Source organism: Vreelandella maris (assembly GCF_013371085.1).
In the GTDB taxonomy this organism is placed as follows: domain Bacteria; phylum Pseudomonadota; class Gammaproteobacteria; order Pseudomonadales; family Halomonadaceae; genus Vreelandella; species Vreelandella maris.
The window spans coordinates 1-57,671 of sequence record NZ_JABWCV010000018.1 but is presented as its reverse complement, the minus strand read 5'-3'; the positions used below and the strand labels follow the sequence as shown (position 1 = coordinate 57,671).

48 protein-coding genes and 2 pseudogenes (1 of these 50 running past the window's edge) are annotated in these 57,671 nt (G+C 51.4%); 38 read left to right on the top strand and 12 right to left on the bottom strand.

From position 1 onward, the window contains the following. Both HUO07_RS15230 and HUO07_RS15225 read right to left on the bottom strand, forming a co-directional pair. On the bottom strand, positions 1-436 hold the start of the coding sequence (locus HUO07_RS15230; RefSeq protein WP_176304259.1) for a Bug family tripartite tricarboxylate transporter substrate binding protein. 539 nt of this gene lie to the left of the window's left edge; the window shows 436 of its 975 coding nt (coding positions 1-436); it begins with the start codon at positions 434-436; its stop codon lies off the left edge, out of view. Positions 437-520: 84 nt separating this feature from the next. Beyond that, positions 521-1,045, bottom strand: coding sequence for a 2,4'-dihydroxyacetophenone dioxygenase family protein (locus tag HUO07_RS15225; RefSeq protein ID WP_176304258.1), 525 nt, complete (start codon positions 1,043-1,045; stop codon positions 521-523). 136 nt (positions 1,046-1,181) lie between these two features. Between HUO07_RS15225 and HUO07_RS15220 the strand changes: the two genes are divergently transcribed. Further along, entirely contained in the window at positions 1,182-1,964 is a 783-nt protein-coding gene (locus tag HUO07_RS15220; RefSeq protein ID WP_176304257.1) for an IclR family transcriptional regulator, read from the top strand. A 43-nt stretch (positions 1,965-2,007) separates the two neighbouring features. Here HUO07_RS15220 and HUO07_RS15215 read toward each other — a convergent pair whose 3' ends face one another. Next, entirely contained in the window at positions 2,008-3,423 is a 1,416-nt protein-coding gene (locus HUO07_RS15215; protein WP_176304256.1) for an amidase, read from the bottom strand. 190 nt (positions 3,424-3,613) lie between these two features. Between HUO07_RS15215 and HUO07_RS15210 the strand changes: the two genes are divergently transcribed. Genes HUO07_RS15210 through HUO07_RS15190 form a run of 5 tightly spaced genes read left to right on the top strand, consistent with a single transcriptional unit; the run spans position 3,614 to position 8,088 of the window. After that, a complete protein-coding gene (locus tag HUO07_RS15210; RefSeq protein WP_176304255.1) occupies positions 3,614-4,798 on the top strand; it encodes an ABC transporter substrate-binding protein in 1,185 nt (394 codons plus the stop codon). Between the two features lie 36 nt (positions 4,799-4,834). After that, complete coding sequence (locus HUO07_RS15205) at positions 4,835-5,719, top strand: branched-chain amino acid ABC transporter permease (protein ID WP_176304254.1); 885 nt, start codon at positions 4,835-4,837, stop codon at positions 5,717-5,719. Beyond that, a complete protein-coding gene (locus tag HUO07_RS15200) occupies positions 5,716-6,669 on the top strand; it encodes a branched-chain amino acid ABC transporter permease (RefSeq protein ID WP_176304253.1) in 954 nt (317 codons plus the stop codon). The genes HUO07_RS15205 and HUO07_RS15200 overlap by 4 nt, the downstream gene beginning before the upstream one ends. Continuing rightward, complete coding sequence (locus tag HUO07_RS15195; protein WP_176304252.1) at positions 6,647-7,363, top strand: ABC transporter ATP-binding protein; 717 nt, start codon at positions 6,647-6,649, stop codon at positions 7,361-7,363. The genes HUO07_RS15200 and HUO07_RS15195 overlap by 23 nt, the downstream gene beginning before the upstream one ends. Next, positions 7,363-8,088, top strand: coding sequence for an ABC transporter ATP-binding protein (locus HUO07_RS15190; protein ID WP_176304251.1), 726 nt, complete (start codon positions 7,363-7,365; stop codon positions 8,086-8,088). Before HUO07_RS15195 ends, HUO07_RS15190 begins: the two co-directional genes overlap by 1 nt. Before the next feature lie 203 nt (positions 8,089-8,291). Here the strand turns inward: HUO07_RS15190 and HUO07_RS15185 are convergent, their stop codons facing one another. The 3 genes from HUO07_RS15185 to HUO07_RS15175 all read right to left on the bottom strand — a co-directional run bounded on the left by HUO07_RS15185 (position 8,292) and on the right by HUO07_RS15175 (position 12,262). Next, on the bottom strand, positions 8,292-9,179 hold the full coding sequence (locus tag HUO07_RS15185; protein WP_176304250.1) for a LysR substrate-binding domain-containing protein: 888 nt from the start codon (positions 9,177-9,179) through the stop codon (positions 8,292-8,294). 77 nt (positions 9,180-9,256) lie between these two features. Continuing rightward, the gene (locus HUO07_RS15180) at positions 9,257-11,110 is read right to left on the bottom strand and encodes a TRAP transporter permease (protein WP_340162504.1); all 1,854 of its coding nucleotides are present in this window, start codon (positions 11,108-11,110) and stop codon (positions 9,257-9,259) included. A gap of 156 nt (positions 11,111-11,266) precedes the next feature. Beyond that, positions 11,267-12,262, bottom strand: coding sequence for a TAXI family TRAP transporter solute-binding subunit (locus HUO07_RS15175; RefSeq protein ID WP_176304248.1), 996 nt, complete (start codon positions 12,260-12,262; stop codon positions 11,267-11,269). A 450-nt stretch (positions 12,263-12,712) separates the two neighbouring features. Here HUO07_RS15175 and HUO07_RS15170 point away from each other — a divergent pair, with 450 nt between their 5' ends. Genes HUO07_RS15170 through hglS form a run of 3 tightly spaced genes read left to right on the top strand, consistent with a single transcriptional unit; the run spans position 12,713 to position 18,551 of the window. Next, on the top strand, positions 12,713-13,966 hold the full coding sequence (locus HUO07_RS15170) for a 2-aminoadipate transaminase (RefSeq protein ID WP_176304247.1): 1,254 nt from the start codon (positions 12,713-12,715) through the stop codon (positions 13,964-13,966). Beyond that, positions 13,963-17,148, top strand: coding sequence for an FAD-binding and (Fe-S)-binding domain-containing protein (locus HUO07_RS15165; RefSeq protein WP_176304246.1), 3,186 nt, complete (start codon positions 13,963-13,965; stop codon positions 17,146-17,148). The genes HUO07_RS15170 and HUO07_RS15165 overlap by 4 nt, the downstream gene beginning before the upstream one ends. 29 nt (positions 17,149-17,177) lie before the next feature. Then, positions 17,178-18,551, top strand: a complete 1,374-nt coding sequence (hglS, locus tag HUO07_RS15160; RefSeq protein WP_176304245.1) for a 2-oxoadipate dioxygenase/decarboxylase HglS — start codon at positions 17,178-17,180, stop codon at positions 18,549-18,551. 133 nt (positions 18,552-18,684) lie between these two features. On the opposite strand, the gene amaA is transcribed toward hglS, so the two are convergent. From amaA to amaB, 3 genes are all read right to left on the bottom strand, one after another. Further along, positions 18,685-19,977 (bottom strand): L-pipecolate oxidase, encoded by a 1,293-nt coding sequence (gene amaA, locus HUO07_RS15155; protein WP_176304244.1) that lies wholly within the window; start codon positions 19,975-19,977, stop codon positions 18,685-18,687. 54 nt (positions 19,978-20,031) lie between these two features. Continuing rightward, positions 20,032-21,492 carry a Na+/H+ antiporter NhaC gene (gene nhaC / locus HUO07_RS15150; protein WP_246286707.1) on the bottom strand — a complete coding sequence of 487 codons (1,461 nt, stop codon included), beginning with the start codon at positions 21,490-21,492 and terminating at the stop codon, positions 20,032-20,034. A gap of 69 nt (positions 21,493-21,561) precedes the next feature. Next, positions 21,562-23,055: an L-piperidine-6-carboxylate dehydrogenase gene (amaB, locus tag HUO07_RS15145; RefSeq protein WP_176304243.1), complete on the bottom strand. Its 1,494-nt coding sequence runs from the start codon at positions 23,053-23,055 to the stop codon at positions 21,562-21,564. A 123-nt stretch (positions 23,056-23,178) separates the two neighbouring features. On the opposite strand from amaB, the gene gcvA reads away from it, so the two are divergent. After that, positions 23,179-24,063 carry a transcriptional regulator GcvA gene (gcvA, locus tag HUO07_RS15140; protein ID WP_176304242.1) on the top strand — a complete coding sequence of 295 codons (885 nt, stop codon included), beginning with the start codon at positions 23,179-23,181 and terminating at the stop codon, positions 24,061-24,063. Positions 24,064-24,364: 301 nt separating this feature from the next. Here the strand turns inward: gcvA and HUO07_RS15135 are convergent, their stop codons facing one another. The 3 genes from HUO07_RS15135 to HUO07_RS15125 form a co-directional block, all read right to left on the bottom strand. Then, positions 24,365-24,709, bottom strand: a complete 345-nt coding sequence (locus HUO07_RS15135; protein WP_176304241.1) for a hypothetical protein — start codon at positions 24,707-24,709, stop codon at positions 24,365-24,367. A gap of 215 nt (positions 24,710-24,924) precedes the next feature. After that, positions 24,925-25,647 carry a FadR/GntR family transcriptional regulator gene (locus tag HUO07_RS15130; RefSeq protein WP_217908918.1) on the bottom strand — a complete coding sequence of 241 codons (723 nt, stop codon included), beginning with the start codon at positions 25,645-25,647 and terminating at the stop codon, positions 24,925-24,927. 59 nt (positions 25,648-25,706) lie between these two features. Beyond that, positions 25,707-26,441 (bottom strand): SDR family NAD(P)-dependent oxidoreductase, encoded by a 735-nt coding sequence (locus HUO07_RS15125; protein WP_176304240.1) that lies wholly within the window; start codon positions 26,439-26,441, stop codon positions 25,707-25,709. Positions 26,442-26,596: 155 nt separating this feature from the next. Between HUO07_RS15125 and HUO07_RS15120 the strand changes: the two genes are divergently transcribed. The 28 genes and pseudogenes from HUO07_RS15120 to HUO07_RS14985 form a co-directional block, all read left to right on the top strand. Then, positions 26,597-27,841, top strand: a complete 1,245-nt coding sequence (locus HUO07_RS15120) for a branched-chain amino acid ABC transporter substrate-binding protein (protein WP_176304239.1) — start codon at positions 26,597-26,599, stop codon at positions 27,839-27,841. Positions 27,842-27,924: 83 nt separating this feature from the next. Next, complete coding sequence (locus tag HUO07_RS15115; RefSeq protein WP_176304238.1) at positions 27,925-28,866, top strand: branched-chain amino acid ABC transporter permease; 942 nt, start codon at positions 27,925-27,927, stop codon at positions 28,864-28,866. Between the two features lie 7 nt (positions 28,867-28,873). After that, the gene (locus HUO07_RS15110; protein ID WP_246286700.1) at positions 28,874-30,157 is read left to right on the top strand and encodes a branched-chain amino acid ABC transporter permease; all 1,284 of its coding nucleotides are present in this window, start codon (positions 28,874-28,876) and stop codon (positions 30,155-30,157) included. A gap of 12 nt (positions 30,158-30,169) precedes the next feature. Further along, positions 30,170-30,931, top strand: a complete 762-nt coding sequence (locus tag HUO07_RS15105) for an ABC transporter ATP-binding protein (RefSeq protein WP_176304237.1) — start codon at positions 30,170-30,172, stop codon at positions 30,929-30,931. Continuing rightward, positions 30,931-31,638 carry an ATP-binding cassette domain-containing protein gene (locus HUO07_RS15100; RefSeq protein WP_176304236.1) on the top strand — a complete coding sequence of 236 codons (708 nt, stop codon included), beginning with the start codon at positions 30,931-30,933 and terminating at the stop codon, positions 31,636-31,638. Before HUO07_RS15105 ends, HUO07_RS15100 begins: the two co-directional genes overlap by 1 nt. Before the next feature lie 109 nt (positions 31,639-31,747). Next, a complete protein-coding gene (locus tag HUO07_RS15095; protein WP_176304235.1) occupies positions 31,748-32,527 on the top strand; it encodes a 3-oxoacyl-ACP reductase FabG in 780 nt (259 codons plus the stop codon). Between the two features lie 22 nt (positions 32,528-32,549). Next, positions 32,550-34,730, top strand: a complete 2,181-nt coding sequence (locus HUO07_RS15090; RefSeq protein ID WP_176304234.1) for an alpha-ketoacid dehydrogenase subunit alpha/beta — start codon at positions 32,550-32,552, stop codon at positions 34,728-34,730. Positions 34,731-34,808: 78 nt separating this feature from the next. Next, positions 34,809-35,282 (top strand): VOC family protein, encoded by a 474-nt coding sequence (locus tag HUO07_RS15085; RefSeq protein WP_176304233.1) that lies wholly within the window; start codon positions 34,809-34,811, stop codon positions 35,280-35,282. Between the two features lie 3 nt (positions 35,283-35,285). Beyond that, positions 35,286-36,620 carry a pyruvate dehydrogenase complex dihydrolipoamide acetyltransferase gene (locus HUO07_RS15080; protein WP_176304232.1) on the top strand — a complete coding sequence of 445 codons (1,335 nt, stop codon included), beginning with the start codon at positions 35,286-35,288 and terminating at the stop codon, positions 36,618-36,620. 4 nt (positions 36,621-36,624) lie between these two features. Further along, the gene (gene lpdA / locus HUO07_RS15075; RefSeq protein ID WP_176304231.1) at positions 36,625-38,019 is read left to right on the top strand and encodes a dihydrolipoyl dehydrogenase; all 1,395 of its coding nucleotides are present in this window, start codon (positions 36,625-36,627) and stop codon (positions 38,017-38,019) included. A 423-nt stretch (positions 38,020-38,442) separates the two neighbouring features. Further along, positions 38,443-38,514, top strand: a pseudogene (locus HUO07_RS22255) (hypothetical protein); the annotation flags it as partial. A 240-nt stretch (positions 38,515-38,754) separates the two neighbouring features. Then, a pseudogene (locus HUO07_RS22250) lies at positions 38,755-39,318 on the top strand (IS30 family transposase); the annotation flags it as partial. 104 nt (positions 39,319-39,422) lie between these two features. Beyond that, positions 39,423-40,466, top strand: a complete 1,044-nt coding sequence (locus HUO07_RS15060; RefSeq protein ID WP_113271288.1) for a LacI family DNA-binding transcriptional regulator — start codon at positions 39,423-39,425, stop codon at positions 40,464-40,466. Between the two features lie 169 nt (positions 40,467-40,635). Further along, positions 40,636-42,078 carry an aldehyde dehydrogenase family protein gene (locus HUO07_RS15055; protein WP_176304230.1) on the top strand — a complete coding sequence of 481 codons (1,443 nt, stop codon included), beginning with the start codon at positions 40,636-40,638 and terminating at the stop codon, positions 42,076-42,078. A 1-nt stretch (position 42,079) separates the two neighbouring features. Then, entirely contained in the window at positions 42,080-42,868 is a 789-nt protein-coding gene (locus HUO07_RS15050) for a shikimate dehydrogenase (RefSeq protein ID WP_176304229.1), read from the top strand. Positions 42,869-42,913: 45 nt separating this feature from the next. Then, on the top strand, positions 42,914-44,512 hold the full coding sequence (locus tag HUO07_RS15045; RefSeq protein ID WP_176304228.1) for a GMC family oxidoreductase: 1,599 nt from the start codon (positions 42,914-42,916) through the stop codon (positions 44,510-44,512). A 139-nt stretch (positions 44,513-44,651) separates the two neighbouring features. Then, positions 44,652-45,656, top strand: a complete 1,005-nt coding sequence (locus HUO07_RS15040) for an NAD(P)H-quinone oxidoreductase (protein WP_217908917.1) — start codon at positions 44,652-44,654, stop codon at positions 45,654-45,656. Positions 45,657-45,848: 192 nt separating this feature from the next. Further along, positions 45,849-47,072, top strand: a complete 1,224-nt coding sequence (locus tag HUO07_RS15035) for an ABC transporter substrate-binding protein (RefSeq protein WP_113271292.1) — start codon at positions 45,849-45,851, stop codon at positions 47,070-47,072. A gap of 18 nt (positions 47,073-47,090) precedes the next feature. Continuing rightward, entirely contained in the window at positions 47,091-47,972 is an 882-nt protein-coding gene (locus tag HUO07_RS15030; protein WP_113271313.1) for a branched-chain amino acid ABC transporter permease, read from the top strand. A gap of 31 nt (positions 47,973-48,003) precedes the next feature. Further along, positions 48,004-49,839 carry a branched-chain amino acid ABC transporter ATP-binding protein/permease gene (locus HUO07_RS15025; protein ID WP_176304227.1) on the top strand — a complete coding sequence of 612 codons (1,836 nt, stop codon included), beginning with the start codon at positions 48,004-48,006 and terminating at the stop codon, positions 49,837-49,839. Then, the gene (locus HUO07_RS15020) at positions 49,823-50,527 is read left to right on the top strand and encodes an ABC transporter ATP-binding protein (RefSeq protein WP_176304226.1); all 705 of its coding nucleotides are present in this window, start codon (positions 49,823-49,825) and stop codon (positions 50,525-50,527) included. Before HUO07_RS15025 ends, HUO07_RS15020 begins: the two co-directional genes overlap by 17 nt. A 44-nt stretch (positions 50,528-50,571) precedes the next feature. Then, entirely contained in the window at positions 50,572-51,744 is a 1,173-nt protein-coding gene (locus tag HUO07_RS15015) for an iron-containing alcohol dehydrogenase (RefSeq protein ID WP_113271317.1), read from the top strand. A 100-nt stretch (positions 51,745-51,844) separates the two neighbouring features. Then, positions 51,845-53,068 carry an ABC transporter substrate-binding protein gene (locus HUO07_RS15010; RefSeq protein ID WP_113271318.1) on the top strand — a complete coding sequence of 408 codons (1,224 nt, stop codon included), beginning with the start codon at positions 51,845-51,847 and terminating at the stop codon, positions 53,066-53,068. 18 nt (positions 53,069-53,086) lie between these two features. Then, entirely contained in the window at positions 53,087-53,968 is an 882-nt protein-coding gene (locus HUO07_RS15005; RefSeq protein ID WP_113271313.1) for a branched-chain amino acid ABC transporter permease, read from the top strand. Positions 53,969-53,999: 31 nt separating this feature from the next. After that, positions 54,000-55,835 (top strand): branched-chain amino acid ABC transporter ATP-binding protein/permease, encoded by a 1,836-nt coding sequence (locus HUO07_RS15000; RefSeq protein ID WP_176304227.1) that lies wholly within the window; start codon positions 54,000-54,002, stop codon positions 55,833-55,835. Then, positions 55,819-56,523, top strand: coding sequence for an ABC transporter ATP-binding protein (locus HUO07_RS14995; RefSeq protein ID WP_176304226.1), 705 nt, complete (start codon positions 55,819-55,821; stop codon positions 56,521-56,523). The genes HUO07_RS15000 and HUO07_RS14995 overlap by 17 nt, the downstream gene beginning before the upstream one ends. A 3-nt stretch (positions 56,524-56,526) precedes the next feature. After that, positions 56,527-57,324, top strand: coding sequence for a 3-oxoacyl-ACP reductase FabG (gene fabG, locus HUO07_RS14990; RefSeq protein WP_176304225.1), 798 nt, complete (start codon positions 56,527-56,529; stop codon positions 57,322-57,324). A gap of 90 nt (positions 57,325-57,414) precedes the next feature. After that, positions 57,415-57,671, top strand: a 257-nt coding sequence (locus tag HUO07_RS14985; protein WP_176304224.1) for an FAD-binding oxidoreductase, incomplete at its 3' end; no start/stop codon positions are given.

Here is a 57,671-nt window from a genome sequence, read left to right as displayed (position 1 = left end):
CAATGTCTTGCAGGGCGCTATCGAGGTCTTCCCACTCTGATTCGGCGCTGACGTTAAACGCCGCGGCATCAAGGTTGATCAGCGCAATCGGCGACAGATCCTCATACGAGATTTGAGAGCTGCCAATGTGTCGATAGGTAGTAATCTCTGCGGTCACTAGGCCAAGGGTGTAACCATCCGGCTCGGCGTTGGCCATGACCGTATGGCCCACCACTCCGGCGCCGCCGGTGCGGTTCACCACATTGACCGTTTGCCCAAGCTCTTCCTGCAGCCCGTTGGCCAATTGGCGGGCCACCGCATCGGTGCCACCACCCGCTGACCAGGGGACGATCAGTTCAATCGGTTTTTCGGGGTAGTCAGCTTGAGCACTGCCGGTTGATAAGGCGAATGCGAGTAAGCTAACGGATATGGCTAGCGGGGTTTTGTTAAACATCATGAGAGTGCTCCGTGTCATTTTGTAGTTTTGTTTTTGGCGTTAGAACCTTAAATCATGCATTTTGTCTAGGGCGAATGTTTCGCTTCAGCGAATGAACCGGTCGACATAGTCACGGCCGAGCCCACAGGCTTCATAATGCTTACGACACATGTCTATCTTGGTAAAAACATCTTCGTAACCTAGGTGCTTGCCCCATGGGTCGACGTAATACATTACGCCGTTGACCTGGAAGAGAGTGATCATTTCCTCGACATCCTCGTCGACAACCAGTGTGTGAGTCTCGCCTGGAGGTTCGTAGACGTAGCTGCCCTCCGTGGCCTCCCAGTCGTGCTCTAAATAGCGCCATTTGCCTTTGAGTACCATGCCATGCACCGGGTTAGGATGACGGTGGCGGCTAAGTACGCCGGACTTGCGAACGCGCAGCAGGTTGACCCAGTAGCCTTGTGACACGTTTAGGCACAACGGTCGGAAATCAACGTTTTCCGCTTGCGGCACCCAGATTCGTTCATCCTGGGGGAGGGCATGCGGCTCGACAATTTCAAGTGCGGCCTCGGCAGGTTGCGGATATTGGTAAGGCATTCGTTGATGATCATCAGCTTGAACCGGCATATTTCCTCCGTCCGCTATGTGGACATATTGATCATAATATGGACAATATGTTTTAAGGTAAGAGTCCAGTCGCGATGCGTCAATGGGCCGTGACAGATTGCTGATTAGACATTCGTATTATTTGAAGAGGTAAGCAATGATGGTTGACGGCGAAGAAGGAGTGCCCCGGCCCGGCGTACAGGGGGCCGCCGCGGTAACAAAGGGCCTACGCCTGTTACAAGTGATAGCTGAACTTGGCAGCGAAGCGACCATCCGTAATATCCAGGCCCATCTAAGGATGCCACGGCCTACGGTCTATCGTTTGCTAAACACACTTGAACAGGAGCGCTTTGTTGAACGTAATCCAGTGGGTGGAGAGTACGTGCTGGGTCGCTCGCTGCTTCGTCTCACCCAGCAATCGCTGGCGCGCAGTAGCTTGCAGGAGCGCGCTCGGGCTACCTTGCGCGCCATCGGTAAGCAAACTGGCGAAACGGTGCACTTGGGCGTGCCGTTTGGCTGCCATATGACCTTTGTGGATAAGGTTGAGTCGCCTGAAGCAGTTCGCATGGCCTCTTACATCGGAATGCCAGTACCCATGCATTCCACCTCGGTAGGTAAGGCGTATCTCGCCACCCTCGACGAAGCCACCCGTGAGCAGTACCTAGCTCAATTGACGCTAGAGCCCGTCACATATCGCACCTGTACGACGCTTGAGGCGTTGCGCAATGAGCTCACGGTGACACGAGAACGTGGTTACGCAATCGATGACGAGGAAAATGAACTAGGCATTATCTGTTTCGGTCAGGCAGTTCGCGGCGGCGATGGTCGAGTTGAAGGGGCTATCAGCGTCAGCGTGCCACGCTATCGACTGCCTGATGATGGGCAGCAGCGTATCTTAGAGTGTATCCGTTCGCTATGTCGTGATGCTGGTTTGGTGTGACCCCGACATTAACACCAGCAAAGAGCTGGCAATACCAACTTACTCAACGCAGCGTATGCCCACGAAATGGTTTAGGTTGTGGTGCCGGATCAAGAAGAGCTTCTAAAGCAACGGCAATGGCTAATAGCTTCGAATCGTTATTGCCAGGGCCATTTAATTGCAAGCCTAGTGGCAAGCCATCCGAATTTGTTCCCATTGGTAGGGTGACGGCGCACCAATCGAAATAATTGGCGGGCTGGGTATTACGCGTCATACCCATCGCAGCCTGCATCGCCATGTCAGGATCCTCTAATTCACTCAGCTTTTGCGGTGGTGCCTGAGTGGTTGGACTAACAATTATATCGACGTTATCAAACAAAGGGTCAGCCGCCTCAATATGACACTGTCGCTCTTCAGCCAGCGTTAGGTAATGATGGGCCTTGATACCAATACCCTTATCAATACGTGCACGAATAATAGGATCTATGAGCTCCTTATGTTTCAGAAAGAACTCCTCGCCCAGCCACGCCAGTAAGTGAGCGGGCATGGCGACGGGGAAATAGCGTTCGCGACCATCTACATCCGGGACATGAACGTGAGTCTGCTTAGCGCCATTCCTTTTAAAAACGGATAGGGCACGATCAAATGCGATTTTCATCTCCGAATCGACACCCTCAAGGAAGTAATTATCTGGCACACCCAGTGTCAGCTGGTCAGGTGTTATCGGAGTCTGATGAGTTTGTGAAGAGGGGTTGATTCTGTCATTCAGCGCATGAAAAGCAATGGAGGCATCCTGTGCGGTTCGTGTGAGCAGACCGATGGAATCGGTATTAGGCTCCAGTGGAAAGGCGCCGTCAGTAGGCCATAGGCCCACCGTGGTCTTTAAGCCAAACAAGCCGCACATCGCTGCGGGAACTCTGACTGATCCCCCTGTATCACTGCCTATGGATAAGCCACACAATCCTGAGGCAAGCGCGACCCCGGCACCAGAGCTAGAACCACCAGGAAGACGATGCTGCTGGGCATCCCATGGATTCCAAGGCGTGCCACGAGGCTCGGAGTGGCCCGTTATGCCGAGCGCAAACTCTACCATCCGAGTGGTTCCCAGAATTACACAACCTGACGATTTCAACGCACGAATGAAGGTTCCTTCACGTGTACCCAATTTGTCCTGAAGAGGCAGGTTGGAGCCAGCATGTGGTGTTATTCCATCAACAATGAATAGGTCTTTCACCGATACCGGCAACCCCATCAGCGGTCCCAGGTCGACCCCGTTGGCCAGCAGCATATCCATGGCGCGCGCTGTGGCTAGAGCACGAGTGGCATTTACTGTTTCATAGGCGGATACCAATGGATCCAATATTTCAATACGGGCTAGATACGCACTAACCGCCTGCTCTGAGGTGATATCTCCTCGGCGCAATGCGTCAGCGAATCCAGCGATTCCCAGTGACGCGACTGGGTCCGATGGGAGATTCATGGATGCTCCTTATTCATTGTTTTAGGGGTGATAGAGGTAGATGGTTTGAATGACAGTGGTTACCGTTTAATGAAGTTGGCTTGCTAACGTTTGTAAGCTTGGTCTATACATAATTTAGTCGTGAATAATCGAAAAGATACTAAAAAATCGACTAAATGTCCTTTTATAGATCTTATCAAGAGGCAATATAATGAAAAAATTAATCGCTATCGCTTCAATGTCCCCCTGGCTTCTGGCGGCTCCCGCTGTATTAGCTGATATCGAAGTCGGTGTCATTAATAGCTTGTCGGGTCCCTTCGCCGCCTTTGGTGAGCGTTACCAAGCAGGAATGGAAGTCGCTTTGGAGGAAATCAACGCAGGCGGTGGGGTGAGGGGAGAACCTCTGACATTGTCCGTGCAAGATGACCGCTCTGAAGCTACCAGTGCGTTGGCAGCGATCGAATCACTTAATCGACAAGATGTTCCCTTGATTATGGGCTCCTATGCATCAAGCATTACTGGGCCGATGGCACAGCTAATGACCCGCCAAGAGATTCCGCTCATTGTGCTCGGTAGCGCAGACAATAGTATTACCAAACCTGGTTCGCCCTGGGTATTCCGTGCCAAGCATAACTCAACGATTGTAGCTGAAAGCTATTTCGACTATTTCGATTTCCTTCGTGAACAAGACGATAGCTTGGAAACCGTCGCCATGCTGTATGGCAATGGTGCTTGGCCGGCGTCGCTTGCCGAGGAGGGTGAACGTTTAGCGGAAGAGCGGGGCTACGAAGTCGTGGGCAATCAATCCTACGATCAAGGCACCTCTGATTTTCGACCCATTCTGAACCGTTTTCGTTCTGAAGAGCCCGACCTGCTCTATGTGGTTGCCTACGCGGAGGATGGGGTAGCTATTGCGCGTCAGATGCGTGAGGTGAACCTAAATGCCAAAGCCGTGGCTATCGACACCGGCGCCGCCTTGCCTAGCTTCGTCGATCAGGTAGGTGATCTTGCTGAGTATGTGGCCACTGTCGTGAGTTGGAGCAAGGATGTTCAGTACGAGGGCGTGGAAGATCTTTATGAACGCCTAAAAGCCAAGACGGGTGAGGAGCCCACCTTCTACGAAGCAGAGGGTTATCTGGCACTTCGAGTTGCTGCTGATGCGCTTGAACGCGCCGAGTCCCTTGAGCGAAGCGATGTGAGGGATGTGTTAGCCGAGACCGACCTGGATACACCAGTTACCCATGTTGCCTTTGAAAGCTTCGATGGCTTCCAAGGACAGAACCCGATTCGCAGCCTTGTACTGCAGATCCAGGATGGTGAACACGTCACCGTATTCCCGACCGACCTGGCTGCAGAGGATGTTCGGTACCCGACACCGGTATGGGACGAGCGCTAATCGCGACGCCTGCATGGCACAACTAGAGAGGTCATAATGTTTGACTATGTATCCTTTTTGCAGAATCTGTCCAATGGGGTGCTGATTGGTGGAGTCTATGCGTTGATTGGAGTAGGGCTGACGCTGGTGTTCGGGGTGATGAAGATAATCAACTTCGCTCACGGGGACTTCGTTATTCTGGGCATGTATTGCGCGGTGTTGCTCAACTCCTTACTTGGCTGGGACCCCTATCTGTCTCTGCTTGTTGCCATGCCTCTTGGTTTTGTGGCTGGGGCATTACTTCAGCGATTAGTGCTCTCCCGCTTAATGGAAGCACCGCCAGAAAGTTCGCTCCTGGTCACCCTTGGGCTAGCCCTGGTTATTGGCAATATATTGTTACTGACCTTTGGCGCCGAGCCCAAGTCTGTCAATGTGTCGTATGCCTCCAGTACGGTTTCCCTGGGGGAGGTCAGCTTCTCAATGATCCTACTCCTGGCCGGCCTGGCAACGATGGTGGTTATTGCCGGACTCTATACGGTACTCAACCATACGGAACTTGGCCGTGCCATTCGTGCCACTGCTGACAATCGTTTGGGTGCCGAACTTGTCGGTATCAATACCCGATGGATTGAAGCCGTGGTCTTCGGTATTGGCATGGCACTGGCGGTAACCGCAGGTGTCGTGCTGATTCCGCTGCTGTTTGCCACACCGACATTTTCAGGTGCAATTTTCACGCTCAAGGCCTTTGTGGTCACCGTGCTAGGGGGGCTGGGTAATATTGGGGCTGCCATCGCCGGTGGTCTATTGCTGGGGGTGGTAGAAGTGATGGGCGCTTCTTACCTCACTTCGGATTATCGAGACGCCTACGGTCTACTGGTCTTCCTATTGATATTGTTGCTAAGACCTGAGGGCCTATTCGGTAAAACGGTGAAGCGCGTATGAAAAAGCATTACATCATTTTTGCCGGATTGGTGATGGTGGGAATTCTCTATCCTCAAATGTTCCCCGGGTATCTATCGGTAGCCATTACATTGTTGTTATACGCTGGCTGGGCCACTGCCTGGGACATTCTGGGGGGGTGGGCCGGTCAGGTGAGCTTAGGCCATGCTAGCTTCGTGGGGCTCGGTGCCTATTTCGTTGCAGTGGGAACTGCCCACCATGAGATAGCGCCTTGGTGGTCGATCCTAATGGCGCTGGTTGCTGCTGCTATGTTGGCCTACTTATGGGGACGCCTGACTTTTAAGCTCAAGGGGCCTTACTTCACACTATCCACTATCGCCATTGCTGAGATCTTTCGACTGATCGCCATTAATGAAGGTTGGTTGACCGGCGGCGCGACAGGGGTCTTTATCATGACACTGCCGGAACCCTTTGGACTGGATCTCTTCTCTCGCCAGGTCAACTACTATCTGGCGCTGGCATTCGCAGCGATAACCGTCTTGGTCGTGATGCTTATATCGTGCAGCAAGTTCGGCTACCAGCTTCGCGCTGTGAGGGAAGATGAAGATTCCGCCATGGCATCAGGAATCAACCCCACCACCGTGAAGCTGAAAGCGTTCATGCTCTCCGGTGCATTGACGGCGCTTGGAGGGGGGATCTATGCGATCTTTCTCTCCTTCATCGAACCACACATTATCTTTTACCTATTGTTGTCGGTACAAATAGCCTTAACAGCCATCATCGGTGGCCGTGGAACCATTTGGGGGCCTTGCGTAGGGGCGCTATTGATCGTGGGTTCAGGTGAGATATTCCGTACTACGTTTGCAGAGGCCAACATGCTTATCTACGGCTTGTTGATAATGGTCGTGGTTATTTTCATGCCTCGTGGAATCGTTGGCGAACCAGCGCGTTACTTGATCAGGAGGGTTTATGCCAAGCGCGCTCAAGGCTGATGGCATCACCGTATCGTTCGGCGGTGTAGTGGCTGTAAACGATGTTTCTCTGGATGTCGAGCAGGGTAAGATTCTCGGATTGATTGGGCCTAATGGTGCGGGTAAAACCACGTTATTCAATGCCCTTACGGGCTTTGTTACCCCCCAGGCAGGTCGCATTTACTTGCATGGCAATGAGATCACCCGCCTTCCACCGTATATGCGTACCCGTGTTGGTATTGGCCGTACGTTTCAGACAGAAAGACCCTTCGAAGAACTGACATTGCTTGAGAATGTCCTGGTAGCAGCCTTCCTTAAAGAGCCTAAGCGCAAGAAAGCCGAACAATTGGCCATGGACGTTCTGGAAAAGGTTGGCCTTGCTGATCGCTATGATCAACCGGCCCTAGATCTGAACCTAGCCAGGCGACGACGTTTAGAGCTGGCTAAAGCATTAGCTGTCCAACCTAGCGTCCTGTTTCTTGATGAGATGATGGCCGGTTTAAACCCACCGGCTCTAAAGGAAATGATCGAATTTGTGCGGCGATTGACTGACCAAAATCTGACCATCGTGATGGTAGAACACATAATGGAAGCCATCATAGAGCTATCGGATCATGTGATTGTCATGGCAAACGGCAGTGTGATTACCGAGGGTTTACCACGTGATGTGATCGAAGATCCACGCGTCATTACCGCCTATCTGGGAGAGGACTGATGTCAGATCAAGCGGATAATGTACTGAGTATCCAGAATGTCGATCTTGGTTATGGTTCATTAAAGGTGGTCTTCGACGCCTCGTTGACGGTCAAAAGTGGCGAGCTGGTGGGTTTGATCGGCGGTAATGGCAGCGGCAAATCAACCATTCTTCGAGCAGTGTCAGGGATGATTAAGCCCTGGAAAGGAACCATCCATTTTGATGGACAAGAAGTTTCTGGACGTAAGCCGCATGAGATGGCGCGAGTTGGGCTTGCCCATGTACCGATGGGGCGTCAACTGTTCGGCAATATGACAGTACACGATAATCTGTTACTGGGGGCCTCACTGCCCGCAGCACGTGACCGTCGTGACGAAAACCTGGAGAAAGTTCTAACGCTCTTTCCTGATCTCAAAAAGTACGCTCGTGAAAAAGCAGTGCAACTTTCGGGTGGGCAACAGCAGATGGTGGCAATTGCTCGGGGGTTGATGCTTGGTCCTAAGATGCTCTTGCTGGATGAACCTAGCCTGGGATTGTCGCCACTATTGGTCAAGGATGTGATGGCGGCCATACGCCGGGTAGCCGATACCGGAATGCCTATTTTGTTGGTCGAACAGAACGTTAAACAGGTACTACAGGTGAGCGATCGCGCTTACGTACTGGAAAATGGCTATCAAGTTCTGGATGGGCCGTCTAGCGAACTACAGGACAATGAAAAAATTAAGAAGGCCTATCTAGGGCTATGATAGACAAAACTAAAACCCGCTGAGTATGCCCAAGGAGCAGCATAATGTGGGGAATCTAATTAAGCCAGTGGTGCCAATCTAGAGGCATCGCTCCGGTTTCTCTGGCCGCTTATTTGTTACTTGGCCTCATACTGTAAGCGATAAGTCCTGCGACAAGCCGACAGACGTCGTTATCGCAGGGTTTAAATTGGGAAGCGCCATACTTAATTACTAAATTGAGTAATATGCTCTACAAAGCGTCGCACCTTAGCGAGCTCCCCTAAGTGCTCTGGATAAACGAGATAATAAGCACTCTCACTGAGTAATCTATATGGCCAGGCGACTGAAAGTCTGCCACCTTCCAGTTCTTCATCTACGGTAAAGTGAGGAACCAACGCGACTCCTCCGCCTGCCATTGCCGTACGCACAAGCATAGGAAAGGTCTCGAAGCGAGTACCATGATAGCTACGGTCAGTGATGATCTCTTGGTTTGCAAACCAATGGTGCCAAGCGTCAGGTCGGGTCGAAAGATGGAGTAGAGGTAATTGAGTTAAATCATCCACCGAATTAATGGGGTGCTGAGCCAGTAATTCTGGAGATGCAACCGCGACCATATCCTCGTCAATGAGCTTATGACACGCAAGGCTGGGCCAACTTCCATGCCCATAAAACAGTGCGATATCTATATCTTGTTGTTCAAGATCAAAATCCTTTACCCGATCATGAAACTCCAAGCTAATGCCTGGATTGTCCGCTAGAAATGCTGGCAATTTATTTGCCAGCCAACGGCTACCGAAGCTCGGTAACGTCGCGATTTTAAGGACCTCGCTATTTCCGCTGTAGGTCATTATCGCTTGAGTCGACATTTCAATCTGAGTGAGAACTTTACGCACGTCACTTAAAAAGATGGCGCCTTCTGGCGTAAGCAGCAGGCTACGTCGCACGCGACGAAATAGCTTATGTTGCAAGGTAGTTTCGAGGTGAGCGACTTGTTTGCTGACAGCACTTTGCGTGAGGTTTAGCTCGTCCGCGGCCCGAGTAAAACTCATATGACGTGCTGCCGCTTCAAAGCACTGCATAGCCGCGGTAGATGGAAGGTTGCGTGATGCCAAACCAGTCGCTCCTGATAACCTAAAAGCCGCCCCGGAGACTAAGCACCGGGGGGAAGCTAGGCTTTTAAAATGGTTCATTAGGCGAGCGACGCTGCTTCCTGAAGTTTGTCAGGCCGGCGTAATTGGAGCCAGCCAACCAATCCCATGGCTAATAAGCCGAAGCCGCTGGTTAGCAACTCAGGAACCACCATAGCAAGCCCAGCTCCGAACAGTACCAGACGCTCCCAAAAGAGTGAATCGCGTACAAAGTAACCCAGTAGCGCGCTGCTTACTCCCATAATCCCTGCAAGTGAAAAGAACAATGCGCTTAAAAGCCCTAGCGGCGTAGGTTCAACCATTACCAGCATGGGATTATAAATGAAGGCGTAAGGAATAATGAACGCACCAATCGCCAATTTAACTGCAGTGAAACCGGTCTTCATCGGGTTGGCTTGCGCAATGCCTGCGCCGGCAAACGCTGCTAAACAAACGGGGGGCGTAATATCGGCAATAATGCCGAAATAAAAGACAAACAAATGCACCGCCATTGGCGGAAGGCCAAACTCATTAATAAGCGCCGGTGCAGCAATCGTAGCGGTGACCACATAGTTTGCCGTTGTGGGTAATCCCATGCCTAGAACAATACAGGCAATCATCGTGAATAAGAGCGCAAGTATCAAAACGCCATCAGCCAAGCTAATAATCCCGGCGGCAAATTTTGATCCCATACCTGTCATACCTACCACGCCAGCGATAATGCCTGCGCAAGCCACAGCTGCGATCACTGGCAGTGCCACACGCGCACCTTTTTCGAAGATAACTAATATATCTTTTAATGAGGGGCGTGTTTCTTTGCGCGCCAAACTGACAGCAAAAGCACATGCTATCCCCATTAGCGCTGCTCGTTGTGCTGTAAAACCAACGCTAATGGTCGTAATAATGACGAGCAAAGGCAGCAGCATGTAGCCTTTTGACAGTATGAGCTTACGTTTGCTGGGCAGTTGATCTTTAGGAAGGCCTAGAATGCGATGGCGCTTGGCTTCGAAATGAACTCCGATAAAAATACTAGCGAAATAGAGGATGGCGGGAATCAGAGCCGAGAACATGATTTCACGGTAAGAAACGCCTACATACTCCACCATTATGAACGCCGCCGCGCCCATTAAGGGTGGCATGATTTGTCCCCCCGTAGAGGCTGAAGCTTCGACTGCTCCCGCTACCTCGGGTTTAAAACGGGCATTTTTCATCATGGGTATGGTGAAAGAGCCAGACGCTACGGTGTTGCCAATAGAGCTCCCCGAAATCATTCCCTGCAAAGAGCTTGCTATAACGGCTGCTTTGCCGGCGCCGCCGGTAAAGCGCCCGGTTAACGCAAAAGCTAAGTCATTAAAGAATCGACCTACTCCGGTATGCATCAGGACAACGCCGAAAAACAAAAACAAGAAGATAAAGCGCGCCGATATTTGCAGAGGCGTACCAAAAACGCCGCTTTCTCTGAACCATAAGTAGGGGGACACCTGCTCAAGAGAGAAGCCTGGATGAGAAAGCAAAGGGCTTGGTATTAAATTGCCAAACAGCGCATAGAGTATTGCCAACGTGGCCATGACAACGATTGGCATACCTACAGTACGGCGAGTCGCTTCTAGTACAAACAGCACGCCGAGTGCCGCAAGCGTTAGATCAAAGGCTGAATAGCCTGTGATCCTTGCACGAAGTACTTCTTCGTAAAATAGTATCTTATAGTAGGCGGCAAAGGTTGCGGCGAATGCGAGTAGTACGTCATACCACGGCACTCCATTACGCCTGCCCGCGCCGCGCGTTGCAGGGAATAGAATAAAGATCATCCCCAAAGCAATGCCTAAGTGAACAGCGCCTTGCTGCTGCGACGGTAGCGTACCAAAATAAGCGGTATAGAGATGAAAGCATGTCAGGGATACACCCATTAGGGTGATCAGCCATCCCCACTTACCTAGTTGTAGTGCCGAACGTATTTGTGACTCACGATCATACTTTTTTAAAAGCGTCGCTTCGTCAGGAGTTTTTTTTTATCCACGATAAAACCTCATACTTATAACGCCGCTGGCTTAGCCAGCGGCGAAAAGGGAATATCAATCGGTTAGATCACTTAGGCTGTCAATGTTGGAGCGTTCACGAGTGATAATCTGAATGACTTCAGGGTAGATGTGTCCGATAAATGCGACGTTATCAATAGCACCGCTGTCGAACTCTCCGCTTCCCGCAATGGCATCTTGCGCCGGTGCGTGCACGGTCATCCCTAGATCCATATTGTTATCACGGATGCTCACTAAGTTTTCGATTGAGGCGCCAGTTTCAATATTCGTAAAATTTTGATTTTCTAGGTAACGGTTCCAGATAGTGGCCATCTCGCCGCCCAGCGGGTAGTAAGTGCCACCTTGACTGCCGGTGCCTAAAATAAATTCTTCTTTGGCTTCGGTGTCGCCAAGCTCAGCAACAGGGTTGTCTACGGTGAGGCCTTGCTCTTCATAATACTTTTTAGCACCAGGGTGAATAGGCAAACCTTCTGAACCATTCAGTGCATTTTCAAGGGTAATAAACGCAGATTGAGAGTGCGTGTTTTCTTCAGCATGTTCATGCATTAATCGCGCTAGTTCATAACCTAGGTCTTCATCGATGGTATTTGTATTGCCAACTAAAATGGCGTAAGCAGTAATAGTACTTACGTCCTCATTTTGAAAAGCATAGCTATTAGCAGGAATAGTAAAGCGCTGATAGGCACTATTCTCTTCAATATAATCAATAGCGTCATCGCTTAAACTAATCAGGCGTGCATCGCCACTAGTAGCTTGTAGGTTCTCAATGCTACCAGAAGGTAAACCAAGAATACCGATGGAAATATCGATGTTGCCATCTTGTACACCATCGAGTGCAGCACCAAAACCTTCCTGGTAGGTATTGTACTTATCGCTATCAATACCGTAGGCATCAAAAAGTAATTGGGAAACGCTTTGGGTGGTACTGGCCGGGGGGCCAATGGCGATATTTGGTTTGCTCTCGCCACCACAGCCCGCCAACAGAAGAGTAGCGCCAACGCCACATAGCACTTTAGAGGGAATGTTTTTCATATTGACTCCTGCTAATTAAGTTATTTTTAATTAAATTATGCTTAGCTATTTTCGCAATCCGACCGTCTAGGGATCAATCAGTGAAAAAGGCCGCGAAAAAGGTAGCTGGCTATTGTTCACGTATCTAACTCGACAGACAAAAGAAATTAAGTTGCGTACGCATTCCATTTTGTCATGAAAGGTGCTTTTAAGGAATCCCTTATGTAATTAATGATATGTGCTTTACATCAGCGCGTCCGGCACTGTTTTTTCTTTTTTAGTCTGTATAGTGGAATAGATTGCTGCAGTAAGTGGCTATGCTGAGTTGCTGCTGTTCCTGTTTCTAAACCAAGTGTCTATTTCCCATGCATTCCTGCTTGGCATGTATTTGGTGTTTTTTTTCGTTTGTGATCTGCTGTATGAACCTGTTTGATAAGTGAATATACGGCAATTTCAGGAGCGTTTACGACGATGGATCTTCCCTACGTCAGCAGTGCATTAGGCATCCTTCATCCGGTTTGTATTACTAAAGGGCGTAATGCAGAGGTATGGGATGAGGCGGGGCAGCGTTATATCGACTTTATTGGTGGTATTGGCGTGCTTAACCTGGGGCACGGCCACCCAGCGGTGGTCGAGGCCGTCAAGTCGCAGGTCGATACCCTCATGCATTCAGCGTTTAATGCATTGCCTCACCGTGGCTACCTTTCTGTCGTAGAGCGCCTTGATCAGTTTGTGCCAGTTTCTTACCCGCTTGGATGCATGTTGACGAATAGTGGCGCGGAAGCGACAGAAAATGCACTGAAAGTCGCCCGTGGTGTCACTGGTCGCCAAGGCGTTATTGCCTTTGACGATGCTTTCCACGGTCGCACGTTGGCAGCACTCAATTTGAACGGCAAAGTTAAACCCTATAAAGCAGGATTAGGAGTGCTTCCAGGCCCCGTTTATCACGTACCGTTTCCTAGCCAAGATAGTGGGGTATCCGCCGAGCAGTCGCTGGCTGCGTTAGAGCGTGTTTTTGACGTAGAGATTGCCCCCAGCGAAGTGGCCTGTTTCATCGTTGAGCCTATTCAGGGAGAAGGCGGATTTCGCTTACTTTGTCCCCAGTTTGCCAAAGCGCTGCGGGCAATCTGTGATCAGCACGGCATTATATTGATTTGTGACGAAATCCAATCAGGTTTCGGACGAACCGGTATGCGCTTTGGTTTCAGTCACTTAGGCATCGAACCCGACCTACTTCTACTAGGAAAAAGTATTGCCTCAGGTCTTCCACTCGCCGCCTTAGTAGGTCGTAAAGAGTTAATGGATGCATTACCCAAAGGCGCGTTGGGAGGTACTTATTCGGGTAATGCGGTAGCCTGCGCAGCCGCATTGGCGGTGATGGATATTATGCAAGACGAGGCGCTAAGCGCTTGGGGTAAGGCCCAAGAAGCGGCGATTGTTAGTGCTTACCAGCGCTGGAAAGCAAGCGAGCGCTTCCCCATGGTGGGGGCTATGACAGGTATAGGCGCGATGCGCGGCATCGTTTTTGAAGACACTGAAAATGCAACGGGTGCGGAGCACTTAGCCAACTTGTTGGTAGCCGGTCGTGATGCCGGAGTTTTATTAATGCCCAGCGGTCGCAAACGTAATGTCTTACGCTTATTACCACCGTTGACTACCGAACCAGAAATCATGACAGAGGGGCTAGGGCTCATCGAGCAGGCGCTGGAGACGCTCAAGGCATGATCGCAATGGTCAGTGAGGTGGCACTGCGAAGAGGGTATGTGGCGTTTCTCGAAGCCTTGCGCGGCCGCGGTTTTGAAGGTGAAATCGCCCCAGATTACGCTAACCGCACAGTGCTGGCGACGGATAATTCGATCTACCAGCGCCTGCCCCAGGCGGCGGTCTATCCCAAGCATGCAGAAGACCTAGAAAGCCTTAGCCGGCTTGCTGCGCAGGCTACCCATCGGGGTATTGTGTTAACCCCTCGAGGCGGCGGCACCGGCACCAACGGCCAATCGCTCACCGACGGCATCGTGGTGGACGTATCACGCCACATGAACAAGATTATCGAGATCGACACTGAAAACCATCGAGTCCGCGTTCAGGCCGGGGTGGTGAAAGACCAGCTCAATGCTGCGCTCAAGCCCCACGGGCTGTTTTTCGCCCCGGAGCTTTCGACTTCCAACCGCGCCACCATCGGCGGCATGATCTCTACTGATGCCAGCGGCCAGGGCAGCTGTGAATACGGTAAAACCCGTGATCACGTGCTGGAACTCGATACTATTTTGATCGGCGGCAAGCATCTGCACAGCCGTGCATTAACGTCTGAAGAAGAGCAGGCTGAGCGCCAGCAGGAAGGCATTCTTGGCCGTGTGCATTCGACTGCCGCCGAGATTATTGACCGGCAGCGTGATTTGATTGCGGCAAAGTTTCCGCCGCTTAACCGCTGCCTAACCGGCTATGACTTGGCTCACCTGCGCGATGATGAAGGACAACTTAACCTTAATAGCCTGCTGTGCGGCTCGGAAGGCTCGCTGGGTTTTCTGAATGAAGCGGTGTTGAACGTGCTGCCGATTCCCAAGCACTCCACCCTGATTAATGTGCGCTACACTAGTTTTATGGATGCACTGCGAGACGCCAAAGCGCTCATGGCCGCTAGCACTTCCCAACCCCAGCCGCAGGCGCTGCGCCCGACTTCCATAGAGACCATCGACGACACCGTGCTGCAGCTGGCCATGGAAGACTTCGTCTGGGATAGCGTGGCGGAGTTCTTCCCGGCCACCGCTAACACGGCGATTCGCGGCATTAACCTGATTGAATTTAATGACGACGCTGAGAGCGCCCTCGCCGAGCGGGTTCGCGCCTTTACCGACCATCTAAGCCAGGACGCAACCGTTGAGCGCCTAGGCTACACCTTGGCCGAGGGGCGCGGGCAGATCCAGAAAGTCTACGCCATGCGCAAACGCTCAGTAGGCTTGCTCGGCAACGTTCAGGGTGAGAAACGGCCCATTCCGTTTGTGGAAGATACCGCCGTTCCGCCAGAGCATTTAGCGGACTTTATCGCCGAGTTCCGTGCTGCACTGGATGCCCGGGGGCTCTCCTACGGCATGTTCGGCCATGTAGACGCCGGTGTACTGCACGTTCGTCCCGCCATCGATATGAAAGACCCCGCCCAGGAAGCGCTGATTCGCGAAATCTCCGATGAAGTCGCTGCGCTTACGCAAAAATATGGCGGGCTGCTGTGGGGTGAACACGGCAAAGGCGTGCGCTCTGAATACGCGCCCAAATTCTTTGGCGAACTCTACCCCAGCCTCCAGCGGGTAAAAGCGGCTTTTGATCCTTACAATCAGCTTAACCCGGGCAAGATCGCCTCGCCGCTTTTTAGCCCGCCCGAAGCCACGGGTAGTTCTGGCCCGCCCGAAGCGGCGGGGACTACTGCAACGAAAGAGACTGGCAAATTAATCGCCCGCGAGCGCGACCCTGAACTGCTGACCATTGATGGCGTAACAACGCGTGGCCAGCTTGATCGCACTATCGATGAGCGCGCCTGGCAGGCCTACGACGCAGCGGTCTACTGCAACGGTAACGGCGCTTGCTATAACTATGACGTTGACGATCCCATGTGCCCTTCCTGGAAGGCCACGCGGGATCGTCGCCATTCGCCCAAAGGCCGCGCTAGCCTGATCCGCGAGTGGCTGCGCCTGCAATCCCAGGCAGGGATTGACATGGTTGAGGAGTCACGCAAGAAGAAAGCCGAAGGTGGCTGGGGTTTTATTAAAAGCTTTCCGTTAAGAGTAACTAATACGCTGAGCCGTAAACAGCATCATGATTACTCCCACGAAGTTTACGATGCCATGGCGGGCTGCCTGGCGTGTAAATCCTGCGCGGGGCAATGCCCGATCAAGGTTAACGTCCCCCAGTTTCGTTCTCAATTTTTAGAGGTCTACCACGGCCGCTACCTGCGCCCACTGCGGGACTACGTGATTGGCGGCACCGAGTTTATGCTGCCGGCGCTAGCCAAGATTGCCCCGCTGTATAATGCGGCGATTGGTCAGCGCTGGGTGGAAAAACTCATGCGTAGCAGCGTGGGCATTAGCGACTCTCCGGCGCTTTCCCGTGCCAGTGTAAAAAAACAGCTAAAAGCCTGGGGCATCGCTGAGGCAACGCCGCTCTCGCTGGCATTTTTAACCGAACAGCAGCGCGCTAACAGCGTGATTATTATTCAAGACGCCTTCACCACCCACTTTGAAGCCAAGTTGGTGATGGACATGGTGGAACTGCTATCGCGCCTCAACCTGCGCGTGTTTGTGATGCCTTTTTCTGCTAACGGCAAACCGCTCCAGGTACAGGGGTTTTTAGGCGCCTTCGAGCGCACTGCCACTAAGCAAGCCGAAAGGCTGCGCACGTTGGCCCGCTTTGACATTCCCATGGTGGGTATCGACCCGGCGATGACGCTGACTTATCGCCAAGAGTACGTTAAAGCGCTGGGCAATGAGGCGGTGCCGGAAGTGCTGATGTTGCAAGAATGGCTGGCCACCCGCATTAATATGCTTGCGCCTAGCCAACTCACGCTAACGGATCCTGGCTTTAAGCTACTTTCCCACTGCACTGAGAAAACCAACGCACCGGGTAGCCCCAAAGCGTGGCAGCAGGTGTTTGCGGCATTTGGGTTAGAGCTTGAGCTGATGGCTACCGGCTGCTGCGGTATGTCCGGTACTTACGGCCACGAAACACGTAACACCGACACCTCAAAAACCATCTACGCCCAGTCCTGGCAGCCGCAGGTGGAAGCGAGCACAAACGCAGATAAGCTATTAGCCACCGGCTATTCTTGCCGCAGTCAGGTGAAGCGCTATTCGCAACAAGTACTGCAGCACCCGTTACAGGCGCTGTTGGCGCAATTGAAGTCAGCATCCCATCTTTAAATTAGCAGTATGCAAAAGAGAGCTATGAAATGACCCAAACAACACTTCTTCCAACCGACGATATTCGTGACCGTTTCTCTAAGGCCATGTCGGCCATGTATCAAGCAGAAGTACCACAGTACGGCACACTACTTGAACTTGTGGACAGTGTTAACCAGGAAACGCTTAGTCAGCAGCCTGAATTGCAACATCGCCTGGAAGCACAGGGTGAACTGGCCCGCTTGAGCGTAGAGCGCCACGGGGCAATTCGCGTGGGTACTGCCTCAGAGCTTTCCATGTTGCGCCGCCTGTTTGCCGTTATGGGCATGTACCCAGTGGGTTATTACGATCTTTCCGAAGCGGGTGTTCCGGTTCACTCAACAGCCTTCCGACCCATCGAAGATGAAGCGCTGGCACGCAACCCTTTCCGCATTTTTACATCGCTACTGCGTTTAGAGTTAATCGAAAGCGAGACGCTGCGCCAGCGCTCAGAGGAAATTCTGGCCAAGCGAGATATTTTTACACCAGGCGCGCGGAAATTCATTGAACGTCACGAAACCCAGGATGGATTAACCAGCGAAGAGGCCGATCAGTTTGTAAAAGAAGCCCTGGAAACCTTCCGTTGGCACCAAGATGCGACGGTCGATTTGGATACCTATCATGCGCTTCAAGATGAGCACCGTTTGATTGCCGATGTAGTGTGCTTCCGTGGGCCGCATATTAATCACCTGACGCCGCGCACCCTGGATATTGACGAAGTGCAGCGCCGCATGCCGGAGATGGGCATGAATCCTAAGCTCGTTATTGAAGGGCCGCCGCAGCGAGAATGCCCCATATTGCTGCGCCAAACCAGCTTTAAAGCGTTAGAAGAATCAATTCGCTTTGCCGGTGATGCGCAAGGCACCCACACCGCTCGCTTTGGTGAAATTGAGCAGCGGGGTGTGGCGCTAACGCCGAAAGGGCGTGCACTTTATGACCAGTTGCTTACTGAAGGTCGCAAGCAAACCGCTGGGCTGGATAACGATTCGCACCAAACGGTAATGAAAAACGTATTTGCCAAATTCCCTGACAACGACGAGGCAATGCGCCGTGAGGCATTAGCGTATTTTCACTATTATCTGACCGAGAAAGGGCAGGCCAATAAAGACGTTGGAAGTACCGATATCAATGCGTTAATCGCGCAGGGGCTGGTGGAAGTACAGCCGATTACCTATGAAGACTTTCTGCCGGTGAGTGCGGCGGGTATTTTCCAGTCGAATCTAGGTGGAGGGCAGAACGAGGCCTATGCCGGAAATGCGAATCGTGATGCCTTTGAAGAAGCTTTGGGTGCTCAGGTAACCGACGAGTTATCGCTCTACGCAGAGCGCGAGCGGGCATCGAAAGCAAGTGTCTTGGCGAGTTTGAAAGGCGAGGTACACGCCTAGGCCCTGGATGGAGGTGGCACAATGACATGCCACCGGTTATTTCCAATCCATCAAGATTTAAAAAGGCGCGCCCAGGTTAGTTCCGAGCGCGCTTAAGAAGGCAATTTAAGGTATGTCCGAAGAGGCTTGGAGATTAAATAAGCACTCTTAGGCATTGGCCCGCGTGGTATAGAGAGAAGCCACCTTCATAGGCACAGCTCCATAGTGGGCGTACCTTGATGGGTTTCGGCTGCGATACCGGCAGGGGGAGCAGGCTGTCATCGCCCTTGGCAATATAGTGAGCAAATCCTTGCCCAACCACAGTGCCGGTAGTAATGCCGCGTCCGTTATAACCAGTAGCTGACAATATCCCAGGGGCCGGTTCAAAAATACGCAAGGTGTGATCCGGTGTGAAGGCGACCTTACCGGTCCAGGTGTACTGCCAGCGAACGCTGCCAAGCGCGGGAAAGTAGTGATTCTGTATCGTATCGGCCCAGTGAGTGAGATAAGAAAGAGGCCTTCCTTCGCCTTTGCCCAGGCTGCCAAGAATAAGGCGGCCCTCCTTGTCGCGACGAATACTGCTAAGCACGGTGCGAGTGTCCCAGGCGCCTTGCTTCTCTGGGAGAATTGCATCGGCGGCTTTACCAATTAGTGGCTCTGATGCCAATTGAAAGAAGTGCCCGGTGAAAAAGTGCTGGCGAACTTGGTTCCAACCATCTTCCGTATAAGCGTTGGTTGCCATCACCACTCTATTTGCTGTGACGCTACCGCCTTCGGTCATTACTCGCCAGCGATCCCCGTGCCGCTCGATTCCCGTTGCCGCACTGTGGCAGTAAAGCGTAGCCCCTGAGTTGGCCGCCGCGCGGGCAAGCCCACGCGTATAGCCACAGGGATTGATAGTGCCCGCGCGTTCGTCAAGAAGCGCTGTATGTATTTGTGAGGTGCCCGTCATACGCTCGCATTCCTCACCTTCCAGTAAGGTCACCGGTGCCCCACGATGTTGCAACTGATCCCGGCGGCGGGCAAGTTCTTGGCAGCCTTTGGCGTTATGGCCAAGGTGAAGGGTTCCAGTACGAGTAGCGTCACACTGAATAGCATGGCGCTCAATGATCTCGAAGACCTTTGAGGGCGCGCCGCCTAGAATAGTATTAACCCGCTCACCGTTCTCTTTGCCTAGCGCGGCCACAATGTCATCGGGAGGTATCCAAAGCCCGGCGTTAACCAGGCCAACACTGCGTCCTGACCCGCCACTGGGGATATCTCCCGCCTCTAGCAAGGTTGTTTTGATATCTTTCTCGGCCAGATGCATCGCAGTGGAGAGTCCCGTAATCCCGCCGCCCATCACACACACATCGACCTCTTCATGGCTGGCTAACACGGGGTAGTCTAGAGGCGTTTCGGCACTTGTTTGGTGCCAAAGGCAGCGCTCGGAGAGGGGCGTTGGCATTTTAATACCTCCTTAAAAAGAAGCGCAGGCCGGCCCAAGGCCGACCTTGTATGGCTATGAAGCAGAGTGTTGAGAGGTGGGGGCGGAGTGCGGTGCATCAGTAGCGTTTGTTTCTGGCTGCTCAGGTTCGTCGCGAGGAATAAAGCGGCCGGTTAGGGCCCAAAGTAGTCCGAATAGCGGCGATAGCCAGCAAGCGAAGGCGAAAGGTGCATAAGCCAGTGTGGGTACACCAATGGTCGATGACACAAACCCGCCGCCCATGTTCCAAGGAATCAATGGGGAAGACAGCGTGCCGTTGTCTTCGATCGAGCGCGACAGCGTACAGGTTTTATAGCCCATGGCTTGATACTGACCTTTTAGCAACCGGCCGGGTAATACCAGCGTTGTATACACATCGCCGATAATAGTACTCACCGCGAGCGTAGTGCCGGAGCTTGTTGCTACGAGGCTGAAACGACCTTTAATCAGCCGCATTAGCTGTTTAATAATGGCATCAACGGTGCCATAGGCTTCCAACATGCCAGCGAAACCTAACGCAAAGAACGTTAAGGTAACGACCCAGGTCATGGAGAGAACGCCGCCACTGCTTAGCAGCGCATCAATCGCAGAATTGCCGGTATCGCTGCTAAAACCATTCTGCATGGCATCAAACACCGCGTGTAAGGTCTCGCCTTGAACACCGATGGCAACTAAGCCGCCTATAGCAGCGCCGGTAAAAATGGTCGGAAAAGGAGGGAACTTGGCGAGTGCCAGGCCAATGACCACACAGGGTGGGATAAGCGTTACCCAAGAAAGTGTAAAGGTTTCATCAAGCGCCTGACGAAAGGTTGCAATATCGGTGCTTCGTTCGAACTGACCACCATAGCCAGCGCCGAGCCATACATAGAGCACCAGCGCTATCAACATAGCGGGCACCGTGGTCGCCATCATGCTGCGTATATGGCTCCATAAATCAGTTTCACAGACGGCCGGTGTTAGGTTGGTTGTCTCCGATAGCGGTGACATTTTATCGCCAAAAAAGGCACCTGATACTAGCGCGCCGCCTGTTAGGTGCATGGGAATACCCAACCCTTCCCCGATCCCCATTAGGGCAAGCCCAAGTGTCCCTACCGTGCCCCAGGAGGTGCCCGTTGCGAGGGAGACCAGCGCACTAATGACACAGGTGGCTACTAGAAAGTAGGAGGGCGAAACCAACTGAAAACCATAATACATCAGGGTGGGCACTGTGCCGGAAAGGATCCAGGTGCCAATCACCATGCCTACCGCTAATAGAATAAAAATGGCGGGCATGCCTAGCTTGACCACCTCAAGCATTGAGGCTTCCATCTTTTCCCAGGGAACGCCGCGTATACGCCCGCACATGGCGCAAATCATAATCCCGAAAGCTAAGGGAATATGGGGAGTAAAGTCAGAGAAGATAAAAAACTGCAGTATAAGAATGGCGGTAGTGGCCAGCAGCGGAAGTAGAGCCATCGCGAGGCCCGGCGTCGGGCCGATTTGGACATCGTCACTCATACATCACCTTCTTTTTTTATGTTGTTAGTAAGGGCCCTTTACATTAGAGCCCTTTCTTGTTGGGAAGGGTTAGTCGAACTTAATGCCTTGGGCTAATGGGAGTTCGCGAGAGTAGTTAACGGTGTTGGTTTGGCGTCGCATATAGCTCTTCCAGACGTCAGAGCCAGACTCACGTCCACCACCGGTCTCTTTCTCGCCCCCAAACGCCCCACCAATTTCAGCGCCGCTGGGGCCGATGTTGACGTTAGCGATGCCGCAATCACTGCCGACTGCGGATACGAAGGTTTCAGCTTCACGAACATCGGTAGTAAAGATGCAGGATGACAAGCCTTGGGGAACATCGTTATTGGTGGCAATAGCCTCTTCCAGCTCCTTATAGGTAAGAACATAGAGAATGGGCGCAAAGGTTTCGTGCTTAACTAGCGAGTCTTGTTCTGCCACTTCAACAATGGCAGGCGCCACGTAGTAACCTTCATCACTATTAGCGATCTCAACACGGTCTCCGCCGAAGACATTGGCACCATGCTCACGCGCTTTGGCCAGTACACTCTGCATCGCGTCAAAGGCTTGGTGATCAATCAATGGGCCGACTAGGCTTCCTTTAAGTGGGTTGCCGATACTCACATCGCTGTAAGCCTTTTTCAGTCGCGATAGCACTTCATCTTTAATGGATTCATGCACGATCAAACGGCGTAGCGTAGTGCAGCGCTGTCCCGCCGTGCCGACCGCTGAGAATAGAATGGCACGAGTCGCCATATCCAGGTCTGCGCTTGGTGCTAATACCATGGCATTATTGCCACCCAGCTCAAGAATGCTGCGGCCAAAGCGCGCCGCCACTTTGGGACCTACTTCGCGACCCATACGTGTGCTGCCAGTGGCACTGATAAGCGCCACTCGTGAGTCATCTACTAACTGCTCGCCTGCCGCTCGCTCACCAATAATTACTTGGCTTAAATGCTTGGGCGCTTCGTCACCGAACGCTTCAATCGCGCGCTCTAGCAGAGCTTGGCATGCCAGCGCCGTTAACGGTGTTTTTTCCGAAGGCTTCCATAGCAAGCTATTACCGCATACTAGCGCTAAGGCTGAATTCCATGCCCAAGGGGCAACGGGAAAATTGAAGGCAGTAATCAGTCCAATCGGGCCTAATGGGTGCCAACTTTCCCGCATATGGTGGCCAGGGCGCTCAGAAGCAATGGTCAGGCCAAACAGTTGGCGGGATTGACCAACCGCAAGGTCGCAAATGTCGATCATCTCCTGAACTTCGCCCAGGCCTTCCGGAAGAATTTTGCCACACTCCCAGGTGACCAACTCGCCAAGCGATTGTTTGTGTTGACGCAATTGTTCGCCAAACAAACGAACCAATTCACCACGCCGAGGGGCTGGAACACTTTTCCAGGCGAGAAAGGCATTTTCTGCATTCGCGATAGCGGTATCCACGTCGCTGTTGGAGGCCGTTTTTAGACGGCCAATCTCGCTGCCATCAATGGGCGTTGTCACCACCAGGTCGCCGCCTTGATACTGCTCTTTTGCGACACCCATTTTTTCCATCAGGGAATGAATCATTGCTTCACCAAATATTGAGTTGTGAGTAAATTGGTTGCAGCGCCAGTATTGCTAGGGTATTGGTGAGCCATCAAACGATGTTTATGAAAAATATCATTCCTTTATTTCATGAGGTGGATTGGAATGCGACGTCGACATTTGCCTTCTTTGACCGGCCTGCACTGTTTTGAAGCAGCTGCTCGCCACCTAAGTTTCACCCGCGCAGCGGACGAACTTAGTTTGACCCAGAGTGCTGTAAGCAAGCAGGTGTCGCAGTTGGAAATGACCCTGCAACATCCGTTATTTAGAAGAGTGAGAAAGCGTCTTCACTTGACGCCAGAGGGGGCGGTTTACCTCAGTGAAGCGCGCAAAATATTAGCCCAGGTAGAAATGTCGACACACTACATGCAGTCCTATGGCGTCGAGGCCGATGTGCTAAATGTTGCCACATTGCCCACTTTTGGTGCGCGATGGTTGATCCCAAGATTGAACGGATTTCGTTTTAAACATCCCAGTATTAATCTCAATATTTCTAATCGTTCCGAGCCATTTGACATGCAAAAGGAGCGTATTGAGATCGCCTTCTTTTTTGGTCACGGGGTATGGCCACGTGCAGAATGCATTAAATTATTAGATGAAGAAGTGGTGCCTGTCTGTGCACCTGATGTGATGAGTCAAACAGAAGTCAATGATCCGCTGGCGCTAACTAAGATGATTTTACTGCAGGTATCTACTCGGCCAGAAGCCTGGCACGACTGGTTTGAAGCCCAACAGTTATACACCGAACATAGCTACCATGGACCAAGGTTTGATACCTTTTATATGGCTCTTCGCGCAGCACGAGCGGGCTGCGGAGTCGCGTTAGTGCCAAGGTTTCTAGCCCAAGAAGAGCTTGATGAAGGGAAATTAGTCATTCCCTGGCCATTCTCACTGAACAGTCAGGATGCTTACTATATGGCCTACCCAGAACATATGGCTGACCTGCATAAGGTCAAATCATTTACTGAATGGATTAAAGCGCGCCTATAAGCGTTAAGTAGCTTGAAGTAATGAGGGGCTAAGTTGCTGGCCATGGGGTAGCTGTGTGGCAGTGTCACCTCTCAGACGGACCCACTCACTCCCTTAGACGACGAGTGGGAGGTATTCAGACGGCAATCCTCAAAATTCACTTCGGGGTGGCTAACCTTGTACGCCGACAGACTTTTTTGTGATAGCAGCTCCACAGGGCTTTCCGCATCTAAAACCTGACACTTCATCGGTAGGACTAGAGCTACTGGATATTCACTCCGTACCTCACCATTACAGAAGAGGTTAAACAGGGGCGGCTCGACTATATCGTCGTCGTGTTGCAGGGCAATGGTGGCCTGTGGACGTTATCCAGCCGGTTCAAGCGCGAGGCGATAGCAAGCTCGTTAGCGGTTTGACCGGGTGCGTAATCCCAGCCCGGTTGCACGCCATTTGGCACTGTGACGACTTCGCCAGTGGTGTTGTCGATGTGCTCATAGGTACCGTCGCTTGGAGCTGCGTCCAGGCCTTCCTTGCCCATGTGGCGTAGGTCACTTTCGTTGAGCGTTTCTACGCCGCAGTTGCTGCAAATGCCATTGGAAGGGTAGTGCGCCGTTTGCGCGTAGCACCAGATTATCCCAGCGCTGGTTCTGCTGGCGTGGGTTCTCAATGGTGTTATGCACGTAGCGCCAGAAGGGGCAGGCCTGCCAAGTCCGCGTCGGTCATCTGCTGCCAGCGGCCAGCGGGATAGGACGTATCAGGTTCGTCTTGAAGATAAGGCGGGTACGCTAGGCGCGGCCCGCCTTCTGCTGGGCTTTGGGAGAGGTGAGTAACTTCTCCGGCCGTTCTCCCCACCCTCGGCGGGGTTTGTTGAGTGCGAAGGCGTCACTCTGGGTGTCTTAGGTAGATCCGAAGCCGCTGAGCAGCATTGTCGAGGTGATAGGCAGCAGCAGCCCGAGCGTTTTCGCCATCTTGGGCGGCAATGGCCTTGAAGATAGCCTCGTGTTCATTCTGTACGCGCTGGACCATATCCTGGCTTCGCGCCGTATTCTCACGAGCGGTACGGATCAAATTACGTACTCGCGATTCCAGAAATTCTCCGAAGCTGATGAAGTAGGCGTTGTGGGTGGCATGGAGAATGGCACGATGGAATTTCATGTCCTCCTCGACTCCGTTACGGTTTTCACGAATGGCTACTTCCAACCCGCCGAGATGCTGGCGGATGGCGTTAAGGTCGCTGGGAGTGCGACGGATGGCGGCTTGCTCAGTTGCCGCCACTTCGACGGAAATGAGAAAGTGAAACAGGTCGGCAAGGTCTTCCTTATCTTCGAAGCTGGGTTCGAGTCGGAAGACTGAGGCGCCTTGCGGGTTGACGAAGTGACCACGCCCCTGTTGCGAAATCACCAGGCCATCCGACTTCAGGATCGAGACGGCTTCTCGAATCACCGGACGGCTTACGCCATAGGCTTCGCCGAGCTCCTGCTCGGTAGGTAAGCGCTTGCCTGGCTCTATGCTGCCGCTTTCGATGGACGTTCTGATGCGCATAGCTACTTCATCCGACAGGGAGTGGCCTCGTGCGATGGTGCTTGAAGATACGTTTTTCATCATGGGATCCCATTGCGGAAGAAGACGGCGCTCTTAGGCCGATAAACATGTCTTCGTGTGTGTCAGTTGATATAGAGCCCGCCATTGACCTGTAGACTTTCCCCGGTCATGAAGCTCGAAGCATCGCTACACAGAAAGTCGACAACGCTTGCGATTTCATCGGGCCTGCCCAGGCGCTGCAAGGGGGTGGCACCGATCATGATTTGCCGCTTGGCCGCATCGAGCGATCCCATCATCCGGGTATCGATGAGCCCCGGAGAGATGGCGTTGACACGAGTGCGTGGCGCGAGCTCCTGGGCTAGTGACCGGGTGAGCGTCAGCACTCCGCCTTTCGCTGCAGCATAGGGTGTATGGTTCAGGCTACCTCGCTGGCCGGCCAACGAGGCGATGTTGACGATCGAACTGTTTTTGCTCAAGAGCGGCCGCAGGGCCTGGATGGTGAAGAAGACACCGTCCAGGTTGATGGCCATGCTCGTTCTCCAATCCGCTTCGACGATCTCCGTCAACGGCAGGTGCTGGTAGAGACCAGCGCCGGTCACAATGTAATCCACCTGCCCGAAGGCCTCCCGACATGCCTCGGCAACGCGCTCGGCGTCCTCCATCTTAGCGACATCGTGGCGAATGGCCAGACAATCGGGCTCTCCGCCCAGCGTGGCGGCGAAGCTCTCGAGACTTGCCTCGTCGATGTCGGTTAATACTAATTTGATGTTTCTCTTGCTGAAAAACAGGGCGATTTGCTGGGAAATCTCCCCGGCGGCACCGGTTATGACGGCGGTCTTGAAACGCTGCTTGTTCATGATTGTCCTCATTCAACACTAAAGTCTTATTGTTTGGTTGTCTTACAACATCCAGTCTGGCTTAGGAGTTGTCGGATAAGCTTACAAATCTATTCCTAATATGTCCTTAAAGTAAAGACTACCAAAAACAATTAATTAAGATTATTGAGGCGCTTATGCTAAGCAATAAAGCTGTATTAACAGTGGCCGGGGCCAGCATGGTACTAGGGATGGCTGTGGCTTCCTCGGCGCAGGCCGAGACACTTAAAGTCGGTATTGTCGAGTCCTTGTCAGGCTCCCAGACTTCTACCGGCCGACTGTACGCCACTGCCGCACGCTACGTGCTGGAGAAGGTTAATGAGCAGGGCGGCTACAACGGCGATCAGATCGAAATCCTGGAATACGATAATGGCGGCAATACTTCCGGTGCTGCGGCTAAAGTGCGACAGGCGATCGCTGATGGCGTCGACGTCATCATTCAAGGCTCCTCTTCGGCTGTCGCCGGCCAGGTGAGCGAAGATGTGCGCAAGCACAACATCCGTAACCGCGGTGACGAGGTGCTCTACCTAAACGTCGGCGGTGAGGCGATGGAGCTGCGCAGTAACAAGTGTCACTACCATGCCTTCCACTTCACCTCTACCGCTCCGATGCGCGTCGGTGCGCTAACCCAAGTGATGTCTGAGCAGGGAGGTTTAGGCGACCGCGTCTACTCGATTAACCAAAATTACTCCTGGGGTAAGGACATGCAGGAGGCCATCAAGGCGCGCGCCGAAGAATATGGCTACGAAGTCGTCGATACGGTGCTGCATGAGGTCAACCGCATTCAAGACTTCGCACCTTACGTCGCGCAGATCAAGTCCGCCAATCCCGACTCAGTGATCACCGGCAACTGGTCCAACGACCTGCTTCTGCTGATGAGGGCAGTCGGCGGCGCTGGTCTAGACGACATTACCTTCGGCACTGCCTTCCTGGATCAGGTTGGCAACGTAGCCAACGCAGGGCAAGGGGCTATGGGCAACTATGTGGCGCATCTGGGCAACATTGAGCTGCTCAGCGAAGAGTTTGTGAATGACTACCAGTCTGTAACTGGCCACTACCCCGTCTACGTCGAACCAGGCGCAGTCAATGGCATCAAGCTGTTCACTAAGGCTCTGGAGGAAGTGGACTTCGAGGGCGGAGATATCGACGTCAACCAGATCGCAGCCGCTCTTGAACAGACGACCTTGGAGACCGATCTTGGTGAAATTTCCATCCGTGAGGGTGATCACCAGACGGTGATGCCGGTGGTCGTGTCACGAGTGAGCAAGGATGTGAAATATCCGGTTGACGGCACCGATATGGGTTTTGAGCCCATTGAAGTAGTGTCCGCCGCGGACGCAATCTTTCCTTTGCAAGAATCCTGCCGGATGCGCCGTCCGTAAGTAACCCGCCCTGCGGGCCATCGACCCACGGGGCATTACTTTCCCACCCGAGACCCCAGCGTTGCTCGGATCAGGAGTGATACATGGAATTTCTGATAACCTCCACATTAAACGGCGTCATCTACGGGATGCTGTTATTCATGGTCTCGGCGGGCCTGACGCTGATTTTCGGCATGATGGGCGTTCTTAACTTCGCTCATGCCTCGTTTTATATGTTGGGCGCGTACTTCGCCTACACGCTCTCGAGTATTTTCAATTTCTGGATAGGGTTGCTGGTGGCTCCGCTAATAGTGGGCATTATAGGCATCCTGGTCGAGCGCTACTTGCTGCGACGTGTCCATTCCTATGGGCATGCTCACGAGCTGCTGCTGACCTTCGGTCTCGCTTTTATCTTCGAAGAGCTAGTCAAGCTCTTCTACGGCGACTATCCAGTGAATTATAGGATGCCTGACGACCTGAACTTCGCAGCATTCAATATTTTTGGGACGGACTATCCCTTCTACCGAGTTTTCATCGGTGGCGTGGCGCTGGCCATGTTTATCTCGCTGCTGTTAATGCTCAACAAAACGCGCGTGGGCATCGTGGTGCGTGGCGCCGAACGCCTGCCGCAGATAGCGCAGGCCTTGGGCCATAACGTGCCGCTCGTCTTCATGGGAGTTTTCGGCGCCGGTGCCGCGCTGGCGGGTCTCGGAGGAGCGGTGGCCGGTGCGTTCTACCCCACCAACCCGAACATGGCGCTGGAGCTTGGCGTGATCGTGTTCGTGGTGGTCGTGGTTGGTGGCTTGGGTTCGCTCACCGGCTCGCTGCTCGCCTCGCTGATGATCGGCCTCTTCAGCTCCTTTGCCGTAGGCCTGGATTGGTCGCTTGCTGGCGCCTTCGACTGGGTAGGGCTCGGAGACTGGGCGCGTAGCGTGGGCGGTCTGCTCACCATGTCGATCTCTTCGATTTCCGGAGCGATGCCTTTCCTGTTAATGCTGATTGTGCTCCTGGTTCGCCCGGCGGGCCTGATGGGCTCTAAGAACTGAGGATAGGATGATGCGCTATAAACTCCCTCTCATCGCTCTGCTGTTGATTGCCCTAGTCGCCGTTCCGCCCTTGTTCGGCGGTGGCGTGCAGTACGCGCTGGTTAACGCTCTGATTGCTTCGCTGTTCGCCGCAGCATTCAACCTGCTCATGGGGCAGGGCGGCATGCTCTCCTTCGGCCACGCCGCGTATTTTGGCATCGGGGCCTTTGCCGTGCTGCATCTGATGCAGGCGGTGGAGTACGGCTACATGGGCGTGCCCACCGTGCTGTTGCCGCTTGCAGGAGGTCTTGCCGGTCTTATTGGCGGGCTGTTTGCTGGCTACTTCGCCACCATGCGTGCCGGCGTGTATTTCTCGCTGGTCACGCTCGCCTTGGCCGAGTTGCTGTTCTCGCTAGCCCCGCACTGGGAAGGCATCTTTGGGGGGGAGGCAGGGCTCTCCTCTATGCGCATGCCCTGGCTAGGCTTTAACTTCGGAACCACCCTTGAAGTCTACTACCTCACACTGGTCTGGGTGGTGTTGTGCTTGGCCGTTCTGTACGCCTACACACTTACCCCATTTGGGCGGCTGACGCAGGCACTACGGGACAATTCGCAGCGCATCCGCTACATGGGCTACAACGCGCACACTACTAAAGTGGTGGTGTTCGCTATCTCAACCACCTTCGCTGGAATTGCTGGCGGGCTCATGGCTATGTCCAACGAGACTGCCAACTACAGCATTTTCAGTACCCACATCTCGGCTGAAGTGGTGCTTTATACCTTCGTTGGCGGCTCCACGGTGTTCTTCGGGCCTATCATCGGCGCGAGCATCTTTACCCTGTTCGGTTTCGTCGTCTCGGGTGCGACCAACGCTTGGTTGCTCTACCAGGGGCTGATTTTCGTTTTGGTGATGCTCTTCGCTCCCAAAGGCATCGGCGGGTTGATCCAGGCGCACATTGACCAGCGTCATCGCCTGCCTTGGGCACGTTTGCCGCTGCCTTACGCCGTACTCGCCGGCGGTGGCGTGTTCATGTCACTAGCCGTTGTGTTCTTCATTCAGAGTTTCGAGCACGTGCTCTCCAATCGCTACCAGGCGGTCGTCGCACGTACCGGCGAGTGGCCCGATTACCACCTGTTCGGGGCGAGCTGGGATCCGCTGAGTCCGGTGACTTGGCTGGTGCCACTGATACTGTTCGTGCCCGGAGTAATTATTGTGCGCAAGGCTGCGGCCCGCATCCATGAGATGTGGGAAGGCCAGGGCGCCGATGTGGAAAAATCTGAGGCAGCACCGGCTACCAGCGGTGGTCACTAAGGGAGCAATGCTATGACACGCAATGACGACGTCGTCCTGGCCGTGCGAGACGTAACCAAGAGCTTCGGCGGCCTGGAAATCATGAAAGGTGTGAATCTCGATCTTTGCCGTGGCGAGCGCCACGCGCTGCTTGGTCCCAATGGGGCGGGCAAGTCCACGATGTTCAACCTGATCTCTGGCGAATTCCCGCCCACTAGCGGCACCATCGAGCTGCAAGGGCGGGTTATCAGTGGCATGAGCCCCGAGGCGATCAACCGCGCCGGGCTCGCCCGCTCGTTCCAGATCACCAACTTGTTCGCACGCCTCTCGGCGTTGGAAAACATCCGCATCGGTGTGATGGCCCGCCACGGGATTCGTTTTAATCTGCTGCGCAGGGTGAGCCGCATGAAATCTATCAACGCCGAGTCCATGCAGTTGCTCGAGCGCGTACGCTTGGGGCACCGGGCCGACACACCGGCGGGCGATATGACCTACTCTGAGCAGCGCTCGCTCGAAATCGGCATGACGCTTGCCACCGGCGCCGATGTCATTCTGCTCGATGAGCCCACCGCGGGCATGTCGCGCGAGGAGACTGCTTATATCGTCGATCTCATCCGCGAGGTCACGACGGATAAGACGCTGATAATGGTCGAGCACGACATGAGCGTAGTGTTCGGGTTATGCGACCGCATCTCGGTGTTGGTGTATGGGAAAATCCTCGCCACCGGCACACCCGATGAGATCCGCAACAACCGAGAAGTCCAAGAGGCTTACCTTGGCGAGGAGGCTGCATAGTGTTACTCGATATTAAGGGGCTTCACGCCTACTACGACAAGAGCCACATCCTCCACGGCGTGAACTTCGCTCTGCCAGAGGCTGACATTATCGCATTGCTTGGGCGCAACGGCTCGGGACGCTCGACCACGCTCAAGGCCATGATGGGCATAGTGCCACCGGCCGAAGGCAGCGTGAAGCTCCAAGGTGAGGAGCTCGCTGGCAAAGGCTCACACCAGATCGCGTTGCGCGGCCTGGGCTACGTACCCGAGGAGCGGTTGGTATTTCCCAATCTCAGCGTTGACGAAAACCTACAGATGGGGGTGCAGCGTGGAGTGGACGGCGCTCCACGCTGGTCGCTAGAAGACATGTTCGGCTATTTCCCGCGGCTCAAGGAGAGGCGCAACCAGCGTGCGGGTTACATGTCAGGCGGTGAGCAGCAAATGTTAACGATCTGCCGTTCACTGCTGGGCAATCCGCTGGTGCTACTGGTGGACGAGCCTACTGAGGGGCTCGCCCCTATGATCGTGGACGTGGTCACTGACGTTATCCGCGATATCCACGCCAAGGGCGTGGGTGTGATGCTAGTCGAGCAGAAGATGAGCATGGCCATGCGCGTGGCGAGCCGAGTGCTGGTCATGGGTCACGGCGACATCGTCTTCGATGGATCTGTCGAAGAAATGCAGACGCGCGATGATATCCGCCGTGAGTGGCTAGAGGTCGCCTGATCGCGAACATCTAACGGTACATGCTGAATCCACCCCAAGGGCTCGGACCTAGTGTATCTGTACCGCTGATTATTATAAGGCAAGCAGACAAATATAGGAGGGGTTAACGGTGCAAGAACAATCGGAGCACTCCGCTAACGGGGCAGTGGTGGTCACCGGCGGAGGTAGTGGTATCGGGCGTACCATCGCTGAGCGTTTCGCCCAAGCTGGCGAAGCGGTTTTAATTTTCGATCACAACGAAGCAGCCGCCGAGCAGGTAACAGCAGATCTAAAAGCAGCCGGGCACCGTGCTGTGGCTTTTGTCGGTTCAGTGAGCAATGAGGACGACGTATCTGCTGCGTTCGAACTTGCAGAAGCAAGCTTTGATGGTGTCAAGACATTAATCAACAATGCTGGTATCTCCGGTAATTGCCCAACCATTGAACTTAGTCTTGGCGAATGGCAGCGCAATATTGACGTAAATCTGACGGGGGTTTTTTTATGCTCCCGTGAAGCCGGTCGCCGCTTAATTAAATCAGGCAAGCCGGGGGTAATCATCAATATGGCCTCTATGTATGGCGTAGTTGCTGCACCTAATCGAATATCTTACTGCAGCACAAAGTCTGGAGTGGTGATGATGACGAAGACGCTAGCACTCGAATGGGCCAGCGCCGGTATTCGAGTTAATGGCATCGCACCTGGATATGTGCATACCGACCTTACTCACGAGCTAATTAAGACAGGTCGCCTGGATGCCGAGGCGCTTAATCGTCGTACGCCTTTAGGTCGCTTCGGTACGCCGGAAGAAGTGGCAGACCTCGCATGGTTCCTAGCCTCCGATCAGTCTCGATTTATTACTGGTCAAGTTGTAGGCGTCGATGGTGGCTGGTCTGCCAATGGCTATCTTTGATTATTTGTGAGGAGAACTCAGCATGCCCCGTATCAATACATTAAAGTCAGACGCCGCTTGGCGTGAGCTCATTACCACCGACAAAGACTGGAAGGCTGCTGACGCCCGAATGCTTAGTAGGTTGTTAGTGAACATGCACCTAATAAGGGCCTTCGAGGAGAAGGTGTTAGAGCTAGTTGGTCAAGGGTTAGTGCACGGCCCTGCCCACTCGGCTATCGGCCAGGAAGGAGGTGCCGTTGGCTCAGCGCTACTAATGCGAGTAAGCGATCAAGTTAATGGATCGCATCGCGCTCACCATCAATTTCTCGCCAAAGCGCTGCACTACGTGAATCCTGAAGACTTAGATCTATCTGCGCCTGTAAATGAGAAAACACAATGGCTGCTGCAAAAGACACTCGCCGAAATACTGGGCTTGGATCAAGGCTTCTGCCGCGGTCGTGGGGGCTCCATGCATCTACGCTGGGCCGAGGCAGGTGTACTGGGCACTAATGCAATCGTTGGCGGCGGCGTGCCTTTCGCTGCAGGAGCGGCCTGGGCGCATCGCCATGCCGGGACAGGGGATGCTGCATTCACTTACTTCGGTGACGGTGCGGTCAATATCGGCTCCGTGCTTGAGACTATGAACTTGGCTGCAGCGTGGAAATTACCGCTTTGCTTTTTTATTGAGAACAACCGTTACGCAGTCTCCACGATAGTCGACGAGGCTACTGCTGAAACGCGGCTGTCTGCACGCGGTCAGGCCTTTAATATTCCATCTTGGAAAGTCGACGGCATGGATCCGCTTGCTGTCTATCTGGCTACCCAGGAAGCGATGGAGGTGATGCGCAAAGGTGATGGCCCGACCATTATCGAAGTCGATGTTTATCGCTTTTACCATCAGAACGGCCCGATGCCGGGCAGCGCCTTTGGCTATCGAAGTAAAGAAGAGGAAAAGGCTTGGCGCGAGCGTGACCCACTCGATCTAGTCGCCGCCAAGATGATTGAACGCAAAATGATTGATAAAGGCGATGTACAAAGTCTTCGTCAACAAGCACAGCAAGCGATGGAAAAGGCTGCCGTTGAGCTACTTGATATGAGTGGTAAAAAGCCTGCGATTCACGACCATTTGTGGCCTTCACGAGATTTCGTTGATGCGCTCGTACGTGGCGATCTATCTGAGTTCGACGGCGTTCATTATGCGGAACAAGAACATTTCAGCGGCAAACTTGAAGAGTGCAAGTTCATTGATGCTGTGGCAGGCGTAATGAACCGCCGCATGGAGCATGATGAACGTATTGTTGTGATGGGCGAAGACGTACACCGTCTCAAAGGCGGCACCAATGGCGCCACTCGTGGCCTGTCAGAACGCTTCCCCGACCGCTGCTTGGGTACTCCCATTAGCGAAAATGCCTTCGTCGGTCTTGGTGGCGGGCTCGCCATGGACGGCCGCTACCGCCCTGTAGTTGAGTTCATGTACCCCGACTTCATGTGGGTGGCCGCCGATCAAGTATTTAACCAAATCGCCAAAGCCCGTCATATGTTTGGCGGAGATGGCAGCATGCCGTTGGTGTTGCGCACAAAAATCGCCATGGGCTCGGGCTACGGTTCACAACATTTAATGGATCCTGCTGGCATTTTCTCCACCTCACCGGGTTGGCGCATCGTCGCCCCCAGTACTCCCTATGACTATGTGGGTCTGATGAACGCAGCCCTCCATTGTGAGGATCCGGTGTTGGTCATTGAGCACATCGATCTCTACAACGTAAAAGGACTCGTGCCGACTGATGATCTCGATTATTTCGTCCCACTAGGCAAGGCCAAGGTGTTGCGTGAAGGTAAAACAGTAACCGTACTGAGCTACCTCAATATGGTGCACCAAAGCTTGGAAGTAGCTGAGCGTTTAGGCGTCGACGCGGAGATTATCGACCTGCGCAGCCTTGATCGCGACGGCCTCGACTGGGAGACAATTGGCGCAAGTATCATGAAAACCAATAACGTGCTGATCGTCGAACAGGGTTCAGTAGGCACATCCTACGGCACCTTGCTGGGTGACGAAGTCCAACGCCGTTTTTTTGACTACTTAGACCAACCCGTACAACGCGTACACGGCGGTGAGGCCTCGCCGAGTATCTCGAAGGTGCTTGAGCGCGCGGCCTGCGCCGGATCCGAAGAAATCGAGGATGGGCTTCGTCGGGTGCTGGCTGAGCAGGGACGGCCACTGTAAGGCCGTCCGCGTTATGGCCTGCAGCTTGATTGGTGAGCTTCAGGATCGCACACAGAAGGGTATTGAGGAATTCCACACATGAAAATGGTCGCACCATTGGAAGTGGGCATTTGCTGCCAAAACCTTGAGGCACTCAAGCGTTTCTACATTGAGCAACTAACATTTGCAGAAATCAGCTACTTCAAAATAGCCGCTGATAAAGCAGGCGATACCGGCCTAACCAAGGGCGCCTATAAGGTTGTGCGCCTACAGTCCCCCTACGGCGAGCGTCTCAAGCTGTTGGAGCCACAGACTGCGCCCGTTGCCGCCAATCATAGTGATACCATCCTTGGACAGAAGGGAAATGTGTATTTGACATTTATCGTTGATGACCTTGCGGCAATGCTGGCCAAGCTGAAAAAGAACAGTGCTGAGTTGCTCAGCGGCGAAGAAATCGTTGAGGTGCGTCCCGGTACTTACCTGATATTCGCCCGCGACCCCGAAGGTAACATCATAGAGTTTGTCGAGTACTCCGACATCCTAGGCTATCGACCTGACCTAGTAGGAAAATAATTTATGGCTACTGAAATTTTGATGCCTTCCCTGGCGGCTGGCATGGAAGAAGCCACGCTGATGCGTTGGCTAAAGCATGAGGGCGATGCGGTGGCCAAGGGCGACGTCCTTGCCGAAATAGAGACCGATAAGGCTTTGATGGAGATGGAGTCCGAGGTCGACGGTAAGCTGGGCCAGATTCTTGTGCCCGCGAGCCCTGATGCAGTGCAGGTGGGCACTCTCATCGCTGTCGTACTGGATGAAGAGGAATCCACCTCAGTACTGGACTCCTATCAAACCGCGCAAGCAGCTACCCCACAGTCGAATTCGGTTGATTATTCAGTCAGTCAGTGTCCAGAGCCAAGCACGACAACGGTTCAGAGCTCGGAGCAACACAGCGCGTCACTATCACAAACATCGCAAGCTCAATCTAGTGACAATGCTGGGCGGATTTTCGCTAGCCCGTTGGCGCGTCGTTTGGCCGACCAGGCTGGTATTGCGCTGAGTAGCCTGACCGGCAGCGGCCCGCGCGGGCGCATTGTACGATTAGACGTCGAGCGCGCTTTACAACAACCACACGCTGTAACTGCAGCTGAGACCACGAGTCCCGATGCTACTACACCGCAGAGCGGTGCCGATGCCAGACCGCAGGGTGGAACCGATGCCAACGTTGAGCGTATTCCCAATAGCGGCATGCGTAAGACCATCGCTCGCAGACTATGCGAGTCAAAGCAAACCGTACCGCACTTCTATCTAACAGTGGATTGCCGATTAGATGAACTGTTAGAACTACGCTCTAAACTCAACGTGAATGGCTCACAAGCCAAACCAGCGTACAAGCTGTCGGTGAACGACTTTATAGTGTTCGCCGCCGCCAGGGCACTGCGCCGGGTACCCGAGGTTAATGCCAGTTGGACTGAGTCTGAAGTAATTCGGTACCTCGACGTTGATATCAGTGTGGCCGTGGCCACCGAGAGCGGACTGATAACACCAGTAGTGCGCGAAGTAGATCGTAAGGGGTTAGCCGAGATCACTACCGAAGTACACTCGCTGGCAAAAAGGGCTCGTACCGGGAAGCTGTCTCCCAGTGAGTATCACGGCGGCGGTTTCACCATATCCAACCTAGGTATGTACGGCATCCGTGAATTCAGTGCGATTATTAACCCTCCGCAGTCAGCCATACTGGCGGTAGGGGCGGTCGAGAAGCGTCCAGTGGTCGTAGACGAAAAGCTCGCTATCGGGAGCATGATGACCCTGACCTTATCCGCTGATCACCGCGTCGTAGACGGCTCCGTTGGTGCTCGGTTTTTGGCCGAGCTTAAGAGCTTGTTGGAAGAACCAATTAACCTGCTGGTGTAAAACGATGCAAAACTATCAAGTAGTTGTGATAGGAGCCGGCCCTGGTGGTTATATGGCTGCCATACGCGCGGCACAGCTTGGGCTAAAGACGGCTATTATCGAGCGCGCTGAGCTAGGAGGGGTGTGCCTTAATTGGGGCTGCTTACCAACGAAGACTCTGCTCCGCTCGACCGAGATCCTGCGCTTAGCCTGTGAGGGCGCTCCATACGGGCTAGTGCTTGATTCAGCACCGCGCTTTGATCTGGCTACCGCAGTCAAACGCTCACGGGACGTCGCTAAACAGCTCAATCGTGGCGTACATGGGCTAATGAAAAAAAACAAAGTAACAGTAATGACCGGCCATGCCCGCCTGCTTGGCAAAGGTAAGGTTGCCGTCGTCGACGCTGGTGCTGAGCAGGAAGTGCAGGCCAAACACATCATCCTTGCCACCGGAGCTCGTGCACGCGCCATCCCTGGTTTCGAGCCAGATAATGAAACTATCTGGACAGCACGCGAGGCGATGGTGCCTAAAACCTTACCAAAGAGCATAACCGTCATAGGTGCTGGCGCTATCGGCGTCGAGTTCGCCAGTTTCTATTCAACGGCGGGTAGTAAGGTAACGATCCTAGAAGCCGCAGAGCGTATTCTCCCACTCGAGGATGCCGAGATATCTGACATGCTGGCTGAGCACCTGCGCAAGCAGGGCATTGAGATCTACACTGGAGCCTATGTGGAGAATCAGAAAACGACAACTTGCGGTGTTAAAGTCAATTTCACGAAAAGCGGCAGCCCCCAGTTCGTCGAATCCGAGAAAGTAATACTAGCCGTGGGCATTACTGGAAACGTCGAAAGCTTGGGCCTAGAGAATACCAAGATCCAAATTGATCGCACGCATATCACCGTTAATGAACACTGCGAGACTGACGAGCCCAATATCTATGCCATCGGTGATATCGCAGGCCCGCCGTGGCTTGCTCACAAAGCCAGTCATGAAGGTGTAATTGTTGCAGAGCTTATCGCTGGTGTAGAAGACGTGCATATTCTTGATCCTAAGTCTGTTCCCAGTTGTACCTATTGCTTCCCTCAAGTTGCTAGCGTCGGGATCACAGAAGCACAGGCGCTAGAACAAGGCTTCGAGGTGAATATTGGGCGCTTCCCGTTTATCGGTAATGGTAAAGCGCTATCGCTCGGCGAGTCTGATGGTATGGTGAAGACCGTCATTGATAAGAAAACCGGGGAACTCCTTGGGGCCCATATGATTGGTCCTGAAGTGACAGAGATGATTAGCACATATGCGTTGGCTCGAACCCTGGAGACTACAGAAGTTGAGTTAATGAGAACGGTGTTCCCACATCCGACTCTTTCTGAGGCTTTACACGAATCAGTATTGGCTGCATACGGGAGGGCGCTTCATATCTAGGAAGCTAAGCAGTGAATGCGTGTACTTGCTGTCGCTATTTCTATTAGCGAAAGTTGCGCTGAGTACGAAATCTTTGAAAAAACGATATAATGCTTCCCCTCAGAGCCTCATGACGAGTAAGAATTAAATCGAGGGTGCTTGGTGGTTAACGGCAATGGCAAGACTAACCCTATCATTGCTCTAACCAAGAGTGTAGTTCTTACTTCGGTGACTTAACCAACACCGGTGAGCACCGCAGTTTAGTAGTAGCTGATAAGTTTGACCCAAGCATACTGCCCAGTAGCGTGCTGCTATTGCATCATGAGTGTCAGCAGCTTATTGATTGGCGTAGCAAAACTCTGCGCAATTCGTTGCGATAACGAGCTTGAGAATCTTAGTAGCAAGCTCACTGAGTGGGCCTAGAAGGGAGATAGTACGCTATCACATATTCAGCCTGGAAAGTCACAACAAAATGCTTATATTAAGCGCTACAATCGCAAGTTGCGTTACAACTGACTGAGCCATTATTTATTCGACACGATCGCCGAACGTTCTGGGCTTGCCAGTGGCTGGTTTTAGGGTTAGAACAATGAATGGCCGAATATAACATTGTGTTGTATGTCCCCCAGGCAGAGGTAAGCTCATGGCTGTTGGTAGCGAACCTCTGCTTGTCAGGTAGGGGACCTGGATTCATAGAATAACCGCAGCACTTCGGATCACCAGGTAGAGGCAGGAGAGCCAGCGCCAGTTGGCTAAGCGGGCGGATTGGGCGAGATCCTGCACCGGGTGGGCATCGAGCAACGGCCTACCGAGGTGTAATACCCGCGCCATATCGGTCATTGGAAGCGCGACACCTTACTCAAGGGTTACAAAGAATGCAGACTAGTGACTCTGGTCGAGAGACGCAGCGAATACCTCCTAGCCGCGCGCCTGCCAACAATCACAGCCTACCGGATCGGCCAAGGCAATGACTCGGTTATTGGCACCATGCCGAGGTGCACTGCAGTCCATTACCTTGTATAACAGACCGGAATTCGCCGAGCCCTGGAAGGTAGCCAAGGCCGTTTCGGCAACGACCTATTTTTGCGACACATACCACTCATGCCAACGTTACACCAATGAAAACACCAAAAGACTGATTCGCCAATATTTCCCGAAAGGGACTGACTTTCGTAAAGGTGAGTGACTCTGCTCTCAGCGAGATCGTTGCCAAGCGAACCATCGACCCAGAAAGCGCTTAGGATATCGGACACTGGAACAGGTGTTCCAGGCGAGTACTCAGTAGTGCTAAAAACCACAGTTGCTACACTTAATGTTTAAACTTAGTTGGTTACTAATCGTTGCGTTATGTTTTTTAGCTTGGTAGCTTCCTGTAATTTTCTCTCTTTAGATATGAGCTAATTCTATATGGTTATCACTTGATAATGGATAAAAAAAGGAAAAAAGTAACGCTAGAGGACGTTGCCAAAAAAGCTAATGTATCTTTGGGAACTGCATCAAAAGCTCTTTCTTCTCCTGAAAAGGTCAAGCCGGCTACACTGGAGAAGGTGCGGAATGCCGTTACCAATATGGGGTATGTACGTAATGGTGTGGCACGTTCGCTGGCTGCTCGAAAAACTTGGCGAATAGCGGTGGTATATCCGACATTGAAAAATCCAATGTTTTCCAACTCCATTGATTCATTACAACAAACTCTGTTGGAAATGGGCTATCAATTGGTCATAGGAAGCCATGAATACAATCAAAAACAAGAAGTTAAAGTCCTTCAGGCATTGGTTGAAAGTAGTGTCGATGGTGTGATTCTGGTAGGTACTGATCATGATGAGGCTGTGTTTCAGATGATAGAAAGATATGACATCCCCTACTTGATGATGTGGTCGACGGATGAGACGAGCTATCCACATACCATCGGTTTCTCAAATCGGCAGGCATCTTATGATATTGCGAAGCACGTTATCGCTAAAGGACATCGAAAGGCGGCTATCTGCGGTGGTCCAGTAGAGGGGAACGAACGCTCTCGGCAACGAAGAGCTGGTGTACTTCAAGCATTTGAAGAAGCGGGCCTTCCTATTAAGCCTGAGTGGGTTATGGAAACACCTTTTTCCCTTGATGGGGGACGGGAGGCGATTAAACAACTGTTACAGATTGGTGAGCTACCGACTGTTCTGATATGTGGTACCGATCTACATGCCATTGGTGCAATGCACCAGTGTCAATTAAGTGGTATTCCTGTTCCCGATAAATTATCAATAACAGGCTTTGATGATATTGAGTTTGCGAGTGCAATGACGCCTGGATTAACTACAGTAAGGGTGCCTATGCATGGCATTGGGGTGGAGGTTGCACGCGCAATTGTAGCTATTATTGATAATGAGGGGGCAGGTGAACCGCTTGAATTGGATACGATGATCGTCGAGCGTGACAGCTTAAAGGCGCTAACAGACGCTGAAACATCGAGTTGCTGCTAAAGTTTAATACCACCATCGTTTTATTATGCTATAAATAAATTAAGAAGCAATTATGAATGAAGCAAAAATGAAGCGCTTCATTTTTTTTAATTCTAATAATGAAGCGCTTCATTTTTTGACTTTCTAAGATTGCGCCGAATGTCAAAAAATCAACGAGGGCGAAAATAGAATGCACGATAACTACATCAATGGGGAGTGGGTCGGAGCTGGCGAAACTAAGCGCAATCTAAACCCTTCCGATACACGTGACGTCGTAGGCGAATATGCTAGTGGTGATGCAGTCCAGGCACGCCAGGCGATTGATGCGGCCAATGATGCCCTTGAAGCCTGGTCAGCGTGGACTTCTGAGGCACGTGCAGATGCACTTGATCGAATCGGTGATCGCATTTTGGCCGACAAGGAGCGCTTGGGTGAGATGCTCGCCCGCGAAGAAGGTAAGGTTCTGGCTGAGTCGATTGGCGAAGTCACTCGAGCAGGTAGAGTATTCAAGTTTTTTGCTGGCGAAGCCATACGCTTCGGCGGCGAATTTATCCCCTCTGTACGTCCCGGTGTTAGCGTCGAAGTGTCGCGCGAACCCGTTGGTGTCGTAGGGATCATTACTCCTTGGAACTTTCCTATCGCGATTCCTGCTTGGAAAATTGCACCAGCTTTAGCTTATGGCAACAGCGTAGTGTTTAAGCCTGCCGATCTGGTGCCTGGTTGTGCTTGGGCGCTGGCTAGCATCATTGATGAAGTCGGTGGACTTCCCAAGGGCGTATTTAATTTAGTGATGGGGCCCGGCTCCAAGGTTGGTAATGCACTGGTCACCTCGCAGAAAGTAAGTGCGATAACTTTCACGGGATCTTCGGCTACTGGCATGAATATAGCTGCAGAGTGTGCTGCCCGAGGTGCTAAGTTTCAACTTGAGATGGGAGGCAAAAATCCATTAGTTGTGCTTGACGATGCCGATCTAGAACTAGCTGTTTCTACGGCTATCAACGGAGCCTTCTTCTCTACTGGCCAGCGATGCACGAGTTCGAGCCGCCTGATCGTTGAGAAAGGAATTCATGACAAATTCGTTGAGCGCATGCGTGAGGCCACGCAGGCGCTAAAGGTCGGGCATGCCCTAAACCCCAAAACAGATATTGGTCCCGTCGCGTCCCAGGCACAGTTAGATCAAGACTTAAGATATATCGATGAAGCCAAACAAGCAGGATGTCGCTTAGAAGCTGGCGGTGAGCAGCTGTCTCTTGAAACACCGGGTTATTATCTGACTCCTGCGCTGTTTTCGCAAACCCGTAACGAGATGCCTATTAATCAAGAAGAAGTTTTTGGACCTGTAGCCACAGTAATAAAGGCCAATGATTATGAACATGCATTAGAGCTAGCTAATGATACTGTTTATGGATTGTCATCCGGTATCTGTACTCAGTCATTGGCCCGTGCGGCGCATTTCAAACGTCATTCCAGCGCGGGCATGGTAATGGTTAATCTTCCCACGGCGGGGGTTGATTATCACGTTCCGTTTGGAGGGCGAAAGGGGTCAAGTTATGGGCCTAGAGAGCAGGGTAGTTATGCTAAGGAGTTTTTTACCAATGTAAAAACAAGTTACACGCTTTCTCAAGGAGTCTAATGTGGAAATTACTGGTAAAACAAAAGTTTGTGCAATAATTGCAGACCCAATTCAACACGTTAAAACGCCACAGGGTATTAATCGTCTCTGTGAGGAAATGGGCAAGGATGCCGTCTTGATTCCAGTTCAAGTGTCTAGTGAAGAACTGATTTCAGTAGTGAATGGCTTCAGGGCTATGAAGAACTTAGCCGGTTTTGTTATCACTGTGCCACACAAGACAACCGTGGCGAAATTATGCGATGAACTCAGCGATGATGCCGCCCGAATGGGAGCAGTTAATGTTATAAGACGCTCTGAAGATGGCAGGCTACATGGTGCCATTCTGGATGGTAAAGGATTTGTGGCTGGTCTTCGCGAAGAGGGAATCGATCCCGAAGGGTATTCTGCTTACTTAGTTGGAGCGGGGGGCGCTGCCAGTGCTATTGCGTACGCACTAGCCGAGGCAGGGGTCAGCCAACTGACATTAGCTAACCGTACCCAGGAAAAAGCAGAGGCTCTTAAAGAGCGCCTTCGAGCAGCTTACCCGAAATTGTCTATTAAAATAGGAACGCGTGACCCTAAAGGGCACGAACTCGTTATCAATGCCACCTCGCTCGGGCTAAAAGAGGGAGATCCGCTTCCGCTGGATGTAGAAGGTCTGACGGAATCACAAATTGTTGCTGACATAATCATGGAACCAAAAGAAACTTCTCTGCTGAAAGTTGCTAAGAGCAAAGGCTGTACCATTCAGTACGGGCTACCAATGCTTAATAATCAGCTGAAGCTCATGGTTGAGACAATGGGGTTATAAACGTGTTGCGATTTCTTGACGAGCAGCAACGGGAAGTTTGGTGCAATGGGTAAATATGATTACGTAATAGTGGGCGGTGGCACAGCGGGATGTATATTGGCAAACCGCTTGACGCAGTGCGGTAAATATAATGTTTTGCTGCTAGAAGCGGGCGGGCCCCCTAAAAGTCCTTGGATAAAAATTCCGGCTGGATTTAGTAAGTTATTGACAAATAAAACTTATAACTGGAGGTTTGAGTCGTTCCCAGAGGTCGTCACTAATAATCGAGTGATATCAATCCCACGTGGTAAGGGATTAGGAGGCTCTACTTTGATCAATGGAATGATCTATGTACGTGGTCAGCCCGATGACTACGACCAGTGGGTAAAGCAAGGTGCTTTAGGCTGGGGGTGGCAAGATGTCGAGTCATACTTCAGGAAGCTTGAAAACTTTACGGAGGGCGGAGCAGCCCGAGGCAAGACGGGGCCAATGTACTTAGAGCGAGTCAAAGAGCGCTTTCCTATTTCAGATGCGTTTTTGAAGGCCGCAGCTGAAGATGGGCAATCGCTTAACGGGGATTACAATGACTCAGACCAGGAAGGCTTCGGTTATTACCAAGTGACTCAGCGCAATGGCCAGCGGTGGAGCGTGGTGGATGGCTATCTGAAGCCGGCGATGACACGTAGTAATCTAAATGTGCTGACTGGCTGTAAAGTTATACGCCTAGAAATTGATGAAGCATGTTGTAATGGCGTTACATACGAGCATGAAGGTAAGCGCAATACGGTAGCGGCTAGCCGTGAAGTAATCTTATGTGGTGGGGCTATACAGAACCCTCAAATTCTTGAGTTGTCTGGCATTGGAAACTCCAATGTATTAAAGAAGGCTGGCATCGAACCCAAAGTTGAATTGGCTGGTGTTGGTGAGAATTACATTGACCACTATGCCACGCGTATGAATTGGCGAGTGCGAAATACTATTACTCTCAATGAAATGTCCCGGGGAGTGCGCCTGGCCAAAGAGGTAATGAAATACTTTACCCGCCGTAAGGGGATATTAACGCTTGGAACTGGATTGGTGCATGGGTTCATTAAAACACGGCCTCAGTTGTCTTCGCCTGATGTTCAGTTTTTCTTTGTGCATGCCAGTTACGCAAATGCCGCTACTCGGGTTCTAGATCAAGAGCCTGGTATGACGATTGGAGTCACTCAATTGCGTCCGACATCCAGAGGAAGTATTCATATAGAGAGCGCTGATCTAAATATGGCGCCTTTAATAAAACCCAATATGCTATCTACGGAAACGGATTGCCAAACGTTGATAGATGGCATGAAAGTGGCACGGAGAATCGTTGAGCAGGCAGCCATGCAGCCCTTTGTGTCTCATGAAATCAATCCCGGTAACGAAATACAGACTGACGCGCAGTGGTTAGAGTTTGCACGTGAAAATGGGCAGACGATTTATCACCCCATAGGTACTTGCAGGATGGGTAACGATGCTGATGCAGTCGTGAGCCCTTCTTTACAAGTAAGAGGGGTAGAAAAGCTGACAATTGCAGACGCCTCAGTGATGCCGTCAATGGTTTCAGGAAACACTCAAGGAGCAGTAATGATGGTGGCTGAAAAGGCTGCTGATCTGATTTGTGCTAGGGCAGAATTAACGTAATGTGTAAGACCGTACTTGCATGTGAAAAAAATTAGTTGAAAGCAATTCTTTTAAATAGAAAATGAAGCGCTTCATCTAGATGGATTTAGATCTTGATCACTAAAATACGTTAATTATTCATGATAATAATGGAGGACTTATGTCCCAAGGTTCCATGAAAAAAAAGATGAAGCAAGTCACGGCGGTTCAACCAGGTGGACCCGAGGTACTTAGAATTGTAGAAGATGATATTCCGGTGCCAGGCCCGCGTGAAATTCTCGTTAAGGTGGCAGGTGCTGGTATCAATCGTCCAGATGTAATGCAACGCATGGGAGGCTATCCGCCCCCGCCTGGTGCTACCGATGTCCTTGGCCTTGAAATCAGTGGGAAGGTAATACAAGCAGGAAATGAGGTGTCTCGCTACACTGCGGGTGATGCTGTGATGGCACTTGTGGCTAGTGGTGGTTATGCCGAATATGCGGTGGTGGACGAGCGGAATGCCTTGCCTGTCCCATCGACAATGTCTTTAGCGCAGGCAGCAGCCGTTCCTGAAACCTTTTTCACCGTATGGACTAATGTATTCCAGCGTGGCGGCCTCAAGGAGGGCGAAACGTTTCTGGTTCACGGCGGCACATCAGGTATTGGTACAACAGCCATACAACTCGCGAAGGCTTTCGGCGCGACCGTGATCGCTACGGCGGGTAGCGAAGAAAAATGCCAGCAGTGCCTCGCACTGGGAGCTTCCCATGCTATCAACTACAAAACTCAAGATTATGTAGAAGAGGTAAAGAAAATTACGAATGATCGTGGTGTCGATTTGATTATTGACATGGTTGGGGGTGATTACCTTAATCGGAATATGGAAGCTGCTGCGGAACATGGCCGTATTGTACAGATCGCCGTCATGAAAGGGCCTGAGGCCTCAATCAATGCTTGGCTTTTGCTGGCCAAGAAGTTGTGGTTAACAGGGTCGACATTGAGAGCTCGTTCTATCGAGGAGAAGCAGAAGATTGCCGAGGAGCTCGAATCTCACGTTATGCCTTTATGGAATGAAGGACACTGCTTACCAGTGATCGATTCCACATTTGCTTTCGGGGATGTGGGTGAAGCACACCGCCGTATGGATGCTGATCATATCGGCAAAATCTTGCTGACTTTTGAATAATAACGGAAGTAATTTTCAGAGGAGAGCAATATGCCAAAAACGATTATTGCAAGAATTCGCTGATGAAAAAGCATTTTTGTCTGCAAATACTATGTGCCTGAGGCGCATGCCTTAATTAAAGATTCTTGGAATACAGTAGCGCTATAAAAATAGTTAATACGCTATATTATTAATAATTAGGAGTATTAGGCCATGAAATATAATCATAAATTGCGTCGTACTGCCATTAGTAGTGTCATTGCTACAGTGGTGCTGGGCAGTATTTCTACCTCTGCAATGGCTGAGGTTAAATTTGGGGCTCTTTATCCTTTAAGTGGTGGGCTCGCCTTGCTTGGTGAAGAAAGCTATCGCGGTCTCGAACTGGCAGTCGATCAGATTAACGAGAATGGCGGCGTACAAGGCGAGACTGTAGTACTTGAAACAGGCGATGCCGTGGACAACAACCAGGCCATTGGTGAAGCACGTCGCCTGATCTCTCAAGAAGATGTTAAGGCGATTTTTGGTACTTATTCCTCTTCACGGTCAATCGCGGCTTCCCAAGTTGCCGAAATGAGCAAAGTACCCTACTTCGAGCTGGGGGCCGTCGCGGATGATGTAACAGAGCGCGGACTGAGCTATGTGTTCCGTACTAACCCTACTGCCTATCACATGGCAGAGACCATTATTGATATGTTGGTCAATAGCATTGCATCCGAACTGGAGGTTGACCCGGCTGAGCTTCGGATTGGTATCATCCATGAAGATTCTAACTACGGGTCGTCAGTCGCGAAGCACCAGCGTACCTTTGCTGAGCAGGAAGGACTCAATATCGTAATGGAGGAACACTATCCGGCATCAATCGTGGATATGTCCTCCATAATACTGTCCCTAAAGAACGAGGAAGTCGATGTCGTCTTGCAAACATCCTACCAGGATGATTCGGTTCTGTTCCTCCGCCAAGCTAATGAGCGCGACTATCAACCTAAGGCAATCATCGGTGGCGGCGGTGGTTACTCAATGACGCCGACAGCTGAAGCAGTGGGTCACGATGTCATTGATGGTGTCTTTGATGTTGATTTTACTCAATATAACGTTAACCCCGATTTTGCGCCTGGTATCGAAGATTTCCAGGCCGCGTATGAAGAAAAATACGAGGAAGCACCTCGCTCGGGCCATTCCTTGATTAACTATGCTGGTGCGCTGGAGCTGCTTCGTGCCATAGACGCGGGTAATGGGTTCTCAGCCGATGAGATCAAGAAAGCCGTGCTGGCAATGGACGTACCAGATGGGGAAACAGCAGCTGGTATGGGTATTAAGATTGGGGAGAACAACCAAAACGAACGCGCCAGTATGATGGGAATGCAGTGGCAGGACGGAGAGTTGGTGACGGTCTATCCCGAAGAGGCCAGCGTAGCTGATATTCGGACGCATCAATAATATTTTGAGGTTACCCAAATGGATTTGCTTTTTAGCTTAGTCATTAATGGGTTAATGCTTGGTAGCCTTTATGCCATGGTCAGCGTCGGCTTGACGCTGATCTTTGGTATAACAAAAGTTATCAACTTTGCCCATGGCGAATTTATGATGATTGGGATGATGTTGACTTACATCATTACAACTTATCTTGGTATTCATCCGTATCTAACACTGGTATTTGTTGTTCCTTTATTGTTCTTATTAGGTATCGTCGTCCAAAAATACCTTATTGAGCCATTAAAAGATTCGGATGAACATATACAGATATTTGCGACGGTTGGTTTATCCATCGCAATGATAAACCTAGTGTTGATGCTTGCTGGCTCTAATAACTTCAATACCCCATCGAGCGGTTTGCGAGAAACGTTAGGCTTGGGCGCCGCCACTGTATTGACTGGGCAAGTTGTTATTATGCTTTGCTCGATCTTCATGGTAGGGGGGCTTCACCTTTTCCTAACGAAAACGCAAATGGGCCGTGCAATCCGCGCGACGGCACAAAACCGAAATGCTGCACAGCTGATGGGCATTAACGTGTCACGTATCAATATGGTGACATTTGGTATCGGTATCGCTTGTGTTGGCATCGCTGCCGTTCTTCTTTCTCCCCTATACCCTGTCAATGCACAAACGGGACAAAGCTTCGTTCTGATTGCTTTCGTCATTGTCGTTATGGGGGGATTAGGAAGCATCGCCGGGGCTTTTTATGCCGCTTTGATTATTGGCCTAGTGGATGCCTTTGCTGGTTTCTACCTAGGTTCATCACTGAAGGATGTGGCTGTATTTGGCATCTTTCTGTTGGTGCTAATCTTCCGTCCTTCAGGGTTGTTCGGCAATGCCAGAAAACTGGCACACGTGTCTTGAGAGGCATTGTGGCATCACCGGAGTAAGTTTCATGAACAATAAGACAGCATCCCTGACATCGGTGAGGGGCACCGGAAGCGTTATACAACAGCTTCTTAACAAAAAAGTACTACTGTTCGTTACGTTAGCCAGTCTGATAGTCATCCCGATCATGGTCGGCGATGATTATATCTACCATATCTTTATTACCATCTGTTTGTTTGCGGGGCTTTCGACCGCCTGGAATATCGTTGGTGGCTATGCGGGTCAGCTCTCCCTAGGACATGCGATCTATTATGGCATTGGGGCTTATACGGGCATGCTGATGCTCAACGCTGGGGTTTCCCCCTGGATCAGCATGTTTGTCGGGGCTGTTCTGGCCGCGGGAGTGGCAGTGGCTATCAGTTACCCCTGCTTTAAACTGCATGGTCCTTTCTATGCTTTAGCGTCCATCGCTTTCCTGGAAGTTTTTCACGTTATTTCACTGAACTGGGTCGGTTTGACCGGTGGTGCTAATGGCGTAATGGTTCCACTAGAGCTTGGTTGGAGCACTATGGTCTTTTCGGAACGGCTGCCTTCTTTGGTAATCGTCTTCGGTTTGATGTCGTTGGTACTAGCCGTTTCCTGGGCAATTCGTCGCAGCAAATTAGGTTTTCAATTGGTGGCGACGCGTGAGCGTGAATCGGCTGCCAGGGGGGCTGCCATCCGGACAGTACATGTTCGTCTTTATGCGGCAGCTATTTCGGCAGGATTGACAGCCATGCTGGGTACCTTTCATGGCTCTTACTTAACGTATATCGAACCTGAATCAGCCTTCAATTTGACGTTTTCTATACAGATCGTTCTGTTTGCTCTCGTGGGTGGGCTAGGCACTGTTTTTGGTCCTCTCTATGGCACGATTCTACTGGTGCCCATCACGGAACTAGCGCGGGGCTGGCTGGGTTCAAGCGCCATTGGGCTTCATGGTTTTGTTTATGGTGTCGTGCTAATTCTGGTTGTACTGTTCATGCCGGACGGCATCATGAGCATCTTCCAGCGCTATTTGCCGACCTCTAAAGGGCGCCACGTAGACGCTCGTGACGAGAAAAGCACCCATCACGTTCCCTTGAATGACGTTAAGAAATCCGAGCGTGCCCCGGTGGGTGAAGTGGTGCTCAAGGTCCAACACCTCGATAAACATTTTGGCGGTTTGCATGTGACCAACGATGTCTCCTTCAATCTGCATAAAGGAGAAGTGCTAGGCATCATCGGCCCCAACGGTGCTGGCAAGACGACCGTCTTTAATATGATTTCTGGCTTCTTGAGTGCTGATTCTGGTTCGGTTGAAGTGCTTGATGAAAACGGCCATTTCATTTCCCCGAAAACGCCAGGAGCCTTTGCTAGAAGTGGGGTTGGTCGGACCTTTCAGATCGTTCAGCCCTTTGCGGCCATGACGGTGGAAGAGAACATTATGGTGGGTGCCTTCTATCGTTTCCGCTCTGTCGAAGAGAGTCGTAAGGTGGCGCGTGAAATTGCCTATGAGCTTGGTCTATCTCGGTTTTTGGATGAGGAAGCTAGAAATCTTCCCATTGGCGGTCTTAAGCGTCTTGAGGTGGCTCGTGTCATGGCAATGCGGCCACGCATCCTACTGTTAGATGAAGTGATGGCGGGGATCAATCCTGCAGATCTTCGTGAAGCCATTGAATTAATTAAAATAATTCGCGATAGCGGTATTAGTATTATTGCCATTGAGCATGTCATGCAAGCCGTCATGGAGCTTTCGGATCGTGTGATCGTTATTAGCTCTGGTGAAATCCTCGCGCAAGGCGAGCCTGAGGAAGTGGTCAAGAACGAGGCGGTTATTGAAGCCTATCTGGGCAAGGAGGTAACCGATGCTTCAACTGAATAATGTGACATCAGGATACGGTGCTACCACGATCCTGCATGATCTGTCCCTAGAGGTAAAAGAGGGGGAAGTCGTTACCATCGTAGGAGGTAACGGTGCTGGTAAAACCACCACCTTGAGAACGGTTTCTGGTTTGATTGAGACTACCTCTGGAAGTATCACTTTCGAGGGGGAAGACATTACTCACTTACCTGCCCATCAGGTGGTTGACCGCGGGATTACGCTGATCCCAGAAGCACGTCAGCTCTTTTCGGAAATGAGTGTGCTCGAAAATATTCAGATGGGTGCCTATCGGACGGCGGCTAAATCCCAGTACAACCAGCGACTTGAGGAAGTACTGACGCTATTTCCCCGTGTGAAGGAGCGCCTTCAGCAGCGAGCAGAATCTTTGTCAGGAGGGGAGCAGCAGATGGTGGCCATTGCCCGCGGCATGATGGCCTGTCCCAAACTGCTGATGTTTGATGAACCCTCCTTAGGCTTAGCGCCGATTGTGGTGTCACAAGTATTTGAGGTGGTTAAGCAGATTGCTAAAAGCGGCACCACGGTACTGATCGTTGAGCAGAACGTGAACCAGACACTTAAGGTCGCGGATAGGGCTTACGTGATTGAGAACGGCAAGATCGTAATGAATGGCCAGGCTCAAGAGCTGATGGGCGATGACCATATTCGAAAGGCATACCTGGGGATTTGAAAGATTTCCTCTAGCGGAAGTAGCAATTTGCCAAGGAGTAATACATGACATCATTCACATTTGGATTTCCTACTACAGTATGCAGTGGCAGGGGGGCAATCTGGAGTCTTTTAGATTCCTTTAAAGATGTTGAAGTCAAGAAGCTCTTGATAGTAACGGATCCGGGTGTCAGGAACGCCGATCTTTTTGCAACTATAATGAAAGTGATGAGTAAAAGTGGTGTTGATTTTTCTGTTTACAGTGATGTAGAGCCCAACCCCAGCACAGATGTGCTTACGGAAGCTGTTAATATTCTGCTTGCAGAGAAGTTCGATGCTGTATTAGGTGTAGGGGGAGGCAGCAGTCTAGATGTAGCTAAGGCAGCAGCAGCCATGGCCACTAACCCTGGTAATGTGCTGGATTATGAGGGAGTGGGTAAACTAAAGAATCCTCCTTTACCATTATTCGCCGTTCCTACTACGGCGGGTACTGGGAGTGAATGTACACCAGCAACAGTTATCACTGATAAAAAGAACCACTTTAAAGTTTCTGTTATCAGCCCATACTTATATCCTAAGTTTGCTATTCTTGATCCTGAACTTGTAGTAGGTCTACCCCCCTCCATTACTGCGGCTACAGGTATGGATGCACTGACACATGGGATAGAGTCCTATGTGTCTAAACAAGCAAACCCTATTAGTAAAGGTTTGGCGATACAATCCATCAGGATGATTTCAGAAAGTCTAGTTTCTAGCTATGAAAATGGGAGTGATCTTTATGCTCGAGAAGAATTACTAATTGCATCCCTCATGTCTGGAATAGCATTTTCTCAATCTAGACTTGGCAATGTCCATGCTATTTCCCATACGTTTGGAGGAATATTTAATATTCCTCATGGTCTTGCTAACGCTACTCTTTTGCCTTATGTCATGAGATATAACCTTAAGGCATGTCCCGATCTGTTTAAGGATATAGCTGTTGCTATGGGGCAGGATGTATCTGGGCTTGATTCTATTGAGGCGGGATATAAAGCCATTAAAGCCGTTTCTGACATGAATGCGTCACTAAATATTCCTTCTGCTACAAAAGAATTAGGTGTGGATTTGCAATATCTAGACAGCATGGTCAATGATTCAATGCGTAGTGGCAATGTTCTTGTGAATCCAAGAGAGACTAGTAGTAACGATATCCGGAATATTATATTGAAATCATATAATGGTGAAACTTCGAACTTATAATTATTATGAGCAGGATTTTACTGCTAAGGAGGTTGCAAACACTATTTTTATGCGAGCTAAAGTGTGTAATATAAAAAATAATTTTTAATTAGAGGTGTGTATGTTGAAAAAAAACAATTTCAAAACTGTGACTCTAGGTAGTCTGGTACTTGCCACAGCAATCGGTGGTTTAGCGACACAAGCTGTGGCTGACGTCAAAATTGGAGCTCTTTATCCATTGAGCGGTGGACTCGCCTTGCTTGGTGAAGAAAGCTATCGCGGTCTCGAACTGGCAGTCGATCAGATTAACGAGAATGGCGGCGTACAAGGCGAGACTGTAGTACTTGAAACAGGTGACGCCGTGGATAACAACCAAGCCATCGGTGAAGCGCGCCGTTTGATCTCTCAAGAAGAGGTAAAGGCCATATTTGGCACTTTTTCTTCTGCTCGTGCTATTGCTGCTAGTCAAGTGGCCCAGCTCAGCCAGGTACCTTATTTTGAACTCGGAGCAGTAGCAGATGATGTAACAGAGCGTGACCTAAGCTACGTCTTTCGTACTAATCCTGCAGCCTCTAATTTTGCTGAAACCATCATTAATATGCTGGTGGAATCGATTGCTCCTGAGCTGGGTATCGCTCCCTCTGAGCTTCGTATCGGGATTATCCATGAGGATTCCAACTATGGTTCGTCGGTAGCCAAGCATCAGCGTACCTTTGCCGAGCAGGAGGGGCTCAATATCGTCATGGAAGAACATTATCCTGCATCAACTGTGGATATGTCTTCTATTGTACTTTCTTTACAAGACAATGAAGTCGATATCGTTCTTCAAACGTCCTATCAGGACGATTCTGTTCTGTTCCTCCGCCAAGCTAATGAGCGAGGTTATCAACCCAAAGCAATTATTGGGGCTGGTGGTGGATACTCGATGACGCCAACAGCTAATGCCGTAGGCCATGAGGTCATTGATGGCGTTTATGATGTAGATTTTACCCAATTTGCGATTAATCCTGATTTTGCTCCTGGTGTTGAAGAGTTTGTAGATGCTTATGTGGAAAGGTTTGGCGAGTCACCTCGGTCCGGACATTCCCTGATGAACTATGTCGGGGGACATGCAATTCTGAGCGAGCTTGATCAAGCCAGTGACTTGTCTGCCACTACGATCCGAGATGCGATGACGGGTATTGATATTCCTGTTGGTACCACTGCTGCCGGTATTGGCATTAAGTTTGGTGAAAACAACCAAAACGAACGCGCCATTATGATGGGAATGCAGTGGCAGGACGGAGAGTTGGTGACGGTCTATCCCGAAGAGGCCAGCGTAGCTGATATTCGGACGCATCAATAATATTTTGAGGTTACCCAAATGGATTTGCTTTTTAGCTTAGTCATTAATGGGTTAATGCTTGGTAGCCTTTATGCCATGGTCAGCGTCGGCTTGACGCTGATCTTTGGTATAACAAAAGTTATCAACTTTGCCCATGGCGAATTTATGATGATTGGGATGATGTTGACTTACATCATTACAACTTATCTTGGTATTCATCCGTATCTAACACTGGTATTTGTTGTTCCTTTATTGTTCTTATTAGGTATCGTCGTCCAAAAATACCTTATTGAGCCATTAAAAGATTCGGATGAACATATACAGATATTTGCGACGGTTGGTTTATCCATCGCAATGATAAACCTAGTGTTGATGCTTGCTGGCTCTAATAACTTCAATACCCCATCGAGCGGTTTGCGAGAAACGTTAGGCTTGGGCGCCGCCACTGTATTGACTGGGCAAGTTGTTATTATGCTTTGCTCGATCTTCATGGTAGGGGGGCTTCACCTTTTCCTAACGAAAACGCAAATGGGCCGTGCAATCCGCGCGACGGCACAAAACCGAAATGCTGCACAGCTGATGGGCATTAACGTGTCACGTATCAATATGGTGACATTTGGTATCGGTATCGCTTGTGTTGGCATCGCTGCCGTTCTTCTTTCTCCCCTATACCCTGTCAATGCACAAACGGGACAAAGCTTCGTTCTGATTGCTTTCGTCATTGTCGTTATGGGGGGATTAGGAAGCATCGCCGGGGCTTTTTATGCCGCTTTGATTATTGGCCTAGTGGATGCCTTTGCTGGTTTCTACCTAGGTTCATCACTGAAGGATGTGGCTGTATTTGGCATCTTTCTGTTGGTGCTAATCTTCCGTCCTTCAGGGTTGTTCGGCAATGCCAGAAAACTGGCACACGTGTCTTGAGAGGCATTGTGGCATCACCGGAGTAAGTTTCATGAACAATAAGACAGCATCCCTGACATCGGTGAGGGGCACCGGAAGCGTTATACAACAGCTTCTTAACAAAAAAGTACTACTGTTCGTTACGTTAGCCAGTCTGATAGTCATCCCGATCATGGTCGGCGATGATTATATCTACCATATCTTTATTACCATCTGTTTGTTTGCGGGGCTTTCGACCGCCTGGAATATCGTTGGTGGCTATGCGGGTCAGCTCTCCCTAGGACATGCGATCTATTATGGCATTGGGGCTTATACGGGCATGCTGATGCTCAACGCTGGGGTTTCCCCCTGGATCAGCATGTTTGTCGGGGCTGTTCTGGCCGCGGGAGTGGCAGTGGCTATCAGTTACCCCTGCTTTAAACTGCATGGTCCTTTCTATGCTTTAGCGTCCATCGCTTTCCTGGAAGTTTTTCACGTTATTTCACTGAACTGGGTCGGTTTGACCGGTGGTGCTAATGGCGTAATGGTTCCACTAGAGCTTGGTTGGAGCACTATGGTCTTTTCGGAACGGCTGCCTTCTTTGGTAATCGTCTTCGGTTTGATGTCGTTGGTACTAGCCGTTTCCTGGGCAATTCGTCGCAGCAAATTAGGTTTTCAATTGGTGGCGACGCGTGAGCGTGAATCGGCTGCCAGGGGGGCTGCCATCCGGACAGTACATGTTCGTCTTTATGCGGCAGCTATTTCGGCAGGATTGACAGCCATGCTGGGTACCTTTCATGGCTCTTACTTAACGTATATCGAACCTGAATCAGCCTTCAATTTGACGTTTTCTATACAGATCGTTCTGTTTGCTCTCGTGGGTGGGCTAGGCACTGTTTTTGGTCCTCTCTATGGCACGATTCTACTGGTGCCCATCACGGAACTAGCGCGGGGCTGGCTGGGTTCAAGCGCCATTGGGCTTCATGGTTTTGTTTATGGTGTCGTGCTAATTCTGGTTGTACTGTTCATGCCGGACGGCATCATGAGCATCTTCCAGCGCTATTTGCCGACCTCTAAAGGGCGCCACGTAGACGCTCGTGACGAGAAAAGCACCCATCACGTTCCCTTGAATGACGTTAAGAAATCCGAGCGTGCCCCGGTGGGTGAAGTGGTGCTCAAGGTCCAACACCTCGATAAACATTTTGGCGGTTTGCATGTGACCAACGATGTCTCCTTCAATCTGCATAAAGGAGAAGTGCTAGGCATCATCGGCCCCAACGGTGCTGGCAAGACGACCGTCTTTAATATGATTTCTGGCTTCTTGAGTGCTGATTCTGGTTCGGTTGAAGTGCTTGATGAAAACGGCCATTTCATTTCCCCGAAAACGCCAGGAGCCTTTGCTAGAAGTGGGGTTGGTCGGACCTTTCAGATCGTTCAGCCCTTTGCGGCCATGACGGTGGAAGAGAACATTATGGTGGGTGCCTTCTATCGTTTCCGCTCTGTCGAAGAGAGTCGTAAGGTGGCGCGTGAAATTGCCTATGAGCTTGGTCTATCTCGGTTTTTGGATGAGGAAGCTAGAAATCTTCCCATTGGCGGTCTTAAGCGTCTTGAGGTGGCTCGTGTCATGGCAATGCGGCCACGCATCCTACTGTTAGATGAAGTGATGGCGGGGATCAATCCTGCAGATCTTCGTGAAGCCATTGAATTAATTAAAATAATTCGCGATAGCGGTATTAGTATTATTGCCATTGAGCATGTCATGCAAGCCGTCATGGAGCTTTCGGATCGTGTGATCGTTATTAGCTCTGGTGAAATCCTCGCGCAAGGCGAGCCTGAGGAAGTGGTCAAGAACGAGGCGGTTATTGAAGCCTATCTGGGCAAGGAGGTAACCGATGCTTCAACTGAATAATGTGACATCAGGATACGGTGCTACCACGATCCTGCATGATCTGTCCCTAGAGGTAAAAGAGGGGGAAGTCGTTACCATCGTAGGAGGTAACGGTGCTGGTAAAACCACCACCTTGAGAACGGTTTCTGGTTTGATTGAGACTACCTCTGGAAGTATCACTTTCGAGGGGGAAGACATTACTCACTTACCTGCCCATCAGGTGGTTGACCGCGGGATTACGCTGATCCCAGAAGCACGTCAGCTCTTTTCGGAAATGAGTGTGCTCGAAAATATTCAGATGGGTGCCTATCGGACGGCGGCTAAATCCCAGTACAACCAGCGACTTGAGGAAGTACTGACGCTATTTCCCCGTGTGAAGGAGCGCCTTCAGCAGCGAGCAGAATCTTTGTCAGGAGGGGAGCAGCAGATGGTGGCCATTGCCCGCGGCATGATGGCCTGTCCCAAACTGCTGATGTTTGATGAACCCTCCTTAGGCTTAGCGCCGATTGTGGTGTCACAAGTATTTGAGGTGGTTAAGCAGATTGCTAAAAGCGGCACCACGGTACTGATCGTTGAGCAGAACGTGAACCAGACACTTAAGGTCGCGGATAGGGCTTACGTGATTGAGAACGGCAAGATCGTAATGAATGGCCAGGCTCAAGAGCTGATGGGCGATGACCATATTCGAAAAGCATACCTGGGGATTTAATTTATGACTCTTGATACTTCTTCACGCTATCGTCCTAGCCATGCTGGTCGACATGTTATCGTCACTGGTGGAGGTGCCGGTATTGGCAGGGCAATCGCCCTGGGCTTTGCATCACGGGGTGCTAACGTATCTGTCATAGATTGGTCAGCAACCAGTGCCCAAGAGGTTTGTGATGCTATCAGGTTAATGGAAAGGGGAAATGCTTTCGCGCTTGCGTGCGATGTTTCTGATTACGCTGCAGTTGAACGTGGTGTGAGAGAGGCAGAAGCTTACTTTGGTGCTTCCGTCGATACCGTGATCAATAACGCAGGGATATCTCCGAAACATGAAGGCCTTCCTTCCTCTATATGCGATATGGCCCCGGAAGAATGGAATCATGTAGTGGGCATTAATTTGACCGGGGCTTTCAATACCATCCGAGCCGTTGGAGAAGGTATGCGTCGAGGCCGGTGTGGCTATATCGTCAATATGTCTTCTGTCGCCGGTAAGACGTATTCACCGGTAGTAGCGTGCCATTATGCTGCAACTAAGTCGGCAATTATCGGTTTTACCAAGCATTTAGCTGCAGAGTTGGGGCCGCATGGCATCCGTGTGAATGCGATTGCGCCTGGTCGGATTGAAACGCCTATGGTTCTAGCCGTGAATAGCGTTATCAATGATGAGCAAGTGCGATTGACACCTTTAGGGCGGCTGGGAAAACCGGCCGAAGTAGCGGATTTAGCACTCTATCTGACATCGGATGAGTCTACCTTTATCACTGGCCAAACTATCGACGTAGCCGGTGGGCTTTACATGACGTAATGACTCTCTTTCGATGACATTGTGCAAGCTGCTGCAACGTCTTGTTTTCTCTTGCCCAGCTTTAGGCTGGGCTTTTTTCTTTGAGATACCATGATCGCAAGATTAGATACGGCCACGGCTAACCCGGTTATAACTCTCGCTGCTCCCTATCTGAGCTTCCTGGAGGCACTTAAATCTGCTGGATTTGAAGGCGAAATCGCGCCCGATTACGCCAACCGTACGGTGTTGGCGACGGATAACTCGATTTACCAGCGCCTGCCCCAGGCGGCGGTCTACCCCAAGCATGCCGAAGACCTTGAACGCCTGACCCGACTAGCCGCGCAAACCTCCCACCGGGGCATTGTATT

Bases quoted from the DNA above. Each gene is read 5' to 3' on its own strand.
- HUO07_RS15225 (WP_176304258.1), bottom strand. From the start codon at position 1,045: ATGCCGGTTCAAGCTGATGATCATCAACGAATGCCTTACCAATATCCG.
- HUO07_RS15220 (WP_176304257.1), top strand. From the start codon at position 1,182: ATGATGGTTGACGGCGAAGAAGGAGTGCCCCGGCCCGGCGTACAGGGG.
- HUO07_RS15215 (WP_176304256.1), bottom strand. From the start codon at position 3,423: ATGAATCTCCCATCGGACCCAGTCGCGTCACTGGGAATCGCTGGATTC.
- HUO07_RS15210 (WP_176304255.1), top strand. From the start codon at position 3,614: ATGAAAAAATTAATCGCTATCGCTTCAATGTCCCCCTGGCTTCTGGCG.
- HUO07_RS15205 (WP_176304254.1), top strand. From the start codon at position 4,835: ATGTTTGACTATGTATCCTTTTTGCAGAATCTGTCCAATGGGGTGCTG.
- HUO07_RS15200 (WP_176304253.1), top strand. From the start codon at position 5,716: ATGAAAAAGCATTACATCATTTTTGCCGGATTGGTGATGGTGGGAATT.
- HUO07_RS15195 (WP_176304252.1), top strand. From the start codon at position 6,647: ATGCCAAGCGCGCTCAAGGCTGATGGCATCACCGTATCGTTCGGCGGT.
- HUO07_RS15190 (WP_176304251.1), top strand. From the start codon at position 7,363: ATGTCAGATCAAGCGGATAATGTACTGAGTATCCAGAATGTCGATCTT.
- HUO07_RS15175 (WP_176304248.1), bottom strand. From the start codon at position 12,262: ATGAAAAACATTCCCTCTAAAGTGCTATGTGGCGTTGGCGCTACTCTT.
- HUO07_RS15170 (WP_176304247.1), top strand. From the start codon at position 12,713: ATGGATCTTCCCTACGTCAGCAGTGCATTAGGCATCCTTCATCCGGTT.
- HUO07_RS15165 (WP_176304246.1), top strand. From the start codon at position 13,963: ATGATCGCAATGGTCAGTGAGGTGGCACTGCGAAGAGGGTATGTGGCG.
- hglS (WP_176304245.1), top strand. From the start codon at position 17,178: ATGACCCAAACAACACTTCTTCCAACCGACGATATTCGTGACCGTTTC.
- amaA (WP_176304244.1), bottom strand. From the start codon at position 19,977: ATGCCAACGCCCCTCTCCGAGCGCTGCCTTTGGCACCAAACAAGTGCC.
- nhaC (WP_246286707.1), bottom strand. From the start codon at position 21,492: ATGAGTGACGATGTCCAAATCGGCCCGACGCCGGGCCTCGCGATGGCT.
- amaB (WP_176304243.1), bottom strand. From the start codon at position 23,055: ATGATTCATTCCCTGATGGAAAAAATGGGTGTCGCAAAAGAGCAGTAT.
- gcvA (WP_176304242.1), top strand. From the start codon at position 23,179: ATGCGACGTCGACATTTGCCTTCTTTGACCGGCCTGCACTGTTTTGAA.
- HUO07_RS15130 (WP_217908918.1), bottom strand. From the start codon at position 25,647: ATGATGAAAAACGTATCTTCAAGCACCATCGCACGAGGCCACTCCCTG.
- HUO07_RS15125 (WP_176304240.1), bottom strand. From the start codon at position 26,441: ATGAACAAGCAGCGTTTCAAGACCGCCGTCATAACCGGTGCCGCCGGG.
- HUO07_RS15120 (WP_176304239.1), top strand. From the start codon at position 26,597: ATGCTAAGCAATAAAGCTGTATTAACAGTGGCCGGGGCCAGCATGGTA.
- HUO07_RS15115 (WP_176304238.1), top strand. From the start codon at position 27,925: ATGGAATTTCTGATAACCTCCACATTAAACGGCGTCATCTACGGGATG.
- HUO07_RS15110 (WP_246286700.1), top strand. From the start codon at position 28,874: ATGATGCGCTATAAACTCCCTCTCATCGCTCTGCTGTTGATTGCCCTA.
- HUO07_RS15105 (WP_176304237.1), top strand. From the start codon at position 30,170: ATGACACGCAATGACGACGTCGTCCTGGCCGTGCGAGACGTAACCAAG.
- HUO07_RS15090 (WP_176304234.1), top strand. From the start codon at position 32,550: ATGCCCCGTATCAATACATTAAAGTCAGACGCCGCTTGGCGTGAGCTC.
- HUO07_RS15085 (WP_176304233.1), top strand. From the start codon at position 34,809: ATGAAAATGGTCGCACCATTGGAAGTGGGCATTTGCTGCCAAAACCTT.
- HUO07_RS15080 (WP_176304232.1), top strand. From the start codon at position 35,286: ATGGCTACTGAAATTTTGATGCCTTCCCTGGCGGCTGGCATGGAAGAA.
- lpdA (WP_176304231.1), top strand. From the start codon at position 36,625: ATGCAAAACTATCAAGTAGTTGTGATAGGAGCCGGCCCTGGTGGTTAT.
- HUO07_RS15060 (WP_113271288.1), top strand. From the start codon at position 39,423: ATGGATAAAAAAAGGAAAAAAGTAACGCTAGAGGACGTTGCCAAAAAA.
- HUO07_RS15055 (WP_176304230.1), top strand. From the start codon at position 40,636: ATGCACGATAACTACATCAATGGGGAGTGGGTCGGAGCTGGCGAAACT.
- HUO07_RS15045 (WP_176304228.1), top strand. From the start codon at position 42,914: ATGGGTAAATATGATTACGTAATAGTGGGCGGTGGCACAGCGGGATGT.
- HUO07_RS15040 (WP_217908917.1), top strand. From the start codon at position 44,652: ATGTCCCAAGGTTCCATGAAAAAAAAGATGAAGCAAGTCACGGCGGTT.
- HUO07_RS15035 (WP_113271292.1), top strand. From the start codon at position 45,849: ATGAAATATAATCATAAATTGCGTCGTACTGCCATTAGTAGTGTCATT.
- HUO07_RS15030 (WP_113271313.1), top strand. From the start codon at position 47,091: ATGGATTTGCTTTTTAGCTTAGTCATTAATGGGTTAATGCTTGGTAGC.
- HUO07_RS15025 (WP_176304227.1), top strand. From the start codon at position 48,004: ATGAACAATAAGACAGCATCCCTGACATCGGTGAGGGGCACCGGAAGC.
- HUO07_RS15020 (WP_176304226.1), top strand. From the start codon at position 49,823: ATGCTTCAACTGAATAATGTGACATCAGGATACGGTGCTACCACGATC.
- HUO07_RS15015 (WP_113271317.1), top strand. From the start codon at position 50,572: ATGACATCATTCACATTTGGATTTCCTACTACAGTATGCAGTGGCAGG.
- HUO07_RS15010 (WP_113271318.1), top strand. From the start codon at position 51,845: ATGTTGAAAAAAAACAATTTCAAAACTGTGACTCTAGGTAGTCTGGTA.
- HUO07_RS15005 (WP_113271313.1), top strand. From the start codon at position 53,087: ATGGATTTGCTTTTTAGCTTAGTCATTAATGGGTTAATGCTTGGTAGC.
- HUO07_RS15000 (WP_176304227.1), top strand. From the start codon at position 54,000: ATGAACAATAAGACAGCATCCCTGACATCGGTGAGGGGCACCGGAAGC.
- HUO07_RS14995 (WP_176304226.1), top strand. From the start codon at position 55,819: ATGCTTCAACTGAATAATGTGACATCAGGATACGGTGCTACCACGATC.
- fabG (WP_176304225.1), top strand. From the start codon at position 56,527: ATGACTCTTGATACTTCTTCACGCTATCGTCCTAGCCATGCTGGTCGA.